Genomic DNA, 55,658 nt, shown 5'->3' with positions numbered 1-55,658 from the left:
TAAGCAAGGTCCTGCGTCCGCGTGTCGACCGCGGCGGATCCGCTCGCCGTGGCGGCCTCGTACTCGGCCACGAGGGTGCGCAGGACGGCGGGGTGAGGCATCAGCATCAACGTTTTCTCCTGGTCCGGAACGGGTGGGACACGTACGGCCCTCGGGCCGGTTCAGCGGTGGTCGCCCGGTCGCCCCAGGGCTTCCTGGCGCACCTGGGCGCAGCTGCGGCTGATGAGCCGCGAGACGTGCATCTGGGAGATGCCGAGCCGGTCGGCGATGCGGCTCTGGGTCATGTCCTCGAAGAAGCGCATGTAGAGAATGGCCCGCTCGCGTTCCGGCAGCCGGCGCAGGCTCTCCTTGGCGGACTCGCGGTCGACCACGATGTCGTAGGAGGCGTCGGGCCCGCCGAGGGTGTCCGCGAGGCTGTAGCCGTCGTCCCCGGCGGGGAGTTCGGCGTCCAGCGACAGGGTGCTGAAGCTCTCCAGGGCCTCGAGGCCCGCGGCGACCTCGTCCTCGGTGAGTCCGGTGTGGGCGGCGAGGTCGGCGGTCGACGGCTCGGGGGCGCCGGGCGTCTGGGCCAGCTCGCGCCGGGCGACGCGCACCTTGTTGCGCAGTTCCTGCACCCGGCGGGGGACCCGCAGGGCCCACATCCGGTCCCGGAAGTGCCGCTTGATCTCCCCGGTGATGGTGGGGACGGCGTAGCTCTCGAAGGCCCCGCGTTCCGGGTCGAAGCGGTCGACGGCCTTCACCAGGCCGAGTGCGGCCACCTGCCGGAGGTCCTCGACGGCCTCACCGCGGTCGCGGAAGCGGCCGGCGATCCGGTGGGCCATGGGCAGCCAGGCGGTGACGATCCGGTCGCGTACGGCGTCCCGCTCGGGACCCTCCTCCATCGTGGTCAGCCGGATGAAGAGGGCGGTGGTGTCGGGAGCGTCGTCGTGGGTGCGACGGGAGGGAGCGGTGGGGTTCGGGGCTGATGCGGCGGGACGGCTTGTCGCCATGTCGATGAGCATGCGGAATCGCTCCTGAACGGTGGAGTCAGGGGGAATGACCAGGGGAAGGGCCGCTGCCGTCCGGGGCGCCTGGAGCGCCCCGGAGCGGTCGTACCGCTCCCCTGGGCGCGCCTCCGGTCCGAAGCACGAACCTCCTTCTGCCCTGGGTCCGGAGGAACAAACTCCGGTGGCGGGAAACCTGTTCGCACGGCCGGTACGGCCGTGACGGCGGGTGCGGACACGGGCCTCGGCGGTGATCGGCGGCGGTCGGGGCCGGGCGGTCGTGGGAGGGGTCGGCGGGTCAGGACACGGGAACGACGGCGGTGATGCGCTTGCCGCCGGACGGCAGGCCGGACACCCGGACGTCGCAGGCCAGCCTGCAGACGATCGGCCAGCCCCGGCCGCCGGGCCGGCGCCGTCCCTGGTCGTCGAGCGGGTCGGCGACGACGGGCAGCCGGTCGCTGCGGTCGCTCACGGAGACCCGCACGGCCCACCCGTCGATGTCCACGTCGAAGTCGGTGATGCCGCCCCCGTGGAGGATGGCGTTGGAGGTGAGTTCCGAGGCGACGAGCAGCGCGTCGGAGACGGCCTCCTCGTCGTAGGGGCTGCCGGTCGCCCCGCCCCGTCCGTCGAGTGCGCGCCGTATGGCGCTGCGGACGTCGGACGGGCGGCAGGGCCCGTCGCCGTGGCAGTGCACCGGGGGCGGCGCGCCGATGCCGTGCGCGCCGTCGGTGCGCTCGGGCCGGTACGCGCGGTCCGGCCGGTCGGTCCCGCCGGTCTGGCCGGTCCCGTCGGTCCTGCTGGTTCGGTCGGTCCTGCTGGTTCGGTCGGTCCTGCTGGTTCGGTCGGTGCGGTGGTTCGCGCTCGCACGCATCCTTTCGCTCTCCTGACGTCCTCGACTGGTCTGGTGGACCCTCTCCCCCGTCGGCCGGGCACGGCCCTCTCACTCCGGCTGGCCCCCGAAAGCCCGGCCAAACCTTCCTTTCCGGGCATTCGGCGGAATCCGGCAGGTCGTCGACGGCGGCCGGGGGCGGTCATCCGGGGGAACGGGGTCATCGACGGGCCTGCCGGGGGTAGGCGGAGTGCATGACGGATGTCGTGGACTCGGACGAACTGCTGAGGCGCATCCAGCGCGCAAGGGCCTGCGCGCGGGAGGAGCTGCGGAACCTGCGGTCGCGGAGCGAGGATCTGGGGCGCACCGACCCGGACGCGGCGCGCGAGGCGCACCTGCGGAGCCTGGCGTACGAGGCGGTCCTGGACGTGCTGGACGAGATCGTGACCCCGGGGCATCACGCGGGCGCCGGCTGACCGGCGGTTTCCGCGGGCGCCCGATTGGCGGGCGACAGTGCGGGCACCCTGCTCCGCATGTCGGTCGATCACACACGCGCACCCGTACTGGAAGCCCTCGTCGAGTACCACCGCCAGGGGCGGCTGGCGTTCTCGCCGCCCGGACACAAGCAGGCACGCGGCGCCGACCCCGACGTGCGGGCGGTGCTGGGCGACGCGGTGTTCCTCGGTGACGTCCTGGCGTCGGGCGGACTCGACGACCGGCTGACCCGGGGCCGGGTCCTCGAACGCGCCGAGGAGCTGATGGCGGACGCCGTCCACGCCGAGCACACCTTCTTCACGACGTGCGGGAGTTCCCTGTCGGTCAAGGCCGCGATGCTGTCGGTGGCCGGACCGCACGAGAAACTGCTGATCGGGCGGGACGCGCACAAGTCGGTGGTGTCGGGCCTGATCCTCGCCGGGATCGAACCGGTGTGGGTGGAGCCCCAGTGGGACGGCGAGCGGCATCTGGCGCATCCGCCGTCCGCCGCGGGTTTCGAGAAGGCCTTCGAGGTCCATCCCGACGCGAAGGGCGCCCTGGTCACCAGTCCGACGCCGTACGGCGCCTGCGCGGACCTGCGGGCGATCGCCGAGGTCTGTCACCGCCGCTCGCTGCCGCTGGTCGTGGACGAGGCGTGGGGTGCGCACCTGCCCTTCCATCCGGAGCTGCCGTCCTGGGCGATGGACGCGGGTGCCGACATCTGTGTCACCAGCGTCCACAAGATGGGCAGCGGCCTGGAGCAGGGCTCGCTCTTCCACCTCCAGGGCGATCGCGTCCCGGCGGAGCTGCTGAAGACGCGGGCGGATCTGCTGGGCACCACCAGTCCGTCGGTGCTGCTGTACGCCGGGATGGACGGCTGGCGGCGGCAGATGCGCCTGCACGGCGAGGAGTTGACGGGCACCGCCCTGGAGCTGGCGGCCGAGGTGCGGGCGGCCGTCGAGCAGATCGACGGCATGCACGTCGACGACCGGGCGGACTACTGCGGTCCGGACCTGGCCGACGACTTCGACCCGCTGCCCGTCGTGATCGACCTCGAAGGGCTGGGCGTCTCGGGTTTCCAGGCGGCCGACTGGCTGCACGAGCACCGGTCGGTCGACGTCCACCTGTCCGACCACCGGCGGATCGGCACCCAGATCACCCACGGCGACGACCGGGCGACGACCGGGGAGCTGCTCGCGGCCCTCAAGGACCTCGCGCGCGCCGCGCCGGACCTGCGGCCGGCGCCCCGCACCGAGGTGCCGCCCCCCGCCGAACTCCGTCTGGCACAGGCGCTGTTGCCGCGGGACGCGTTCTTCGGTCCGGCCGAGCACGTCCCGTTGTCGAAGGCGGCCGGCCGGGTCGCCGCGGAGATGATCACGCCGTATCCGCCCGGCATCCCCGCCGTCCTGCCCGGTGAGCGGCTCACCGAGCCGGTGCTGCGCTATCTGCGCTCGGGGCTGGAGGCGGGCATGAACCTGCCCGACCCGACGGACCGGCGGCTCGACACGATCAGAGTGGTCGCGCGGGACGCGGGGTGAGCGGAGCGAGGGTGACGGCCACGGAAGTGAAACAGGTCACGCGACCGGGTTATGGTTGCGCGAAAAGCGTCAGAGTGGTTTACGGTTCATCCAGTGGTCGCGGAGTCGAGTTCTTCTCCTCCGCATACCGCATGCGACGGCCCTGGCTGGCTTCCCCCGTCCAGCCAGGGCTTTCGCATGCCCGCCGACGAAACCTCCCACCGCCGAGGTGCCCGGGGCGCCCGCAGCGGCTGAAATGGGCTTAGGGGCCCGAGGCCCCAGGGAACACCCCGGAACCATCGCCGGCGAGGAGCCCCGTGCCATGACCAGAGCGACGAAGCTGCTGACCGCCCTCCCCCCGCCCCAGCGCCAGCGTCTGATGACCCTCGCCCGCGAGGTGTCCTTCCCGGAGGACACCAGGATCTTCGAGGCGGGCGGCACGGCCGACCGCTTCTGGGTCATCCGCTCCGGGGCGGTCTCCCTGGACCAGCAGGTGACGTCCATACAACGGGTCACCGTCGCCAGTCTCGGCGCCGGCGACCTGCTCGGCTGGTCCTGGCTGTTCCCGCCGTACCGGTGGGACTTCGGCGCGGAGGCGTTCAGCCCGGTCCGCGCCTACGAGTTCGAGGCCCGGGCGGTGCTCAAGCTGTGCGAGGAGGACCCCGCACTCGGCCTCTCCCTGGTCCGCATCGTGGCCGAGATCCTCGCCCACCGCCTGGAGACCACCCGGGGCAGACTGATGGAGCAGTACGGCATGCACCGCCGCAGGATCATCTGATCCGAACGGGAGGCCCTGGACGCGGTAGCGCCGCAGAGCCGGTACCGCGCAGGCCAGGCCCAGCACGGCGGCGACGACCGGCCGGCCGCCGCCCGTCAGGGCCGCGCGCGGGCCGAAGGCCGCGCCCGCCGCGCCGTGGAGGACGTCCACCGCGTCGTGGAGGACGTCCACCGGGCCCTGGAGGACGTCCACCGGGCGCGGGCCGCCCGCGACGACGTCCGCTCCGGGGGCCACCACCGCAGCTCGGGCTGCGGCGGCGCGGACGCTCAGGCTCCGGCGATCAGGGTGGCACCGAGGGTGATCATCGTGGCGGCGACGAGTCCGTCCAGGACGCGCCAGGCCTGGGGGCGGGCCAGGAAGCGGCCGAGCAGCCGCGCCCCGAAGCCCAACGCGGCGAACCAGCACAGGCTGGCCGCCGCCGCCCCCAGGCCGAAGGTCCAGCGCAGCGGGCCGCGGTCGGCGGCGACGGTGCCGAGCAGGAAGACGGTGTCGAGGTAGACGTGCGGGTTGAGCCAGGTCATCGCGAGGCAGGTGAGCACCGCCCGCCGCCGGGAGCCGGCGGCCTCCCCCTTCGTCTCCAGGGCGCCGCCCGGCTTGAGCACCCGGCGGGCGGCGAGGGCGCCGTAGCAGAGCAGGAAGGCGCCGCCGAGCCAGGCGACGGCGGTGAGGGCGCCGGGCCAGGCCACCACCAGCGCGCCCACCCCGGCCACCCCGAGGGTGATGAGGACGGCGTCGGACAGCGCGCAGATCGCGACGACGGCGAGGACTGCGTCCCGGCGGATGCCCTGGCGCAGGACGAAGGCGTTCTGGGCGCCGATGGCGACGATGAGGGAGAGACCGGTGCCGAAGCCGGCCGCCGCGGCGGCGAGGGAGGTGGACATGGCGTCCACGCTAGGGAGTGAATCACTGCGGGACCAGCTAAAGATTCTTACGTATCATTAGCGATCGTGATGACAGATCTTCCCCTCGACCAGGTGCGCACCCTGCTCGCCGTGGTCGACGAGGGCACCTTCGACGCCGCGGCCGCCGCCCTGCACGTGACGCCGTCGGCGGTCAGCCAGCGGGTGAAGGCGCTGGAGCAGCGCACCGGCCGGGTCCTGCTGCTGCGCACCAAGCCGGTGCGGCCGACGGAGTCCGGGGAGATCGTCGTACGGTTCGCCAGGCAGCTGGCCCGGCTGGAGCGCGACACGCGGTCCGAGCTGGGCATGAGTGGTGCCGGGGAGCCGACGCGCGTGACGGTGGCGGTCAACGCGGACTCGCTCGCCACCTGGTTCCTGCCCGCCCTCACCCGCGTACCGCGCGAGCCGCCGTTCTGCTTCGAACTGCACCGGGAGGACGAGACGCGGACGGCGGAGCTGCTGCGGGAGGGCCTGGTGATGGCCGCGGTGACCTCCTTGCCGGACGCCGTCACCGGTTGCTCGGTCAGGTCGCTGGGCTCGATGCGCTACTTCGCGGCCGCGAGTCCCGACTTCGCCGCCGCGTTCCTCGACGGCGTGCCGCCGGGCGAGGGGCTCGCGCGGGCGCCCGTGGTCACCTTCGACCGCCGCGACGACCTCCAGGACGCGTTCGTACGGCGGCTGCGGCGCGGCCCCGACGGCGCGAGCCGGCTGCGGCACGCCGTGCCGACCTCGGAGGGTTTCCTCGACGCGGTGGTGGCCGGGCTCGGCTGGGGCATGGTGCCCGAGTTGCAGGCCCGGGAGCTGCTGGCGGCCGGGAGTCTGGTCTCCCTCGCGCCGCAACGTCCCCTCGACGTCCCCTTGTTCTGGCAGCAGTGGAAGCTCGACTCCCCCGCCCTGGCCGCCGTGACGACCGCCGTCGTGGAGACGGCGAAGAAGACCCTGCGGGGCTGAGCGGGCGGCCGGGCCGCGGCCACCGGTTCGTGCGGCGCGGTTTCACTTCGGCCCTGCCGGTGACCCGATCAGGAGCAAGCATCCGGAACCGCACACGACTTCGATCGCAGGTGACTTCGATGGACGACTGGCGACAGAGCGCCGCGTGCCGCCATGAGGACCCGGAACTCTTCTTCCCGATCGGCACCTCGGGTCCGGCACTCCTGCAGACCGAGCAGGCGAAGGCCGTCTGCCGGGGCTGCCCGGTGCGGGACCAGTGCCTGGAATGGGCGATGGAGACCGATCAGGGCCTCGGCGTCTGGGGCGGCACGAGCGAGACCGAACGGCGCGCCCTCAAGCGGCGCATCAAGGCACGCCGCAGTTCGTGATCCCCGCGGAGGGCGGGCCGGTTCCCACCGGCCCGCCCTCCGCGGCGTGCCCTGCCGCGCCTCCTGCCGGACCGTCTCCTCGCGCGCCGCGCCGGTCACCGCCGGCCGCGCCACGGGGCCTCCGCCGGCTCAGCCGTCCCGCGGTGCCGTGGCGGCGGCGGGCAGCCGCAGGGTGCACACGCTTCCGGCGCCCGGCGTGCTCGGCGCCCGTGCCGTGCCGCCGCGGGCGGCGGTCAGGTGGCGGACGACCGGCAGACCGAGGTGGAGGAACTCCCGCGTGATGTCAGGGAGTCGGCGGCTTCGGGGCCGGTGACCCTGCTCACTGCGGTGGAGGAGCCGGAGCACAGCCACGCGGCGGTCCCGGCCCGTCTCCTCGGCTGAGGACGGGCGCCCGCCCGGCCGCGGGGCCGCACCACGTCCCCGGCCCCGGAACCCGCCACCTGGCGAGGAGCGCTCCACCTCGCCGACGAGGAGCACGCCCACGGCCCAGGCGCATTCCGCGGTGGGGCCCGGCCCGGTCCCCGGCCGGTTCCGGGAGGCGGCGTGATCGCCGGCCGGGGAAGGGGTCCGCAGCCTCCGCCGGGACCGGGACCGGCCTCACCCCGTCTGCCGTGCCGCCGCCCGTCCCGCCGCGCGCCCCGAGAAGAGGCAGCCGCCGAGGAAGGTGCCCTCCAGGGCGTTGTAGCCGTGGACGCCGCCGCCGCCGAACCCGGCGACCTCGCCCGCCGCGTACAGGCCCTCGACCGGGCTGCCGTCGGCGCCGAGGGCGCGCGAGTCCAGGTCGGTCTGGATGCCGCCGAGGGTCTTGCGGGTGAGGACGTGCAGCTTGACGGCGACGAGGGGGCCGGCCTCGGGGTCGAGGAGGCGGTGCGGGGTCGCGACGCGGCCGAGGCGGTCGCCGATGTAGCGGCGGGCGTTGCGGATGCCCTGCACCTGGGCGTCCTTGGCGTACGGGTTGGCCATCTGGAGGTCTCGGGCGCGGATCTGGCGGCGCAGGCCGTCGGCGTCGAGCAGCGCCTGGTCCGTCAGGCCGTTCATCTTCTCGACCAGCCGGTCCAGGGTGTCGGCGACGACGAAGTCCGCGCCGCGGTCGAGGAAGGCCTGCACGGGGGCCGGCGCGCCCTTGCCGAGGATGCGGTCGCGCAGGACGGCCTTGCGGTCCTTGGCGGTGATGTCGGGGTTCTGCTCGGAGCCCGACAGCGCGAACTCCTTCTCGACGATTCTGCGGGTGAGGACGAACCAGGAGTGGTCGTACCCGGCGATGTCCTCGGTGGTGCGCAGGTGCCGGAGGGTGCCGAGGGTGTCGTAGCCCGGCAGGCAGGGGTCGGGCAGGCGGCGGCCGAGGGCGTCGAACCACATCGAGGACGGGCCGGGCAGGATGCGGATGCCGTGGCCGGGCCAGACGGGGTCCCAGTTGCGGACGCCCTCCGTGTAGTGCCACATGCGGTCACGGTTGACGAGCCGGACACCGGCCTCGGCACTGATGTCGAGCATGCGGCCGTCGACGTAGGCGGGGACGCCGGTGACCATCTCGGCGGGCGGGGTGCCGAGGCGTTCGGGCCAGTGGCGGCGGACCATGTCGTGGTTGGCGCCGATGCCGCCGCTGGTGACGACGACGGCCTGGGCGGTCAGTTCGAAGTCACCGACGCGCTCGCGGTTGGAGGAGACGCCGCGCGGTGCGTCGTCGGGCGCGAGGACCGTGCCGCGTACGCCCCGCGCGGCGCCGCCCTCGATCACCAGCTCGTCGACGCGGTGGCGGTGGTGGAAGGTGAGCAGCCCGTCCCGGGCGGCCTGGCGGGCGTAGCGCACGAACGGCTCGACGACGCCCGTGCCGGTCCCCCACGCGACGTGGAAGCGGGGCACGGAGTTGCCGTGCCCGTCGGCGCGCAGGTCGCCGCGCTCGGCCCAGCCGACGGTCGGCACGAAGGAGATGCCGTGCCCGGCGAGCCAGGTCCGCTTCTCCCCCGCCGCGAACTCGACGTAGGCGCGCGCCCAGCGCACCGCCCAGGAGTCCTCGTCGTCGGTGCGGTCGAACTGCGCGCTGCCCTGCCAGTCGCTCCAGGCGAGGTCGAAGGAGTCCTTGACGCCGAGGCGCCGCTGTTCGGGCGAGTCGACGAGGAACAGCCCGCCGAAGGACCAGAACGCCTGGCCGCCGAGGTTGGCGGCGTTCTCCTGGTCGACCAGGGCGACCCGCCTGCCCCTGCTGGTGAGTTCGTGCGCCGCGACCAGGCCGGCGAGACCCGCTCCGACGACGATGACGTCCGCGTCCATGGCGACCGTTGCCTTTCTCATTCGGGGTGCTTCCCGGGGTGCTTCTCGGGGGCTTTTGCGGGGTGACGCCCGGGGTGCCGGCTCCCGGAGGCTTTTGCGGGGTGGTGCTCCGGGCGGCTCCCGGGCCGGGCGCCGCCTTCGGTCAGCAGCGCGGTGAGGAGCTGCTTGAGCCAGGCGCGGGCACCGTCCACATCCTTGTCGAGCAGCAGTTGGGTGGTGACGCCGTCGTAGGCGGCGACCACCGCGCGGGCGGCGGCGTCGGCGTCGCCGAGGACGGCGGGCAGTGCGTCGGGACCGCGGTCGCGGCCGAGCCGGTCGGCGATGGCGCCGCGGAGCGTCGCGCGGTGTTCGAGCAGGGACCGGGCGACGGCCGGGTCGCGGGCGGCGTGCACGAGGAAGTCCGTCTTCACCAGCAGCCAGTCGTGGTCGAGGAGCAGTACCTCGGTGACGCGGTCCACGGACGCGGGCACGTCGAGGCCGGGTCCGTCCCCGGCGAGCGCGTCGGCGACCTGCCGGGCGATGAGGTCGGCGCGCTGCCGGTAGAGGGCGAAGAAGAGTTCGTCCAGGCTGGCGAAGTTGGAGTAGAAGGCGCCCCGGCTGTAGCCGGCGGCCTCGCAGACCTCCTCGATGGAGACCCGCCCGAAGCCCTTGGCGGCGAACACCTCGAAGGCGGCGTCGAGGAGGTTGGCCCGGGTGCGCACCCGGCGCCGGGTGACACGCCTCGTCGTCTGTTCCGCCGCCATGTCGGCCTCCGTTCGATACGGGAATGTATCCGATGCGTTCATGTATCGAAAGGCTCTCGACAGCGACAGCGACAGCGACAGCAGCAGCGACAGCCGCGGTCACGGCCACGGCGATCTGCTTTGCTGTCCTCGTCGGGCACGGACCTCACCCCACGGGACGATCATGCGGGCAGACGTACGGCAGGTCGCGGACGGCACCTACCTGGTGCACGGCAGCAACACCAACTGGGTGATCCTCACCGAGGGCGACGCCGTCACCCTGATCGACACCGGCTACCCGGCGGACCGGCAGCGACTGCTGGACTCCCTCGCCGCGGTGGGCGGTTCACCGCGGGCGGTCACCGCCGTCCTCGTCACCCACGCGCACAACGACCACCTCGGGTCCGCCGAACACCTGCGCACCGCTCACGGCACGCCCGTCCTCCTGCATCCGGCCGAAGTCCCGCACGCCCGGAGGGACTTCCTCCAGCAGGTGAGCGTCGGCACGGTGCTGCGCAACGCCTGGCGGCCCGGCGTCCTGCCGTGGATGGTGCACGCGCTGCGCTCCGGCGGCACCGAACAGCATCCGGTCACCGCCCCGGAGCCGTTCCCCGCCGCCACCGGCACCACCGGCGCGCTGGACCTGCCGGGCCGGCCCGTACCCGTGCACACCCCCGGCCACACGGACGGCCACACCGTCTTCCACCTCCCGCAGGCCGGGATCCTCGTCTCCGGTGACGCGCTGGTCAGCGGGCACGCCACCTCGCGGATCCGGGGGCCGCAGCTGCTGCCCGGAATGTTCCACCACGAACGGGCCCGCGCGCTGGCCTCGCTGGACGTGATCGGGTCCCTGGCGGCCGACACCCTGCTGCCCGGCCACGGGCCGGTGCACCGGGGGTCCGTGCGGGAGGCTGCCCAGCGAGCCCGGGAACACGCCGTCTAAGGTCGGGCCATGGCTTTGCAGATCAGCGCCACCAACCCGGAGCACCCGGCCCTCCTGCTGGAGCTGCCCTGGCAGCTTCCGCTGGAGGAGTGGCCCGAGGACATTCTCGTACCGCTGCCGCGCGGCATCTCCCGGCACGTGGTGCGCTACGCCCGCGCCGGCGACGAGGTGATCGCCGTCAAGGAACTGGCCGAGCGCCCGGCGCTGCGCGAGTACGAACTGCTGCGCGACCTGGACCGGCTGGGCATCCCGGCCGTCGACCCGCTGGCCGTGATCACCGGGCGCGCCGACCCGGCGGGCGACCCGCTGGAGCCGGTCCTGGTCACCCGGCACCTGGGCGGGTCGATGCCGTACCGGTCGATGTTCGAGACGACCATGCGGCCGGCGACCATGCACCGGCTGATGGACGCCCTGGCTGTGCTGCTGGTGCGGCTGCACCTGGCCGGGTTCGCGTGGGGCGACTGCTCGCTGTCCAACACCCTGTTCCGGCGCGACGCGGGCGCCTACGCCGCCTACCTGGTCGACGCCGAGACCGGTGACCTGCATCCGCAGCTGAGCCCCGGACAGCGCGACTACGACCTGGACCTGGCCCGCGTGAACATCAGCGGTGAACTGCTCGACCTGGAGGCCTCCGGCGCCCTGCACCCGTCGGTGGACCCGGTCGAGTTCGGCATGGAGATCTGCTCCCGCTACCAGGGGCTGTGGCAGGAGCTGACCCGCACCTCCGTCTACCCGGCGGGCAAGTACCACTACATCGAGCGCCGCATCCGCCGGCTCCACGAGCTGGGCTTCGACGTCGCGGAGATGCAGATCGAGCACTCCACCAACGGCGACACGGTCACCTTCGTGCCGAAGGTCGTCGACGCGGGCCACCACCAGCGGCAGTTGCTGCGGCTGACCGGCCTGGACACCGAGGAGAACCAGGCCAGGCGGCTGCTGAACGACCTGGAGAGCTGGATGGCCACCCAGGACGACTACGCCCCGGGCGACCCCCTCGCCGCCCGCCCCGAGGTGCTGGCGCACCGCTGGGTGCGGGACGTGTTCCGGCCGACCGTGCGGGCCGTGCCGCTCGAACTGCGCGGCTCCATGGATCCGGCGGAGATCTACCACGAACTCCTCGAACACCGCTGGTACCTGTCGGAGCGCGCACAGCACGACATCGGCCTCGACACGGCCGTACAGGACTACATCGCCAGGATCCTGCCCCGCGCGCGGGAGACCCTGGAGCCGACGACGCCGGAGTGAGCCGGACGCCCGGGGAGCCGGGCCCCGGCCCGCGTCACTCGTGCGGGACGACGGCCACGGGGCAGTCCGCGTGGTGCAGCACGCCGTGCGCCACCGAGCCGATCCGGGCGCCGACCGCGGTACGGCGGGCCCGCCGGCCGACCACCACCAGCTGGGCCCGCCCGGACACCGACAACAGCACCTGGCCGGCGCTGCCGATCTCCACGTGCTCCACCACCGGTACGTCCGGGAAGCGCTCGCGCCACGGGGCGAGGGCGTCGGCCAGCGCCTTCTTCTCGTACGGTTCCAGGCCGCCCGCGTCGTCGAGCAGCTTGAGCGAGGCGGGGCTGTAGGAGAACACCGGGGGCAGGGTCCAGGCCCGTACCGCGCGGACGGAGGCGCCGCGGGCCGCCGCCGTCTCGAACGCGAACCGCAGCGTGGGCGCGCTGTCCTCGGGCGAGCCGTGCTGGCCGACCACGATCTCGTGCCCGGCCACCTCGGAGCTGGCCTTGTCCCCGGCCCGCACCAGGACGACCGGACGGCGGGCCTCGGCGATCACCTGCTGGCCGACCGAACCGAGCAGGAAGCCGACGACCGCGCCGTGCCCGCGCGAGCCCAGCACCAGCAGTTCCGCCTCCGCCGCGGCGGCGAGCAGCGTGTCCGCCGGCTCGCCCTCCAGGACGTCGCCGGTCACCCGCAGTCCCGGGTGGCGTGCCGCGACCTCCGCGACGGCCTCCCGGGCGGCGGCCCCCACCCAGTCCCGCTGGGCGTCCCGGTCCGCCACCTCGGCCGCCGCGTCCGGCTGGAACCGCCAGGCGTGCACCACCCGCAGCGCCAGATCCCGCCGGACGGCCTCCCTGGCCGCCCAGGCCAGTGCCGCCAGGCTCTCTTCCGTTCCGTCGACCCCTGCCGTGATCGGGCCCGTCATCCCGTCGCCTCCCCGCTTCTGTTCACCGAATCGATTCGATTCGTCGGGTCCAGTCTTCACCACTGGCCTTCCGGTCATGACCTTGGAGTGGGAACAGGTGATCGTCGACGCTGCCGGTCCGGTCGCGCTGGGGCGCTGGTGGGCCGAGGCCCTCGGCCGAGTCGTGGTCGACGGCGCCGCCGACGAGTTCGGGATCGGGCCGGCCCCGGACCGGCTGCCGGGCCTGCTGTTCGTGTCGGTGCCCGAGGCCAAGACGGTCAAGAACCGGCTGCACCTGGACTTCCGGCCCGGGGACCAGCGCGCGGAGGTCGACCGTCTGCTGTCCCTGGGGGCGCGCCCCGCCGACGTGGGGCAGGGCGAGCAGACCTGGGTGGTGCTGGAGGATCCCGAGGGCAACGAGTTCTGCGTGCTGAGCGCCCGCAAGGGCTGAGACCCGTCCCGGTCCGGCCGCGGGTGCCCGTCCCGGTCCGGCCGCGGGTGCCGTCCGTCCCCGGCCGGCGGGCCCCGTGCCGTGCCGTGTCTGTCGTGTCGACCGACGGTGCCCCGTCCTGTACCGGGAGCGCACGGCCCCACCGGCTCCGGAGCGGACGCGGGCGATCGACCATACGATGGGCGGGAACCGGCGCGGGGCCCGCCGTGCCGCGAGTCCTGAACCCCCGGGGTGGGAGACGTATGGCACAGGCCACCGAGACCGCGCGGACCGTCATTCTGACCGTGGACGACGATCCGGGGGTCTCCCGCGCCGTCGCCCGCGATCTGCGGCGCCGCTACGGCGCCGCGTACCGGATCGTGCGCGCCGAGTCCGGCGAGTCCGCGCTGGAGGCCCTGCGCGAGCTGAAGCTGCGGGGCGACCTGGTGGCCGTGATCCTCGCGGACTACCGCATGCCGCAGATGAACGGCATCGAGTTCCTCGAACAAGCACTGGACGTGTACCCCGGCGCGCGGCGCGTGCTGCTGACCGCGTACGCCGACACCAACGCGGCGATCGACGCGATCAACGTGGTCGACCTCGACCACTACCTCCTCAAGCCGTGGGACCCGCCGGAGGAGAAGCTCTACCCGGTCCTGGACGACCTGCTCGCGGCCTGGCGCGCCGGCGACCACCGGCCCGTGCCGGCCACCAAGGTCGTCGGGCACCGCTGGTCGGCGCGCTCCTCCGACGTGCGGGAGTTCCTGGCCCGCAACCAGGTCCCCTACCGCTGGTACTCCTGCGACGAGCCGGAGGGGCGGCGGCTGCTGGCCGCGGCCGGCGCCGACGGCCGGCGACTGCCGCTGGTGATCACCCCCGACGGCACCCCGCTGACCGAGCCGGACGCCCCCGAGCTGGCCGCCCGCGTGGGACTGGCGACGACCCCGGAGGCGGAGTTCTACGACCTGGTGGTGATCGGCGGCGGCCCGGCCGGGCTCGGCGCGGCCGTCTACGGCGCCTCGGAGGGGCTGCGGACCGTACTGGTGGAGCGGTCGGCGACCGGCGGGCAGGCCGGGCAGAGCTCCCGCATCGAGAACTACCTCGGCTTCCCCGACGGCGTGTCCGGCGCGCAGCTCACCGACCGGGCCCGCCGCCAGGCCACCCGGTTCGGCGCCGAGATCCTCACCGCGCGCGAGGTGACGGGACTGGAGGTCAACGGCGCCGCCCGCGTCGTACGGTTCTCCGACGGCTCGGCGGTCGCCGCGCACAGCGTGATCCTGGCGACCGGTGTGTCGTACCGGCAGCTGCCGGCGCCGGGCTGCGACGACCTGACCGGCTGCGGGGTGTACTACGGCTCGGCGCTGACCGAGGCGGCCTCCTGCCAGGGGCAGGACGTGTACATCGTGGGCGGCGCCAACTCGGCGGGCCAGGCGGCGATGTACCTGGCGCGGGGCGCCAAGTCGGTGACGCTGCTGGTGCGCGGCGAGTCCCTGGCGGCGTCGATGTCGTACTACCTGATCCAGCAGATCGAGGAGGCGCCGAACATCTCGGTGCGCACCCGTACCGTCGTGGAGGCCGCGCACGGGGCGGAGCACCTGGAGCAGCTCACGCTGCGGGACGTGGACAGCGGGGCGAGCGAACTCGTCGACGCGCAGTGGATGTTCGTGTTCATCGGCGCGGCCCCGCTGACCGACTGGCTGGACGGCACCGTGCTGCGCGACGAGCGCGGGTTCATCCTGGCCGGGCCGGACCTCACCCCGGACGGGCGGCCGCCGGCGGAATGGGAGCTGGACCGGCCGCCGTACCACCTGGAGACCAACATCCCCGGCGTGTTCGTGGCGGGCGACGCGCGCGCCGAGTCCGCCAAGCGCGTCGCGTCCGCCGTCGGAGAGGGAGCCATGGCCGTCATGCTCGTCCACCGTTATCTGGAGCAGTCGTGAGCGGGCGGCCGATGCCCTGCGACACGGCCGAGGTCGGCACGCTGTTCCTGTTCGAGAAGCTCTCCCCCGAGCAGCTCGGACGGCTGTGCGCCGAGGGGCGGGTGGAGCGGTTCGAGCCCGGTCCGGTCTACACCGAGGGCGACCCGGCGACCTGCTTCTACGTGATGATCGAGGGCACGGTGGTGCTGTACCGCCGGGTCGGGGGCGACGACGTCGAGGTCAGCCGCACCTCGCAGCGCGGCGTGTACGGGGGCGCGATGCAGGCCTACCTCGGGGACCGGGTGCCTCAGGTCTACAACAACTCGATGCGGGTGACCGAACCGACCCGTTTCTTCGTGCTGCCCGCCCAGTCGTTCTCGGACGTCATGCAGGAGTGGTTCCCGATGGCCGCGCACCTGCTGGAGGGACTGTTCTTCGGCTCGAAGAGCACCCAGCGGGCCGTCGGCCAGCGCGAACGGCTGCTGGCGCTCGGCTCGTTGTCGGCCGGGCTCACGCACGAGCTGAACAACCCGGCCGCCGCGGCCGTGCGGGCCACGGCGACGCTGCGGGAGCGGGTGGCGAAGATGCGGCACAAGCTCGCCGTCATCTCGCAGGGCGCCTACTCCCGCGAGGTGCTCGCCAAACTGATCGAGATCCAGGAGCGCACCGCCGAACGGGTCGCCAAGGCCCCGGTGCTGAGCCCCCTGGAGGCCTCCGACCGGGAGGACGAGCTGACCGACTGGCTCGACGACCACGGCATCCCGGAGGGCTGGCGGATCGCGCCGACGTTCGTGCAGGCCGGACTCGACGCGGACTGGCTGGATCAGGTCGCGGCGGCCGTGGCGGCCGACATCCTGCCCAACGCGATCGGCTGGCTCAACTACACCGTCGAGACCGAGCTGTTGATGGACGAGATCGACGACTCCACCAACCGGATCTCCCAGCTCGTCGACGCGGCCAAGCAGTACTCGCAGCTCGACCGCGCCCCCCACCGGGTCGTCGACGTCCACGAACTCCTCGACAGCACCCTGCTGATGCTGTCCGGGAAGATCGGCCCGCGCATCGAGGTCGTCAAGGACTACGACCGCGCCGTGCCGGACGTCCCCGCGTACCCGGCGGAGCTGAACCAGGTGTGGACGAACCTCGTCGACAACGCGGTCTTCGCCATCAACAGCGCCGGCGGGGAAGGCACGTTGACCGTGCGGACCGCGCGCGAGGGCGACCGGCTGCTGGTCGAGTTCGGCGACACCGGGCCCGGCATCCCGGCGGACGTCCGCAGCCGGATCTTCGACCCCTTCTTCACCACCAAACCGGTCGGCGAGGGCACCGGCCTGGGCCTGGAGATCTCCTGGCGGATCGTCGTGAACAAGCACCACGGCAGCCTCCAGGTCGAGTCCGCGCCGGGCGACACCCGCTTCCAGGTACTGCTGCCGCTGACCGCGCCGAACACCACGACCGGTGCCGGCGCCGGCAGCGACGCCGACGCCGAAAACACTTCCGACACCGCCGAGGAGCCCGTATGACCGACGCCCACGACCTCGACCCGAGCGTCCCGCCGAGCGGCACCGGCTGCGTCGAGTGCGACGCGAGCGGCGGCTGGTGGTTCCACCTGCGGCGCTGCGCCCGGTGCGGACACGTCGGCTGCTGCGACTCCTCCCCCGCCCAGCACGCCACCGCGCACTGGAAGTCCACCGGGCACCCCCTGGTGCAGAGCTTCGAGCCGGGCGAGGACTGGTTCTGGGACTACGACGGCGACGAGCTGTACGAGTCCGGCCCGGAGCTGGCGGAGCCGTCCTCCCACCCCCTTGGCCAGCCCGTGCCCGGCCCGGCGGGGCGGGTGCCGGACGACTGGGCGCGGTCGCTGAACCGCTGACGCCCGGCAGCCCGTTCCCCCGTGGCCGGCGGAGGCCCTCTGGCCGCCGGCCGGCGCGAGGAGTGGGCCGGCGTGGCCCGCGTCCCCCGGGGGACGGCCGTAGGACTGCGGACGGCGCCGCTGCCGGCGCGGGCGGACGCCCTCGTCCGGCGGGACCGCCTGGCGCCCGTCACGTCCGGCCGGCAGGGGCCGGCCGTACGGAGGCGGTGGCGATCGCCCATCGGGAGGGACTGCTGGAGCCGGAGACGGACGCGCCGGGCTGAGCGCGGGCGCGGCACTCCTCCTCCCCCCACCGCCCGCCCGCCCGCGACACCCTTCCCCCACCGCCCGTCCGCGGCGCCGCGGCGGCCCGCCGCACCGCGGCCCGTCGAGTGATCTGCGCCTCACAGGCAACCCGGCCCGCCGCACACACGTCTTGACCGGCAACGACACGCGGCATCCGGTGACACCGCCCCGGCCGTCTCCTCGGCCGGGGCGTTTTCCGGACGCGCTATACACACCATGTATACACACAGTGCATACATGGTGGCCGAAAGGAATCGATGTACGGCAAGGCTTTCGCCCCGGAGTACCAGGGCGCCCTCACCACCCTGTCCGTGAACTCCTCCCTGGTCGACGTACTGACCGCCGGCACCCAGCAGTTGGCGGCGGCCGAGCGGGCCGGCGAGCGGGCCGAGGCGGCGCGCTCCGGGCTCGCGGTCGCCGAGGCGCACCGCAGGCTGGGCCAGGTGCGCGAGGCCGACCGGGCCTGGAAGGCGAGCTACCGCGCGGCCCGGGACGCGGGCGACGTGGCGGCGATGGCGTGGGCCCTGTGGAGCGGCGGCACCCTGGCCCGGCAGCGGGGCGCCTTCCCGCTGGCCCGGCGGCTGCTGGCGCTGGCGGCCGACCTCGGGGAGCGCGGCGGGGACGTCGTCGTCCGGGGTTACTCGCTGGCCGGGCTCGCGGAGACCGGCCGCATCCAGGGCGACTACGAGGCCGTCGGCAGGCTGCACGAGCAGCTCCTGGCCGAGGCCCGCCGGCGCGGCGAGGCACGGCACACGGTGTGGGCACTGGAGGGCATCGCGCAGATGCACCGCAACTCCGGGGACTTCGACACCGCCTACGCGCTGTTCCAGGAGGCGGCAGAGATCTCCGCGCGCGCCGACGACCGGCGGGGCCACGCCTGGGCGCTGCGCGGCCTCGCGGACGTCGTCTCCGTGCGGGACGGCGACACCGGGCGCGCCCTCGCCCTGCTGGCCGAGGCGGAGACGGCCTGCCGTGCGATGAACCTCACCGGCGCGCTGGCCTACAACCACAAGATGCGCGGCAACGTCCTGTACCGGGCGGCCCGTTACGCCGAGGCACGGGATCTCTACGAGCAGGCCCTCGCGGAGTTCGGCGCGATGGGCGAGCCGCGCGGGACGGCCCTCGCCCGGCTCGGGTTGGCCAAGTCGCTGGCCCGCCTGGGCCGCGACCGCTCCGAGACGGCCAGGGAACTGACGTCACTGGCGGCGGAGTTGGAACGGATCGGACTGCGGCACGCCCGGGAGATGGTGGCGCGGGCCGAGGACGAACTCGGCATCGGGACGGCCGCCGTCCGTCCGGGTGGCCAGACCGCGGAGGCCGTACGGTGACGGCGCTCTCCACGACCACGCTTTCCGCGAATGCGGTTTCCCCGAGTGCGGTTTCCCCCGCGGCGCTCTCCACCACGGTGGTCGCGCCGGCGGCGGGGCCGGCGTCGGCGGCGGGGCCGGCCGCCCCAGCCGTCCTCGAGCGCTGCCGCACGCTGGTGCGACCCGCGCTGGCGGAAGCGGTCGGCCGACTGCACCCGTGGGTGGGCGAGATGGCCGCGTACTCCTTCGGCTGGTGCGAGGTGGGCGGGGCACCCACCGCCGCGTCCGGCGGGAAGGGGCTGCGGCAGGCCCTCGCCGTGCTCGGCGCCGAGGCGGCGGGAGCGCCCGCGCGTGCCGGGGTCGCCGCGGCCGTGTCGGTCGAACTCGTGCACGCCTTCTCCCTGTTGCACGACGACATCATGGACGGCGACCCCGTGCGAAGGCGCCGCCCCACGGTCTGGAAGGCCTACGGCACGGGACCCGCGGTCCTCGCCGGTGACGCCCTGTTCGCCCTGGCCGTAGAGACCCTCGCCGCGGCCCCCGGCGGCGCCGGCGGCGTACGGCTGCTGTCCGGGGCGCTCGCCGGGCTGGTCCACGGGCAGGCCGACGACCTGCTGTTCGCCGTGCGGCCCTGGTCGGGGCCCGAGCGGGTGCGGCCGGACGCCTACCGGGCGATGGCCGAGGGCAAGACCGGCGCGCTGCTGGGCTGCGCGGCCGCGCTGGGCGCCGTGCTCGGCGGGGCGCCCGAGGCGACCGTCACCGCGCTGGACCGGGCCGGACGGCATCTCGGGATCGCCTTCCAGGTGGTCGACGACCTGCTGGGGATCTGGGGCGATCCGGCCGTGACCGGCAAACCCGTCCACGGCGACCTGCGCGGGGGCAAGAAGACCTTTCCGGTGCTGGCGGCCCTGGAGTCACCCCGGCCGGCGGCCCGGCGCCTCGCCCGGCTGCTGGAGGCGGGGGGTGACCCCGTCGAGGCGGCGGCACTCGCCGAGGAGGCCGGGGGCCGGGCGGCGGCACTCGCCGAGGCGCGCCGGCAGGTGTCCGCCGTGGAATCGGCGCTCGCCGGGGTGCCGCTGCGGGCGGGGGCCGCGGACGACCTGCGGTCGCTGCTGGACTTCCTGGTGCGACGCGACCTGTGACCACCGTCCGGACCCCGGTTGACCTGGGCCGCCGCCGCGCGACAGGGTGCGGGGAGCGCGCGGCACAGCGCGCGGGAAAGGTGGTCGTCTTGATCGGCATCACGGACATCGAAGCCGCGGCGGAGCGGATCGCCGGGCACGTCGTCCGCACCCCGACCCTCCCGAGCCCCGGGCTCTCCGGGCTGCTCGGTGTCCCCGTCACCGTCAAGCTGGAGCTGCTCCAGCGCACCGGTTCCTTCAAGGCGCGCGGGGCCACGGCGAAACTGCTGTCGCTCTCCGGGGCGGAGCGGGCGGCGGGGGTGGTCGCGGTGAGCGGCGGCAACCACGGGATCGCGGTGGCGGTCATGGCCGCCGCCCTCGACGTCAAGGCCACGGTCGTCATGCCGCGTTCGGCGCCCGCCCGGGCCGTCGAGATCGTCGAGGAGGCGGGCGCGTCGGTACGGCTGACGGACGGGATGGGCAGCGCCTTCTCGCTCGTGAACGACCTGCGGGACGAGGGCCTGACCCTGGTCCACCCGTTCGACGACCCGGTGGTGGTCGCCGGTCAGGGCACCGTCGGCCTGGAACTCGCGCGGGACGCCGACGAGCTGACGGACGTCCTGGTCAGCGTCGGGGGCGGCGGGCTGATCTCCGGGGTCGCCGCGGCCCTGCGGGCGCTGCGGCCGGGGGTGCGGATCTGGGGGGTGGAGACCGAGGGCGCGGAGGCGATGGCCGAGGCGCTGAAGGCCGGCGGTCCGGTGCCGGTGGAGGTGTCGTCCATCTCCACCACCCTGAGCGCGCCGGCCGTCTCGGCGCTGACGTACGAGCACGTCTCGGTCCTGGTCGGCGAGGTGCTCGTGGTGCCGGACCGGGAGGCCGTACGGGGCTGCCTGGAGCTGGCCGAGCACGCGAAGGTGTGGACCGAGCCGGCCGCCGGATGTCTGCTGCCTGCCGCCCGGCGGGTCGTGGAGCGGGTGGGCCCCGGCGCCCGGTTGGGACTGGTGGTCTGCGGGGGCAACGCGTCGGCAGCGGACATGGCGTCCTGGGTCGCGCGTTTCGACCTGCGCTGAGACCGGAAAGCGTCCGCGGCGGCCGTCCTGCGGGAATGGGCCGGCGGCCACCGCGGCCTTTCCGGCCGACGGCCGCCGCCGGCGTTTCCGCGGGTGGCCCGCGCGGGCGTTTCCCTGACAGCCCGCGCGGGCGTTTCCCGGACGGCCGGCGCGGGTTCACCGCTGGTCGCACGGCCGGACCGTTCGGCGTCATTTCCTTTCCTCGCACAGGCGCACGCCGTTTTTGAATGAAAGACAGAAATCCCGCCCGAGTCGCCCGCTCTTGAACGCGCACCCTCTCGACCGCCGTACCACTGGGAAAGGTGAGCAGCCGGGGTTCAGCGAGGGATGACCATGGTCAAGGCGCACGTCTCCACGCACGAGTTGGTCGCCGGTCGGTACCGGCTCCTCGACGTCGTCCACCGCGAGACGAACCGCGTCAGCTGGTACGGCGAGTACGCCGACGGGCCGGCGGGTTCCCGGCCGTGTCTGGTCACCCGGGTCGGGCTGCCCGCGGACCTCGCCGAGGAGGACGCGCACCGGGCCGCCGAGCGCGTGGTGCGGATGTCCGAGACGATGGCCCGGGTGTGTCCCGGCCGGGTAGCCAGCGTCCTCGACGCCCTCGCGGAGGCGGGCTCCCTGTGGACCGTGACGGAGTGGATCGACGGCCTCCCCCTCGGCCAGCTGATCGAGCAGCGGCGCGTGCTGCGGCCCGCCCGCGCCGCCCGGATCGGGCTGGAACTGCTCGACGTGCTGGAGGCGGCCCACGGCGAGGGCATCACCCACGGCGAACTGAGCCCCGGTCAGGTGTTCGTGCGGGCGCGCGGACCGGTCGTCGTCACCGGCTTCGGCCTCGCGGGCGCGACCCTCGCCCCGCGACTCGCGGCCCCGGCGTACGCCTCCCCCGAGCAGGCACGTGACGAACGCATCGGACCGGCGGCCGACCTGTGGGCGGTGGGCGCGATCCTCTACACGGTCGTCGAGGGCCGGCCGCCCTACCGGGACCGGGACCGGCCGGAGGCCACGCTGAAGGGCGTGGACCGGCTGCCGCTGCGCACCCCCCTGCGGTCCGGCCCGCTCGGTCCCGCCGTCCAGGGCCTGCTGCGCAAGGACTCGCGGGAGCGGACGACCCGGCCGACGGCGCGCCGGAACCTCGTCCGCGCCCTGGACGAGAACGCGCACGCCGTGCCCGCGCCCCGGCCGCGGCGGGCGTACGCCGTCGCACGGGTCGCCGGTCCGCGGTGGAGCGGGCGGGTGGTGGCGGCCGGGACCGCGCTGGCGGTGGTGACGGTGGCGGTCGCCGCGCTGGCCGCGACGGGCCAGCTGCCCGGCGTCGAACAGACGGCGTCGGACAGCGCGCAGTCCCGGCCGCCCTCGCCCGGCGCCCCGCCCGGCGAGGACGGCGCCGACAGAGTCACCGGTGTGCCGGCGCCGAGCCCCAGCCCTTCGGTCCCCTCCTCGCCGCCCGCCACCTCCCCGGACGCGAGCACCGGTCCGGCCCCGGCTCCGACCCCCACGGCCGCGTCCCCGCCGGCCACCGCCGGGACCCCGCCGGCCGGCTTCCGGGTCCTCCGGGCGCCCGAGGGCTTCTCCGTGGCCCTCCCCGCGGGCTGGACCCGGCTGGACACCGCGCGCTCCGGGGACCTCGCCTACCGGGTCACCTTCGGCGCCGAGGGCGACCCGCGCACCCTCGCGGTCACCTACAGCGAGCGGGTCGGCCCGGACCCGGTGGCCGTCTGGCGCGAGGACGTGGAGCCGGGGCTGCGCAAGGCCGGGGGGTTCGAGCGGATCGGGGCGATCGAGGCGACGACGTACCAGGGGTACGAGGCGGCCGACATGGAGTGGCTCGTCGACGTCGACGGCACCCGGGTGCGCACCTTCGGCCGGGGTTTCCTGCTCGGCGGCCACCGCGGCTTCTCCCTGCGCTGGACGACCCCCGCCGCCGACTGGGACGCCACCGCCAACCGGCGGGCCCTGGACGCCTTCCTCACGACCTTCCGGCCCGGTCCGGCCTGATCCGGACGGGGCCCCGGGTTCCGTCGGACGGGACCGGCCCGCGCGGCGCGCGCATCCCGCGCAGCGGGCCGCCGTGCAGCGGCTGGGTGGCCCAGCGGGCGGTGAAGGTGCCGTCCGGGAGGGCGCAGGTCACCCGGAGCCGGTGGGGGGTCTCCAGGAGGGCGAGGTCCGCGGTGAGGGTGTCGCCGTCGCTCCAGCCGCCGCTCACCGCGAGGGGCACGGGTTCCTCGGTCACGGTCCAGGCGCCGGTGCCCGGGCGCGCCGTCAGGCGGTCGTCACCCTCGGCGAGGACCAGCGTCCAGCCGTCGCCGTCCGCCGTGACGGTGACACCGGTGAGGCTCGGCCGGTCGGCGCAGACACCGCCGTACGGGGTGAAGGCGGCGTCCCGCCACTCCCGCGCGTGTTCCGGCGGCGCGGGCTTTCCGGGGGCCGGCGGAAGGGCGAGGCGGGTGAGGCGGTCGGCGAGTGCGGCGTCGGCGTCCCGGGGGCCGGGCAGCGGGGCGGGGCGGAACGCCGGCAGGAGGTGCTTCCAGACGAGGTCGAGCAGGCCCTGCATGTCGGGGGTCGCCGCGGTGGTGGCGACGACGGCGTCGTGCTCGGGCAGGACGAGGCAGAACTGGCCGTAGGCGCCGTCGCCGCGGTAGCCGTGCCGGGACCGCCAGAACTGGAGGCCGTACCCGCGGTCCCAGTCCGGCCGGTCGGCGTCGCCCATGGTTCCCGCGGTCGGCACGTGCTCGCGGGTCGCCTCGGCGGTCCACTTGGGCGGCAGCAGCCGCCGCCCCTCCCAGCGGCCCTCGTCCAGGTACAGCTGCCCCAGTCGGGCGATCGCGTCGGTGGTGCCGTGCAGGCCGCTGAACCCCAGCTCGCGGCCCGTCCGGTCGCTCAGCCAGGCGACCTCGCCGAAGCCGAGCGGGTCCAGCAGCCGGGGCCGCAGGTAGGCGGTGAGCGACTGGCCGGTGACGCGCTGGAGGATCGCGGCGAGGGTGTAGGTGGCGGGCTGGTTGTAGGCGAAGACCGTGCCCGGGTCGCGGTCCGGCGGCAGCAGCAGGAAGCCGCGGACGAGGTCGTCGCGGTCGAGGGCGCGGGCCCGGTCCAGGGTCTCGGCCTCGTGTCCGCTCGCCATCGACGCCACGTGCCGTACCCGCATCGCGCGGCTGCGGGGGTCGGTGACGTCGGCGTCGAACTCGGGGAAGTACGAGATCACCGGGTCGTCGAGCCCGATCAGCCCCTCGGCCACGGCGAACCCGGCGGCCGTGGAGGTGAAGCTCTTGCTCAGCGAGTACAGCAGGTGGAGGCGGTCGGGCGCGTACGGCGCCCACCAGCCGGCGGCGACGACACGGCCGTGCCGCAGGACCATGAGGCTGTGCGGCTCGATGGTTTCGGCCGCCTCGACGGCGTCGAGGAAGGCGAGGACGCCCGAGGCGTCGACGCCCTGGGCGGACGGGGTGCCGGAAGGCAGGGGACGGGCGCTCATGCCCGCATCCTTCCCCGTGCGCCGGGCGGGCACCGGGGGATTTCCCGTCCCGCCCGCGGCCCGTTTCCTCCCCGTCCGCCGGGGGACCCGGCACCCATGGTGCGAATCGGGTACACGATGATGACCGAGCAGGCCGGCCCCCGTGAGCTGGTGGGCCATCTGGTGCGGGCCGAGGAGGTCGGCTTCGACTTCTCGGTGACCTCGGACCACTACTTCCCGTGGCTGCGGTCGCAGGGGCACTCGCCGTACGCGTGGAGCGTGCTGGGCGCCGCCGCCCAGGCCACCTCCCGCATCCCGCTGATGACCTACGTGACCTGTCCCACGGTCCGCTACCACCCGGCGATCGTGGCGCAGAAGGCGGCCACGATGCAGCTGCTGTCCGAGGGCCGCTTCCGACTGGGGCTGGGCTCCGGGGAGAACCTCAACGAGCACGTGGTGGGCGGCGGCTGGCCGCCCGTGAACGTGCGGCACGAGATGCTCGAGGAGGCCGTGGAGATCATCCGCGCGCTCTTCGGGGGCGGCCACGTGACGCGTCACGGCACGCACTTCGACGTCGACTCGGCCCGCCTGTGGGACCTGCCCGACCAGCCGCCGGAGATCGGCATCGCGGTCTCCGGGGAGCAGTCGTGCGCGCTCGCGGGCCGCCTCGCCGACCTGGTGATCGCCACCGAGCCCAAGCCGGGGCTGCTGGAGTCCTTCGACCGGCACGGCGGTGCGGGCAAGCCGCGCGTGGGCCAGCTGCCGGTCTCCTACGACCCCGACCGGGACACGGCGGTGCGGCGGGCGCACGCCCAGTTCCGCTGGTTCGGCAGCGGCTGGAAGGTGAACTCCGAGCTGCCGCACCCGGACTCCTTCGAGGCGGCGACCCAGTTCGTCACCCCGGACGACGTGGCCGCCTCGATCCCCTGCGGCGACGACCCGGACGCCTTCGTCGAAGCGGTCCGCCCCTACGCGGAGGCCGGGTTCACCGAGGTCGCCCTGGTGCAGATCGGGGGTGACGCGCAGCCGGCGTATCTGGACTGGTCGGAGAAGACGCTGCTGCCGGCGCTGCGCGAGGCGTTCGCCTGATTCCGCGCGACCCGCGCCACTGACTGGGCAGCGGACCGGGCCACGGGCGGCGGACGGCGGCACGAGCGGTGGCCGTATGTGCTCCCGGGTCGCTCGTGCCGCCGTCCGGAAGGCCTCTCAGCGGGAGGTGTAGCGGTGCCGGGTCCACATCGGGATGCCGAACCAGAACAGCAGGTACCAGGCGACCACCCCGGTGACCAGGTAGGGCACGTAGGCGTTGTGGGTCGCCACCCGCAGGATCAGCAGCAGGGCGGAGGTCATCGTGGCCAGCAGCAGCACCAGGCCGGTGAAGGTCATCCGGGAGGCCCAGGTGACCGCCTCGGGCTTCACCCGCCGCCCGGAGACCAGGCGGTGCAGGGAGACCGGTCCTATCAGCGCACCCGTCGCGCAGGCGCCCAGGACGACCGTCACGATGTAGATCGCGTGCTCGGTGTCCCCGAGCGTCGCGTAGCGCGGGGTGAAGACGACGGTGAGCAGGAAGCCGAAGAGGATCTGCACGCCCGTCTGTGCGACGCGGACCTCCTGGATCAGCTCCCCCCACTTGCGGTCGGCTCTCTCCTCCTCGGTCTCGTCACGGCCTCTGCGACGCTCGTCCCCCACTGCGGTACCCACGTGTCCTCCCCGGTTCGAGTGAATGTTCTCCCGGCGAGTACCCCCTGATCGGTGTTTTCCTCCTCCCCGGTCGCGGTTCCGGCTACCAGCGGCCCTCGACCTGCCGCTCGATCCGCCGCTCGTACAGGTCCCGGATCGCGGTCAGGGTCTCCTCGGACAGCTCGGGCAGGCGGGCGGCGGCCGCGTTGGCGCGGGCCTGTTCGGGTGAGCGGGCACCCGGGATCACCGTGGTCACGCCGGGCTGCTGGACGATCCAGCGCAGCGCGAGCTGGGCCGGGGTGTACCCCTCGGGGGCGAGGGCGGCGAACTCGGCGGCGGCCTCGACGCCGGTGGCGTAGTCGACGCCGGAGAAGGTCTCGCCCTGGTCGAAGGACTCGCCGTGCCGGTTGTAGGTGCGGTGGTCGTTCGCCGGGAAGACGGTGTCCTTGGTGTACTTGCCTGACAGCAGGCCGGAGGCGAGCGGCACGCGCGCGATGATGCCGACGCCGGCCTCGCGGGCGGCGGGCAGCACCTCCTGCAGCGGCTTCATGCGGAACGGGTTGAGGATGATCTGCACGCTGGCCACGCCGGGCCGGGCGATCGCCGTGAGGGCCTCGGCGCAGGTCTCCACGCTGACGCCGTAGTGGGCGATGCGCTCCTCCGCCACCAGGGTGTCGAGGGCGTCGAAGACCTCGTCCGTGGAGTAGACGGGGGTGGGCGGGCAGTGCAGCTGCACCAGGTCGATGCGGTCGACGCCGAGGTTGCGGCGGGAACGGTCGTTCCAGGCGCGGAAGTTGTCGAGGACGTAGTTCTCGGGGATCTGGTCGACACGGCGGCCCATCTTGGTGGCGACCAGCACGTGCAGGTCGGGCCGTCCGCTCAGGAAGGCGGCGATGGTCTGCTCGCTGCGGCCGTCGCCGTACACGTCGGCGGTGTCGAAGAAGGTGACGCCCGACTCGGCGGCCGCCTCCAGTACCGTCAGGGCCTCCTTGTCGTCGACGTCACCCCAGTCGGCGCCCAGTTGCCAGGTGCCGAGACCGATGACGGATGCGTGCTGACCAGACCTGCCGAATTCGCGCTCGTCCATGGGGGCAGTCTGTCATCCGCGACGGCCGGGTGCGGAACCGACCGGTCCGGTCCGTCACCTGCGGTTCGTCCGTCGGCACGGGCCGGACGGCGGGGGTACCCGGACCGGCGGAGGTACCCGGACCGGCGGGGCGTGGCGGTCGGCGGGGCGTGGCGGTCGGCGGTCTCCTCGGCGGGGCCGTGCTCAGCGCGGTGTGCCCCGGTGCTGCTCGCGGGCGGCCGGGGTCCTGCTCTGCGCGGTCCTGGCGAGCCGGGGGCCGAGCCAGCGCTTGAGGCGGCGCAGGGCTTCCAGCTGCCCGGCGGCCTTGTCGAGCCGGTAGTACAGCTGGGGCGGGACGTAGGGCAGCAGGGGTGAGTGGCGCTGCCCGAGCAGGGCGAACATCTGCTCCGGGGGCAGGCCGATGTAGCGGTCGAGGTTCTCGTACCACTGGGCGCTGTGCCGGGCGGCGCTCTGCGGGGCCAGCAGGGCCGCGGTGCGGTCGCGCTCGTAGCGGGCGAGGGCCTGCGGGAGGCGGGGGCCGTCCCGCAGGGCGTCGGCGAGCGCGAAGGCGTCCTCCAGCGCGAGGGTGGTGCCGGCGCCGATGGAGTAGTGGGTGGTGTGGGCGGCGTCGCCGAGCAGGACGACGTTGTCCCGGTGCCAGGCGCGGTTGGTCAGGGTGCGGAAGGTCAGCCAGGCGGCACCGCCGTCGCCGCGGGCGCGGCCGATCAGGGGGTGGCCGTCGAGGACGTGCGCGAACAGCTTCTCCAGCCGTGCCGTCGCGTCGGCGTCCATCGCCCGGTCGAGGCCGAGTCCGGTCCAGGTCTCGGGGGAGCACTCGATGACGCAGGTGCTCCGTTCGGAGCTGAACGGATAGCCGTAGCACCAGATCCAGCCGTGGCCGGTCTCCACGAAGGCGAAGGTGAAGGAGTCGAAGACCTTGGTGGTGCCGAGCCAGACGTACGGGTTGCGGCCGGGCGTCAGCCGGGCGCCGAAGTGCTGGGCGTGACGGGTGCGCAGGGCGCTGTGCGCGCCGTCGGCCGCGACGACCAGATCCGCGTCGGGCAGGGTGTCGGCAGTGATCTCGCGCTCGAACTCCAGGCGGACGCCGAGTGCGCGGGCGCGGGCGGCGAGGATCTCCAGGAGCTTGTGGCGGCCGATGCCGTGGCCCTCGTCGCCGGGCTGACGGGTCACCAGGTCCCGTACGTGGGCGACGCCCTGGTTCCAGCGGACGGAGTTCTCCTCGACTGCGCGTGCCGACTCGGGGTCGCGGGCGTGGAGTTGGTCGAGGAGCCCTCGCCAGTAGGTGACGCCCCAGCCGTAGGTCGAGCCCTCCGGGTCGCGTTCGTGGACGGTGATGTCGTGGGACGGGTCCTGCCGCTTGAGCAGGATGGCGAGGTACAGGCCGGCGGGCCCGCCACCGACGCAGGCGACCTTCACGCACGCTCCCGGGAATGACGAAATGCGGTCGATTGACGACGCAGAGTAGCAGTTGCCGCGACCGGTCACGGTGGGGCCTTCTTCGTGATTCCGTCACTTTCCCCACGTGAGCCACACCACCGGCGGAGCGGTCGCGCGCGAAGGATCACCGGAAGGGCCCCTCCCGGGGAAAGGAATTGCCCGTTCCACGGTGCGCGGCACCCGGCCGACAGCAAGATCATCTTCATTGAAGATTGCACGTCTTGTTGTCGATCGTCCGGATCGGAGCCAACCCGTCCTGAGGGATTTCTCCCGTTCCCCGGTCGGCAGATAGGCATGCGGGGTCGTCAACCGAACGCACCCCAGGAGGTCCCGCATGCCGGAACTCAGCCGTCGTCGCGCGCTCACCACCGCGGCCGCCCTCGCCGTGACCGCCGGTGTCGCCGGCACAGCCGCCGCGAGCGCGGCGAACGCCGCCCCGGGCGATCACCACGCGGGCTCGCCCGACTCGCCCGCCTCGCCCGCCTCCGCGGCCCCCTCCGGCTTCCCCACCGCCTTCGACGAGGTCTACAAGGGACGCCGGATACAGGGCCGGCCGACCACCGGGGGCGCTCGCCACGGCGGCGGTCACCACGGCGGCGGCTACGCGGTGTTCGTCGACGGCGTGGAGCTGCACGTCATGCGCAACGCCGACGGCAGCTGGATCAGCGTGGTCGGCCACTACGACCCGGTGCCCACGCCACGGGCCGCCGCCCGCACCGCGGTCGACGAGCTGCAGGGCGCCCGGCTGCTGCCGTTCCCGACCAACTGACCTTCCCGCAAGCACACTTGGAGCACCACGCAGATGACCGTCCGTAAGAACCAGGCGTCCCTGACCGCCGACGAGAAGCGCCGCCTCGTCGCCGCCGTCCTCGAACTCAAGCGCAGCGGCCGCTACGACGCCTTCGTCACCACGCACAACGCGTTCATCGTCGGCGACACCGACGACGGCGAGCGCACCGGGCACCGTTCACCGTCCTTCCTGCCCTGGCACCGCAGATTCCTGCTGGAGTTCGAGCGGGCGCTCCAGTCCGTGGACGCGTCGGTGGCACTGCCGTACTGGGACTGGTCCGCCGACCGCTCGACGCGCTCCTCGCTGTGGGCGCCGGACTTCCTCGGCGGCACCGGGCGCAGCCTGGACGGGCGGGTGATGGACGGCCCGTTCGCCGCGTCCGGCGGCAACTGGCCCATCGGGGTGCGGGTCGACGGGCGGAGCTATCTGCGGCGCGCGCTGGGGGCGGGGGTGCGTGAGCTGCCGACGCGGGCCGAGGTCGACTCGGTGCTCGCGATGCCGACGTACGACATGGCGCCCTGGAACAGCGGCTCGGACGGCTTCCGCAACCATCTGGAGGGATGGCGGGGCGTGAACCTGCACAACCGGGTGCACGTCTGGGTCGGCGGCCAGATGGCCACCGGGGTCTCCCCCAACGACCCGGTGTTCTGGCTGCACCACGCCTACATCGACAAGCTGTGGGCCACGTGGCAGCGGCGGCACCCGGGGGCGGGGTACCTCCCGGCGGCGGGGACACCGGACGTGGTGGACCTGCACGAGACCATGAAGCCGTGGAACGACACCACCCCGGCGGACCTGCTCGACCACACCCCGCACTACGCCTTCGACTCCGCCTGACAGAGGCCGGATTGGCCACCGGGGTCACGGGTACCCGGGCGCCACGTACCCGACGAGAGCGAGGAGGAGACGACCGTGACGCAGGTCGAGGAATCCATCGAGGTCAGTGTCCCGGTGCACACGGCCTACAACCAGTGGACGCAGTTCGAGACGTTCCCCGAGTTCATGGGCGGGGTGGAGCGCGTCGAACAGCGCACCGACACGCTCACCCACTGGGTCACGGCGGTGAACGGCGTGCACCGTGAGTTCGACGCCGAGATCACCGAGCAGATCCCGGACGAGCGGGTCGCCTGGACGACGGTGTCCGGACAGGCCCGGCAGGCCGGCGTGGTGACCTTCCACCGCCTCGACGCCGACCACACGAAGGTCATGCTGCAGCTGGACTTCGAACCCGAGGGTCTCGCCGAGACCGTCGGCGACAAGCTCGGCTTCGTGAAGCGGCAGACCAAGGGTGACCTCAAGCGCTTCAAGGAGTTCATCGAGGAGCGCGGTCTCGAGACCGGCGGCTGGCGCGGCGCGGTCGTCTGACCGGTGCCGCCACGGTCACCCGGCGGCCGCCGTGCGGCAGTCCGGGTGGCCCCAGCCCTGATCGTTCTTGGCGATCGGTTCCCCCGCCGTGTAGGGCCGCCCGCACGCGCAGCGGCCGGGGAACTTGGCTTTGATCGTGCGTGCGGACGAACCGCCGGGCCGCCGGGGCGATGTGCCCCCGGCGGCCTTGCGGCGTGCGCCGGACTTCGCCGGGACGTCGGGGGCGGGCGGCGGCTCGGGCGAACCGAGGGCGCTGCCCGCCGGCTCCTGGACGATCGCCGCCTGGCTGGCGGCCCGGTCCGCGAAGTCGTTCAGCTTGTCGCCGTCCACCTGGTGGGCGGGCACGTAACGGAAGTCGACCGTGCGGCCGTCGAGCAGTTCGTCGATGCGCACGACCAGGTCCTGGTTGGCGACCGGCTTGCCCGCGGCGGTCTTCCAGCCGTTGCGCTTCCAGCCGGGCAGCCACGTGGTGACGGCCTTCATGGCGTACTGCGAGTCCATGCGGATCTCCAGCGGTACGTCGGGGTCGACCGCGGCCAGCAGGCGTTCCAGGGCGGTGAGTTCGGCGACGTTGTTGGTGGCCTTGCCGAGCGGGCCGGCCGCCCAGCGGGCCGGGGCCTCGGAGCCGTCGGAGATCACCCAGGCCCAGGCCGCCGGACCGGGGTTTCCCTTCGAGGCCCCGTCGCACGCGGCCACCACTCGTTCACGCATGCGCACGATCATGCCATGCCCCGGCCGGGGCCCGCCGCGGCCGGCCCGGAGCCCGGGAGACGGCCCTGGTCTGCGGCATCCCGCCCGCGGTGGTGGTGACGTCGGTTCCCGGGGAGTTCGCGCCCCGCGGGCCGGTGCGGGCGGCGAACCGGCCGGACGGCGTGCCCGTCGGTGGTGTCGGGTTCCTCACCCCGGTCGTCCGGGTGCCGTCCCGCGCGCCGGATGCCACCCCTGCCCTAGGGTTCGCGGGGCGGATCGTCCTCCGTTCCCTTCTGAAGCCGGCCGTGCGGCGTGTCGCCCGCCGTGAGGTGTTCCACGACCTCGACCAGTTCCTGGCAGGCCTGCTCCACCGAGCGGCGGGTGTTGCGCTGTTCGGTGATGAGGGCCGAGAGCAGCAGGGCGGTCAGGGCCATGGTGCCGTTGAAGGCCTGGAGTTTGCCCATGACCTCCGTCCGCGTCAGGTGCGCGAAGGGGCCGACCCCGTCGGTGGCCGCGACGGTGGCGAGGACCGAGGTGAACAGGGCGCACAGCATGCCGCCAGCGAGCTGGAAGCGCAGGGCCGCCCAGATCAGCAGCGGGTAGACGAGGAAGAGCAGACTGACGGAGCTGTTCGTGGCCAGGGGGATCACCGCGAGGGCGATGACGGCCAGGCCGGTGGCCTCCTTCCAGCGGGTCAGGGGCGGCGGCCGGCGGGCGGCGTGCACAATGAGCAGGACGGGCGTGACGATGAGGACACCCATCGCGTCCCCGACCCACCAGGCCAGCCAGACGGGCCAGAAGGCGTGCGCGGGCAGACGGTCGGTGAGCACGAGGATCCCGACGCCCACGGTCGAGCTGATCAGCATCGCGGTCAGCGCCCCGAGGAACACCAGGGCGAGACCGTCGCGTAAGCGGGAGAGGTCGTTGCGGAAGCCCACCCTGCGCAGCATCAGGTAGGCGCAGACGGGAGCGGCGGTGTTGCCCGCCAGGTTGAAGACGATGGCGAGGTCGGGTGAGGTGAGCGACAGGATGACGAGCAGCGCCCCGAGCGTGATGCCGGCCCAGCAGCGCAGTCCGAGGATCAGCAGGCAGGCCACGGCGACGCCCGAGGGCGGCCAGATGGGGGTGAAGATCGCACCCTCGACGACGAGCTGCCGCAGCAGGCCCAGCTTTCCGGCCGCGTAGTAGCAGGCCGCGACCGCCGCCGTCTCGGCGGCGAGGACGGCCGGCCGACGCAGATCGCTGGTACCCACCACAGCAGCCATCAGACACCGGGCCCGTGCCCACGGCGAGACGGGAGGCGCGGGTACCCGCCCTATGGCTGAACGCGCCGTCCCCGTTCGTCGTCGTCCACACCGTCGCGTCCGACGACCAGGACGGCGGCGTCGTCCTCGTGCCCGACGCGCTCGGCGCCCCTCATCACGGCGGTGGCGAGGGCGGGGGCGTCCAGGCCGGCGCCGGCGGCGACGCCGGCGAGCCGCACGACCTGGTCCAGGCCCTCGTCGACGCTCATCGAGGGCCCCTCCACGACGCCGTCGGTGAGCAGGACGAACACCCCGCCCCGGGTGAGCCGGTGGCGGGTGACCGGGTACGTCATCCCCGCCAGGACGCCGAGGGGCGGGCCGCCCTCGTCCTCGGCGATGCCGGACCTGCCGTCCGCCGTGGCCCACACGCACGGGATGTGACCGGCGCGGGCGCTCTCCAGCACGCCGGTCGCCGGGTCGAGGCGTATGAAGGTGCAGGTGGCGAAGAGGTCGCCGCCGAGGGAGAGCAGCAGGTCGTTGGTGGCGGCGAGGAGTTCGCCGGGCTCGCCGGTGACGGAGGCGAGGGCGCGCAGGCCGACGCGGACCTGGCCCATGAAGGCGGTCGCCTCGATGTTGTGGCCCTGGACGTCGCCGATGGACAGGCCGATGCGGCCGTCGGCCATCCGGAAGGCGTCGTACCAGTCACCGCCCACGTTGAGGCCGTGGTGGGCGGGCGCGTACCGGACGGCGAGCCGGTAGCCGCGTGCGGTGGGCAGGTCCCTGGGGAGCATGCCGCGCTGGAGGGCGACGGCGAGTTCGACGCGGGAGCGTTGCAGCTCCGCGCGTTCGCGCGCCTGGGCGGTGAGCGAACCGAGCCTGGCCAGCAACTCGTCGCCGTCGTCCGTCGGGCGCTTGCGGGACATGGCTCCCTCCGGAGAGGACGGTAGCCCCTTCGGGGCGAAACTCACCTTTTACGTTTACTGGATGATACCGACAGGTCCGCGGTCGGGAGCGGTGGGCCGGGGCGGGCTGTCCGGGAGCGCACGGCCGCCGCCCCCTGGTGCACGGGGCGCCGGGTGCCGCGGGCGGCACCCGGCTTTCGCTCTCGTTCCGCGGTGCGCCCGCTCGGGGCCTCTTTCGGAGCTGCACCGCTGTGCCCCCCGAGCCGGGCCGCACCCGCCCGCCGCCCCGGCTGCGCGCACGTGGCGCTGCGGCTGGTGCGGGAGGACCGACGCGTGTGGCTGACGCCGTGGGCGCGGGCGACGGAGCGTTCCGCTTCACCGTCGCCCGCGGCGCGGCACGGCCCGACGGGGCGCCGGACCGGCCCGACGGGGGGGGCGGCCCGACACGACACGGCGCCGACCAGGCACGGCCTGTGCGGCAGCCGTTACCGTCAGCCGTCAGCCGCCGAGGGCCGCCGTCACCACGTCCTGGGCCTCCTCCTGCACCCGGCGGAGGTGGTCGGGGCCCAGGAACGACTCGCCGTAGATCTTGTACACGTCCTCCGTGCCGGAGGGGCGGGCGGCGAACCAGGCGTTCTCGGTGGTCACCTTGATGCCTCCGATGGCCGCGCCGTTGCCGGGCGCCTCGGTGAGGACGCCGGTGACCGGCTCTCCGGCGAGCGTGTCCGCGGTGACCTGCGCGGGCGAGAGCTTGGCCAGCAGCGCCTTCTCCTCACGGGTCGCGGGGGCGTCGATCCGGGCGTAGGCGGGCTCGCCGAAGCGGGCCGTCAGGGCCGCGTAGTGCTCCGAGGGGGTCTTCCCGGTGACGGCGGTGATCTCGGAGGCGAGCAGCGCCAGGATGATGCCGTCCTTGTCGGTGGTCCACACCGAGCCGTCACGGCGCAGGAAGGACGCGCCGGCCGACTCCTCCCCGCCGAAGCCGAGCGAGCCGTCGACCAGGCCGTCCACGAACCACTTGAAGCCGACGGGCACCTCGACGAGACGGCGGCCGAGGTCGGCGGCCACCCGGTCGATCATGGAGGACGACACCAGGGTCTTGCCGATCCCGGTGTGCTCGGGCCACTGCTCGCGGTGCGCGTAGAGGTAGGCGATGGCGGCGGCCAGGTAGTGGTTGGGGTTCATCAGGCCCGCGTCCGGAGTGACGATGCCGTGCCGGTCGGCGTCGGCGTCGTTGCCGGTGGCGATGTGGAACCGGTCCCGCTGGTCGATGAGCGAGGCCATCGCGTACGGCGACGAGCAGTCCATGCGGATCTTGCCGTCCCAGTCCAGCGTCATGAACCGCCAGGTGGGGTCGGTGAGCGGGTTGACCACGGTCAGGTCGAGCCGGTGCTCCTCGGCGATACGGTCCCAGTAGGCGACGGAGGCCCCGCCGAGCGGGTCGGCGCCGATGCGGACGCCCGCGGCACGGATCGCGTCCAGGTCCAGGACGGCCGGCAGGTCGGCGACGTACGCGCCGAGGAAGTCGTGGCGGCCGGTGCCGGGGGCGGCGAGCGCCCGGCGGTAGGGGACGCGGCGTACGTCCTTCAGGCCGGCCGCGATGATCTCGTTGGCGCGGTCCTGGATCCAGGAGGTCGCGTCCGAGCCGGCCGGGCCGCCGCTGGGCGGGTTGTACTTGAAGCCGCCGTCACCCGGCGGGTTGTGCGAAGGGGTGACGACCACACCGTCCGCGAGGCCCTCCGTACGGCCCCGGTTGTGGGTGAGGATGGCGTGCGAGACGGCCGGGGTGGGTGTGTAGCCGTCGGCGGCGTCGATGAGCACCGTCACGTCGTTGGCGGCGAACACCTCCAGGGCGGTGACCCGGGCGGGCTCGGACAGGGCGTGGCTGTCGGCGCCCAGGAAGAGGGGGCCGTCGGTGCCCTGCGCGGTGCGGTACTCGCAGATGGCCTGGCTCGTCGCGGCGATGTGGTCCTCGTTGAACGCCGTGTTCAGGGAGGAACCGCGGTGCCCGGACGTGCCGAAGGCCACCCGCTGCGCCGGGTCGGCGGGGTCGGGGTGCAGCGCGTAGTACGCGGTGACCAGCCGGGCCACGTCGACGAGGTCCTCGGGGCCGGCCGGCCGACCCGCTCGTTCGTGCTGCATGGTCCGTTCCTCCGCTTGGGTTGATCCGTCGCTCGCCGTCCCATCTTTCCCCGTCAGGGGGCCGGTCCGCGAGAGGGCCCGGCCCGCGGCCGCCCGGCGGGCGGCGCGGATCAGTGTCCTGAACCGTGCCGGCCGCCGAGCTGGTCACGGTGGCGGGGGTCGCCCAGGTACGTGTCCGCGTCGAAGGCGGGCGCCGACCGCACCTCTTCCCTGGTCCGGGAGACCTGCACGATGCGCGCCTTGTGGTCGACGCCCATGACGGCGTCCGCCGGGACCACCACGTCCTTGCCGAGGAGCCAGACGCCGGTGCGCACGACCAGGAACTGCGGACCGAGGTCGGCCGAGTACTTGCTGACCTTGCCCGCGTGGCCGTCCGTGGCGTCCACCTGGTAGCCGGTCAGGTCGTCGTCGGGCGTGTGTCCGGCGGTCGGGACGCTGTGCCCTCGGTATTCGCTCACGCTGTCCTCCCTGTGGTCGTGTCCTGGTTCCTGCGTGTGCCCGGTACGGCTCGCGGCAGACGTTCGGGACACAGGTTCCGGCGTCCCCGCGCGCGGCAGGCCTTCCGGAAGCCCCTTCCCGCCCCCGCTCGCGCGGGGCGGGGCTCGGACGTCGTACCGGCCGCGCTCGCGCGGGGCGGGGCTCAGATGTCGGAGTCGATGCCCGTGACCGCCGCCGGGCCCAGCGGGGCGTCGCTCTCGTCCAGGCCGGACTCGCGCAGCGCCGACTGCGCGAGCAGCCGCGCGCTCTCCTCGGCGTGCGGCGCGCTGTCCGCCTCCACGGTCAGCCGGATGGTGAACGTGTCGTCGTCGTTCAGGGAGAGGGCGTCGAGGTCCTCGGCGTTCCCCATCTGCGTGCGGTGCGGGTCGGTCGGCCTGAGGGAACGGCCGATCCGGGCCCGGGTGTCCGCGTCGACGCCGGTGGTGAAGGTGCCGGGGACGCTGATCACGTAGGTCGTCATGGCGATCCTTTCCTGGGTTTCCTCCCCGGCTACCCCGAGTTCCGCCCGGCCATCAGAACGCTGCCGAACCTGCCCCGATCGGCGGGGTGTCCGGGGAACGGGGACGTGGGGTGTCCCGGAAGCGGAGACGTGGGGCCGCACGGGGCCGCCGCCCGCCCGCACCGTGGCCGGGCCGCCCGACGGGCTCCGCGTACGGCACGGCCACCGGGCCTCCCCTCCTCCCCCTCGCGCACACGTCGGCGGGCCCGCCCCCGAGTCCGGGGGCGGGCCCGCCCGAAGGTGTCTTCAGTGTCTGCGGCCGCGCGCCGACCAGCCCGCGCCGATGCCGCCGACGTGCAGGGCGAGCAGGGTCAGTCCGAGCAGCATGATGTTGGTGGAGGTGAAGGCGTCATTGGTGGAGATCTCCGCCGCGTTGATCAGAAAGGCGATGAAGAACGCCACCGCCGCGATGATGGCCAGCACGAGGTCCGTCCCTTCGGGTAGTGGGTGCCGGTGTCGGCCCGGTCGGGTCCGTCGTTCTGCGGATGCCCCGGACCGGGCCGTGGACACGGCTCAACTCGCAGAAGTCGTACGGGTGTCTGAGTAGCCGTACTCAGGCGCGGTCGCCGCGCCGCCACGAGACTGGGCTCACTCACCCGCCCCCGACCGGAAAGGGCCCGCCGTGCTCGTCCGTGCCGCCTCCGTCCTGGTGCCCTTGTTCGGGCGCCTCACCGTGACCAGTGAACTGCGGATGCGCCTGTCCGCGGGGACCATCTTCGCCGCCAACCACGACTCCCTGGCCGACCCCGCGGTCGTGCTGGCCGCGCTGCGCGGACTCGGCGTGGAGCCCGTGGTGATGGCGACCGCGGGGCTCTGGCGGGTGCCGGTGCTCGGCCGGATGCTGGCCCGCGAGGGGCACATCCCCGTCCACCGCCGCTCCGCACGCGCCGCGCACGCCCTCGACGCCGCCGCCGATGCCCTCGCCGGCGGCCGGCACGTCCTGCTCTACGGCGAGGGCGGGCTGCCGGACCGCAGGGACGCGGCGCCCGGGCCGCCGGAGGCCTTCCGCACCGGACTCGCCCGCCTCGCGCAGGTCTCCGGCGCCCTGGTGGTGCCGGTGGGCCACGTCGGCGCCCGGCGGATCTCCTCGGGTTCGACCGCCAAGCAGATGGCGGGCGCCCTCACGGCACCGCTGCGCCGCCCCCACTGCCACGTCCACGTCGGCGCCCCGACGCGACTCCCCGCGGAGGCCCGCACCGGCACGGCGGCCGCCCGCACCGCCGTCACGGTCGCCTGGCGCACAGCGGCCCGAGCGGCGGGCGAACGGGACTTGGAGCTGGACTTGGTGTAGAGGGCCGGGGCCCGCGTGAACGCCCCGGGCCCTCAGGTGGTGGGCCGGGTCTGCCGGACGGCGGGCAGTGGGGTTGCCGGGCGGGCAGGCGGCAGGGCTGCGGGTCCGCCGGGCAGCGGACGGCGGGCCCCGGTCCGGTCCGCCTCAGTCCTCTCCTGAGCCGGCGGCCGGCGGCAGCCCCCCGGGAACGACGCCCGGCGGTGGTGCCGTGCTCTCGCGCAGGACCAGGCGGGTCGGTACGAGGGTCGTGCCACGCTGGGGGCCGTCGCGGCGCATCTTGCGCAGGACGGCCTGGACGCAGAGCCGGCCGACCTCGGCGAAGTCCTGGTGGAGGGTGGTCAGCGGGGGCAGGAAGGAGGCGGCCTCGGGGATGTCGTCGAAGCCGATCACACTGACGTCCTCGGGGACGCGCCGGCCACGCTCGTGCAGGGCGCGCAGCAGGCCGAGGGCCATCTGGTCGTTGGCGGCGAAGACGGCGGTGCACTCCTCGCGGGCGGCGAGTTCGAGGCCGGCGCGGTAGCCGGACTCCGCCGACCAGTCGCCGCGGACGAGGGGTGGGACGGGGCGGGACGCGTTGGTGAGCGCTCCGCGCCAGGCGTCGGCGCGGCGCTGGGCGGCGAAGGAGTCCGCCGGACCCGCCAGGTGCCACACCGTCAGATGTCCCAGGTCCAGGAGGTGTTGGACGGCCGCGCGGGTGCCGCCCCACTGGTCGGTGTCGACGACGGTGTAGTTGCTGCCGGCGTCGGAGTCGACGACCACGACCTGGACGTGCGGCGGCAGGGTGACGGTGGCCGCGTCCAGCAGATGGACCTCCATGATGACGATGACCGCGTCGACCGCTAGCTCCTCCAGGCGGGAGAACGCGCCGCGCACCTCGTCCTGGGTGGGCACGGCGACCGGCAGCAGCGTCACCGCGTAGCCCTCGGCGGCGGCGGAGGTGGCGATGGCGTCCAGGGTGCGCATGTTGCCGGTCGTGGACAGTGTGAAGGTGATCACGCCTATGGTGCGGAACTCGCCGCGCTTGAGGGCGCGGGCCGCGCTGTTGGGCCGGTAGCCCAGCTCCTTCATCGCGGCGAGGACCTGCTGCCGGGTCTCCTCGTTCACACCGGCGTAACCGTTGGACACCCGGGAGACCGTCTGCGAGGACACACCCGCGAGACGCGCCACGTCCGCCATCGAGGCGGTGGCCCGGCCGCGGCCACGAGCACGTCTTACCACGGCGCCCGGCTCCTGAACGCCCCCGACCGCGCCCATGGCCGTCCCGGCTTCGCCCGCCGGGGCCCTTTCAGCCATCTCCACGCATCGCCCCCTGTTTTCTCTGTCGCAGCTTCCGGGGTCCAGGTGACCCTTGACCATGGTTATCGGGGCAGTGTAGACATGCCGCCATCAGATGTTTACGTAAACATAACAGCCCACCGGCTCTTCCGGATGGCTTGATGTTTGCGTAAACATCGTGGCGGTGCGCACGGTACGTCCGTACGACACCGCCTGTTCCAGGACTGGATGAGCGAGGAACGACATGACGACGCTGCAACCGCCGGTGGCCGCCGAGCCGCGGCCGGCGCCCCCTCCGGCGAAACGGGACCGCCGCTCGTGGACGGGCTGGGGTTTCATCGGTCCCTTCGTGGCCGTGTTCGCCCTGGTCTTCCTGGCGCCGATCGTGTATTCGATCTATCTCAGCCTCTTCCGGGACCAGCTCATCGGCGGCAACCAGTTCGTCGGCTTCGACAACTACACGCAGGCGCTGCAGGACGACCAGTTCTGGGACTCGCTCGTACGGGTGTCGCTGTTCCTGGTCATCCAGGTGCCGATCATGCTGGGCATCGCCCTGCTGGTGGCCCTGGCGCTCGACAGCGGCCGGCTCTACGGCAAGAGCTTCTTCCGCATCACGATCTTCCTGCCGTACGCGGTGCCCGCCGTGGTCGCCACCCTCATGTGGGGCTTCATGTACGGCACCAAGTACGGCCTGGTCGGTGACATCAACGGGGCGTTCGGCGTCTCGCTGCCCGACCCGCTCTCCCCCGACCTGGTGCTGGCCTCGATCGGCAACATCGTCACCTGGGAGTTCGTCGGCTACAACATGCTGATCTTCTACTCGGCGCTGCGCGTCATCCCGAACTCGCTGTACGAGGCGGCGGAGATCGACGGCGCCGGACAGATCCGCGTGATCACCGCGATCAAGCTGCCCGCGATCCGGGGCGCCCTGGTCATCGCGACGATCTTCTCGATCATCGGCAGCTTCCAGCTGTTCAACGAGCCGAACATCCTGCGGCCGCTGGCCCGCAACGCCATCACCACCGACTACACGCCGAACTTCTACACGTACTCGCTGTCCTTCAACGGCCAGCAGCACAACTACTCCGCGACGGTGGCCATCATCATGGGCCTGATCACGATGGTGATCGCCTACGTCGTGCAGCTGCGCGGCATGCGCAAGGGAGCGTGACCCGATGAGCAGCCCTCTCACCACCGCCTCCTCCGCCGCACCCGCCAAGACCTCCGGTCCCGGCCGCAGCGCGCCTCGGCTGCGCAAGACGCGCAGACACTCCCCCGACAAGCCCAAGCGCAGCGTGCTGCTGACGGTGCTGACCTCGCTGATCGTCGTCTACACCGTCGTGCCGCTGATCTGGCTGGCCATCAACGCCACCAAGACGCAGGCGGGTCTGGCCGACTCGTCCGGGATGTGGTTCGCCGACGACTTCGCGCTGTGGGACAACATCCGCGACACGTTCACCTACCACGACGGCGTGTTCGGGCGCTGGCTGCTGAACACCCTGATGTACGTGGTGCTGGGCGCCGGCGGGGCCACCCTCCTCGCGGTCCTCGGCGGTTACGCGCTGGCGAAGTTCGACTTCCCCGGCAAGCGCGGCATCTTCGCCACGGTCATCGGCGCGGTGGCGGTCCCCGGTACGGCCCTCGCGGTGCCCACCTTCCTGATGTTCAGCAAGATGGGCTTGACGGACACACCGTGGGCGGTGATCATCCCTTCACTGGTCTCGCCGTTCGGCCTGTACCTGATGTGGGTGTTCGCCACCGAGGCCATCCCCACCGAACTCCTCGAGGCGGCCCGCATCGACGGGGCCGGCGAGGCGCGGACCTTCTTCACCGTCGCCCTGCCGCTGCTCGCCCCCGGCATCGTGACCGTGCTGCTGTTCACCACGGTCGCCACCTGGAACAACTACTTCCTGCCGCTGATCATGCTCAAGGACGCGGACTGGTACCCGCTGACGCTCGGTCTGAGCGCGTGGAACTCCCAGGCCGAGACCGTCGGCGGCGAGGTCATCTTCAACCTGGTGATCACCGGTTCGCTGCTCACCATCCTGCCGCTCATCGCCGCGTTCCTGCTGCTCCAGAAGTACTGGCAGTCGGGTCTCGCCGCGGGCAGCGTCAAGGAGTGACCCGGCGGCTCCCCGGCCGCCCCCCCAAACCCCACATCACGCACCACCACCCTCACCCCGTCCCACCCACGAAGAAGTGGAAACACCCTCATGCGCAGAAACACCGGCCGCCTGCTGCGCGGCATCGCCCTCCTGTCGGCCGTGGCCATGGGCGCCACCGCCTGCGGCGGCTCGGACGACGACTCCGCCGAGAAGGCGGTCTCCTCCTCGGACGTCCAGGCGGCCCTGAAGAAGGGCGGCACCGTGACGGTGTGGTCCTGGGAGCCCACGCTGAAGACGGTCGCCGCCGACTTCGAGAAGAAGTACCCGAAGGTCAAGATCAACCTCGTCAGCGAGCGGTCGGGCGACAAGCACTACACCGCGCTGTCGAACGCGATCTCGGCCGCGAAGGGCGTCCCGGACGTCGCGCAGGTCGAGTACTTCGCGGTGAACCAGTACGCCCTGGGCAAGGGCCTCACCGACCTGGCCCCCTTCGGCGCCGACAAGCTGGCGTCCAAGTACACGCCCGGTCCGTGGAACGCCGTGAGCGAGGACAAGGCGGTCTACGGCCTGCCGATGGACTCCGGCCCGATGGCGATGTTCTACAACAAGAAGATCTTCGACAAGTACAAGATCGCCGTCCCGACCACCTGGGACGAGTACGTCGACGCCGCGCGCAAGCTGCACAAGGCCGACCCCAAGGTCTTCATCGCCAACGACACCGGCGACGCCGGCTTCACCACCAGCATGCTGTGGCAGGCCGGTTCGCGTCCGTACAAGGTCGACGGCACCAACGTGAAGATCGACTTCAGCGACGACAAGGCCAAGAAGTACGCGGAGACCTGGCAGAAGCTCATCGACGAGAAGCTCCTCGCCCCGGTCACCGGCTGGACCGACGACTGGTACAAGGGCCTGGGCGACGGCAGCATCGCCACCCTGACCACCGGCGCCTGGATGCCCGCCAACTTCGTCACCGGTGTGCCGAACGCGGCCGGCCAGTGGCGCGCGGCCCCGATGCCGGCCTGGACCAAGGGCGACAAGGCCAGCGCGGAGAACGGCGGCAGCTCGCTGACCCTGCCCTCGCTCGGCAAGAACAAGGAACTCGCCTACGCCTTCGTGGAGTACGCGAACTCCGGTGACGGCGTCCAGACCCGCGTCAAGCAGGGTGCCTTCCCCGCCACCAAGGCGGAGCTGGAGTCCGCCGACTTCCAGAGCACCAAGTTCGACTACCTCGGTGGCCAGGAGGCGAACAAGATCTTCGCCGAGTCCGCCGCGAACGTCGCCAGCGACTGGTCGTACCTGCCGTTCCAGCAGTACGCCCACTCGATCTTCAACGACACGGTCGGCAAGGCCTACGTCTCGAACACCAAGCTCGTGGACGGTCTGAAGGCCTGGCAGGACGCCTCGGTGAAGTACGCCGAGGAGCAGGGCTTCACCGTCGAGAAGTAGGACAGCACCAGACGCAGGGCGGCGCGGGCGAAACCCGCGCCGCCCCCGTGCACCACACCCCGGAAGGACCGCCATGATCTCCACCCTCCACTCCCGCCGCCGCGGAGCGGACGGTGACCCCGCCCCCCGACTGGCCTACGGCGCCGACTACAACCCCGAGCAGTGGCCCCGGGACGTGTGGGAGGAGGACGTCCGGCTGATGCGCGAGGCCGGCGTCACCGTGGTGTCCGTGGCGATCTTCTCCTGGGCCCGGATCCAGCCCAGCCACGACACCTGGGACTTCGGCTGGCTCGACGAGGTCATGGACCTCCTGCACGCGAACGGCATCGGTGTCGACCTGGCCACCGCGACCGCCTCCCCGCCGCCGTGGCTGACCACCGCCCACCCGGAGATCCTGCCGGTGACGGCGAACGGCGAGACGGTGTGGCCGGGCGCCCGCCAGCACTGGCGTCCCACCTCCCCCGTCTTCCGCGAGCACGCCCTGCGGCTGGTGCGGGAGCTGGCGACCCGGTACAAGGACCACCCCGCGCTGATCGCCTGGCACATCTCCAACGAGCTGGGCTGCCACAACGTCTACGACTACTCCGACGACGCGGCCCGCGCCTTCCGCAGCTGGCTGCGCGCCCGCTACGGCACGCTGGAGGCCCTCAACCACGCGTGGGGCACGGCGTTCTGGTCGCAGCGCTACAGCGACTGGGAGCAGATCCTGCCGCCGCGGCTGGCCGCCTCGCACCCCAACCCGACGCAGCAGCTGGACTTCAAGCGCTTCTCCTCGGACGCGCTGAAGGACTACCTGCGCGCCGAGCGGGAGATCCTGCGCGAGATCACCCCCGACGTGCCGGCCACCACGAACTTCATGGTGATGGGCAACACCAAGGGCATGAACTACGCGGAGTGGGCCGACGAGATCGACTTCGTCTCCAACGACCACTACGTCCACCCCGGACCGCAGGACCGCGACGAGCTGTCCTTCTCCGCCAACCTGACGAGCGGCATCGCCGCCGGGCGGCCCTGGTTCCTGATGGAGCACTCCACCAGCGCCGTGAACTGGCAGCCGGTCAACGTGGCCAAGCGGCCCGGCGAGCTCGCCCGCGACGCGCTGCTGCACGTGGCGCACGGCGCGGACGCGGTCTGCTACTTCCAGTGGCGGCAGTCGGCGGCCGGCGCCGAGAAGTACCACTCGGCGATGGTCCCGCACGCCGGTGCCGACAGCGACCTGTTCCGCGCGGTGACCGCGCTCGGCGACACCCTGAAGACCCTCGCGCCGGTCGCCGGGACCGAGCGGGAGACCGCCCGGGTCGGCATCCTGTACGACTGGGAGTCGTGGTGGGCCAGCGAGCAGGACTCGCACCCCACCGCCCTGCTCGACTACCGGCAGGAGGCGCTCGACTGGTACTCGGCGCTCCTCGCCCTCGGCGTCCGCGCCGACCTCGTCACCACCCGCTCCGACCTCTCCCGCCACCAGGTGCTGATCGCCCCGGTGCTGCACGTGGTCCCCGCCGAGCTGGCCAAGGAGCTGACCCGGTACGCGGAGCGGGGCGGTCACCTGATCACCACGTACTTCTCCGGTGTCGTCGACGAGAACGACCACGTCTGGCTGGGCGGCTACCCCGGCGCCCTGCGCGAGCTGCTCGGCATCCGCGTGGAGGAGTTCGGGCCGCTGCTGGCCGGCGAGAGCGTCGAGCTGGACGACGGGACCACGGGCACCCTGTGGACCGACCGGATCACCGTCGCCGACACCGACACGCAGGTCCTGGCGGGCTACCGCACCGGCGCGCAGGCCGGACGGCCCGCCGTCACCCGCCGTACCACGGGCGAGGGCTCGGCGTCGTACGTCTCCACCCGCCTCGGCGTCGACGGCCTGGTGTCGCTGCTGCCGCGGCTGCTGGAGCCGGCCGGGGTCGTCAGCGAGCTTCCGGCGGAGGCCCGCGGCCGGGTCGAACTGACCGTCCGGCGCGGGGACGCGGGACGCTTCCTGTTCCTGGTGAACCGCACCGACGACACGGTGCCCGTGACCGGACTGGACGGGGACGTCCTGGTCGGCGCCGGCGGCACCGACGGCGCCCTGGTCCTCGGGCCGCGCGAGGTCGCCGTACTGCGCCAGAGCGCCGGCTGAGACGGGCGCCCCACCCCCGCACGACTCCTCGGCGCGGCACGTACGCGTGCCGCGCCGAGGGCCATGCCCTCCCGCCCCTCGGCGGGAGGGACCCATGCAGCGACCGCACCGCAGTTGGGAGAACAGATGGCACGCCGTACGCGCAACAGACGGACCCTCGGGGCCGCCGCACTGACCGCCCTGGCCACGGGGGCCGCCCTGCTCGCCGTTCCGGCGCAGGCAGAGGCCGCCGCGGCCGTCACCGTGACGCCGGACCCGTCGTACCGGCAGGAGAAGTTCGAGGGGTGGGGCACCAGCCTCGTCTGGTTCGCCAACGCGACCGGCGACTACCCGGCGGAGATACGCGAGAAGCTCGCGAAGCTCCTCTTCGACGACGACGGGCTGGCGCTCAACATCGCCCGGTACAACATCGGCGGCGGCAACGCCCCGGACGTCGAGGACTACCTGCGGGCCGGCGGCGCCGTCGAGGGCTGGTGGAAGGCGCCCGCGGGGACCACGCGCACGGACACCGACTGGTGGAGCGCCGACGACCCGGCCGACTGGAACGAGGACGCCGACGCCACCCAGCGGTGGTGGGTCGACCGGATCAAGAACGACATCGACCACTGGGAGACGTTCAGCAACTCCCCGCCGTGGTTCATGACCGTCAGCGGCTACGTCTCCGGCGGGTTCGACGCCGGCGCCGAGCAGCTCAAGCCGGAGTCGGTCGACGACTTCGCCGCCTATCTCGCGGGCGCGACGAAGCGGCTGGAGAAGGCCGAGGGCATCAAGGTCGACACGATCGACCCGTTCAACGAGCCGAACACCAACTACTGGGGCACCCGTCTCGGCGCGGACGGCCGTCCGGTCGGCGGCCGTCAGGAGGGCGCCCACATCGGCCCCGCGGTCCAGCAGCAGGTCCTCGCCGCCCTGGCGCCGGCGCTGAGGAAGGCGAAGGTCAAGGCGGACATCTCGGCGATGGACGAGACCAACCCGGGCCTCTTCGCCACGAACTGGAACTCCTACTCGCAGGCCTCCCGCGACCTCGTCGACCAGATGAACGTCCACACCTACGGCACCGGGCAGCGCACCACCGTGCGGGACCTGGCCAAGGCGGCGGACAAGCCGCTGTGGATGAGCGAGGTCGAGGGCGACTGGGGCGACGGCCAGAGCTTCACCGACATGCGCCCCGGTCTCGGGCTCGCCCAGCAGATCGTGAACGACCTGCGCGAACTGGAGCCCAGGGCCTGGGTGTTCTGGCAGCCGGTCGAGGATTACGACAACATGAAGCCGGGCGGCGAGTCCGCGAAGGGCGGCAACTGGGGCAGCATCCAGCTCCCGTTCAGCTGCACCTCCGAGGACACGCTGGAGTCCTGCCCGATATACACCAACACCAAGTTCGACACCGCGCGCAACTTCACGCACTTCATCAAGCCCGGCGACCGGCTGATCAAGGTGGACGACACCTCCAGCGCCGCCGCCGTCACCGCGGACGGCAAGGGCGCCTCGCTCGTCCACGTCAACAGCACGGCCGAGGCCCGCACGGTCACCGTCGACCTGTCGAAGTTCCGCAAGGTCGGCGAGGACGCCACCGTCACCCCGGTGGTCACCAGCGCCGACGGCAAGCTCCGGCCGCAGGCGCCGATCGCGGTCACCGACCGCAGGGCCACCTTCACCGTGCCCGCCCAGTCGGTGACCTCCTTCGCCGTCGAGGGCGTCTCCGGCGTCGCGAAGGACGCCCCGCTGATCCGCAAGGGCCGCACCTACACGCTGACCGGCGTGCAGAGCGGCAAGGCGGTCACCGTCGCCGCGAACGGCACCGGCCTGGTCCTCGGCACCGGTGACGGCACCGTCGCCCAGCAGTGGCGGCTCGACGCCCGGTACGGCGAGACCGGCGCCCGCCAGCGCTACGTGTTCGCCAACCCGGCCGAGGGCAAGCGGCTGGCCGTCCGCGGCAACGTGCCCGTGGTGGAGCCCGACACCGGTGAGCGCGACCCCGCCACCGAGTGGGTCATGTCGACCACCGGTGACGGCACCTGGACCCTGGTGAACCCCGCCACCGGCCGGGTCCTCGAGGTCGGCGGCCAGGCCACCCACGAGGGTGCCGCCGTCACGACCTGGCCGCCCAACTCCGGCTCCAACCAGCGCTGGAGGGTGACGGACGTGACCGACGTGACCGACGCGTCGTAGCCTTCCGCCCGCAGTCCGAAGGGCCGTGCCCGCACCGTGCAGTCGACGGTGCGGGCACGGCCCTTCGTGCGTCAGGAGCGGACGCGGCCCTTCGCGCTCCGGGTGCGGAGCGTCAGGAGCGCTTCGCCCTGTGCGGGGTGTCAGGAGCGCTTCGCCTTGCGCGGGCCGCCGCGTTCGGCCGCCCGCCACAGCTTCGGCAGCTCCCGTTCCCGGTCGGCGGCCCCGGCCTGCTCCCTGCCGTACAGCAGTCCCCAGGTGAACCCGGGTTCACCGGCCCGGTGGGCGGCCACGGCCTGGCGGCGCAGGGTCTCGCGGGCCACGACGCTGTCGTGGTGGTCGCCGAGCGTCTGCTGCACGGCCTTGACGCGCTTGCCGAGGCGTTTCGCGGTGCCGCCGAGGGCCGGCCGGGCCGCCTCGGCGGCGTACCGGACCCGCTTGGCCGCCTTGCGGGCCTGGTGCAGGGCGGCGTCACGCTCCGGGCCCGCGGGCGTGCGCAGGGCGCGCTCGACGCGGCGGGCGAGGCGGTCGTGCTCCTTGCCGAGCGCCCCGGGCAGGACCTCGGCCGGCTTGCGGGCCGCCTTCCGGCGCAGCGGCGGGTGGGTGCTCAGCCCGTCCAGCGCCTCCAGGAGGGCCACGTAGCGGGGCGAGGACAGCGCCGCGAGGGTGCGCTCGCGGGCCTCGGCCGAGCGGGCGACGTCCCATGCCTGGAGGCGGGCGGAGACCGGGCCGAGCACCAGTTCGCCGGGCAGTGCGTCGACGCCGCCGCGCAGCCGTTCCAGCAGCACCTCCTGGTCGCGTTCGGCGCCCAGTTCACCGCCGAGCCACTTCAGTTCGGCGCGGACCGGCTCGGTGGCCCCGCGGTCGAGGAGCGGACGGTAGGAGCGCAGGCAGCTGCGCAGCCGGCGGCAGGCGACGCGCATCCGGTGCACCGAGTCGGGCAGGCCGCGCCGTACGGCCGGGTCGAGGTCGACGATCGCCCGGGCCTGCCGGGTCAGGTAGGCGAGCACGTGCTCGCCGGCGGCGCCGGGGGTGCCGGGGGGTGACTGCGGGGCGGGCAGCGCGCCGGGCACGGTCTCGTTCAGGGCGCGGACCGCCTTGGAGGGGGCGTCCGAGCGGGTGAAGCCCTCCTTGCCGAGCGCCTTCTCGACCCGCTTCAGGACGGCGGCGGCGGGTTCCTCGGCGACCGCCTCGACCTCCAGCTCCGTCCAGGCGGTGCGGCCGCGGTCGCCGCGCAGGGAGTCGGCGCGGACCCGGTCGAGCGTCAGCTCGGCGAGGAGGCCGCCGTCGGCGTCGAGCAGTTCGCGCACGGTCCGGTCGGTGCGCAGGCGCAGCACCGGTTCGAGGCGGGCGCCGCGGGTCCGGGAGAGCACCAGGTCCCGCAGGCCGTCGGGGATGTCGTCCGGGTTGCCGTGATCGTTGGTTCCGAGGGGGGCGCGGAGCTCCTCGCGGGTGTCCCCGCCCAGCGGCAGCTTCAGGTGCCAGCCGGCGTCGGAGCCGCCCGTGCGGCGGCGCAGGGTCGCGCGGGCGCGCAGCAGACGCAGGTCGGCGGTGTCGTAGTACACCGCGTCCAGGTCGTGGCGGCCCCCGTCGGCGAGCGACCAGCCGCCGCCCGCGCCGGTCAGCCGGGACAGGCTCGGAAGGTCGCCCGCCGCCGGCACCTCGTACTTTCGTTCGGTCTCCCGCGTCGACTCGGTCATGCCTACCCGGTTGACACGATCCGCCGGATCAAACCTCCGTCGGCCCCGCGGGCGCGGGGGTCGGCAGGCCGACGGCGTGCCGGGAGGGCACCGTGGCCGGAACGCGCTCCAGCACGCCGCCCGCGAAGACGTCGTAGAGGGGCAGCGTCTCCAGGTGGACGTAGCCGATGTGGCAGTCGCAGACGGCCAGCGGGCAGCGGCGGGGGCGCAGGGCGGCGCGGTAGGAGCCGTCGTAGAGGTTGCCGAGGGGGGCGGGGACGAAGTGGCAGCGGCGGACCGTGCCCTCGCCGTCGACGGAGACCACGGACTCGCCGGTGCGGCAGGGCAGGCCGGCGCTGGTGTGCGGGTGGCGGCTGTACGGGAACAGCGGGTCCAGGTCGGTCCACCGGGCGGCGTCGGCGTCGCTGTAGGTGTGGCCGTCGGCGGCGTTGATCCACAGGTAGACGTGGTCGGGGAGGTCGGCGCGCAGGCGGCGGGCCGCCGCGAGGTGGTCGGGCAGGCCGACGACGCCGACGCTGAAGCGGATGCCGCGCGCGGCGAGGTCGCGGCACTTGGCGAGGAAGCGGTCGTAGGGGGTCTGGCCGGGGTGGTAGGTGCACCACAGGGCGAGGGTGTCGGGGTCCGCGTCGGCGAGCCAGTCGGTGCGGCAGCTGAGGTTGGTCTGGACGGCGACCCGGCGGATGTGCGGGAGCCGGGAGAGGTCGGCGAGGGCGCGCCGGTACCAGGAGCGGACCAGGCCCTCGCCCCAGGGGGTGAACAGCAGGGAGAGGCGGTCGTCGCTCTGCCGCGCCGCCCAGTCGGCGAAGCGTTCCAGCGCGGCGCGGTCGGCGCGGAGCTGGTCGCCCGTGTCGCGTCGCTTGGCGAACGGGCAGTAGGGGCAGTCGTAGTCGCAGGAGGCCAGGGGGCCGCGGTAGAGGAGGGTCAGGTCCACGAGCGGTGCTCACTTCCTCTCGTAGGCGGCCATGGCGGCCCGCACGGCCGGGGAGAACAGGGCGGGGCCGATCGCGTCGGAGTGGGCGAGGCCCTCCGGGGTGAGCCTGAGGACGGCCGGGTCGCCGGTCAGCCAGCCGTGGTCGGCGAGGCGTTCGAGTTCGGGGCCGAAGTCGTCGGCGGGAGCGGTGCCGAAGCGGGCCCGGTAGTCGTCGGCGCGCAGGCCGTCGGCCTGGAGGAGGGACTGCAGGAGGTGGCGGCGGCGCGCCTCGTGGCCGTCCATGGCGCGGCCGACCTCGGCGTGGGTGAAGTCGGTGGTGGCGACGTAGTCGTCGATGATGGCGCGGACCTCGTGCATGCCGACGGCGTAGTCGAAGGAGTAGTGCAGGCGGGCCGTGTAGGAGCGGGCGCCGCAGCCGAGTCCGATCATGCCGTCGGTCTGGCAGGCGTGGTCGTCGGCGCCCTGGGGCGGGGCGTCCGCGCGGCGGAACATGCGCATGGACCGCTGGGTGTAGCCGTGGGCGAGGAGGTGGTCGCGGCCGGCCCGGTACAGGCGCAGCCGCTGTTCGTCCCATTCCGGGTCGGGGCCGCCGCGGCGGCGGTCGAGGCCGGTGAGGGGGCGGACGTAGAGGGGGTAGAGGTACAGCTCCTCGGGGCGCCAGGCCAGGGCCGCGTCGAGGGAGTGGCACCAGGTGTCCTCGGTCTGCCCGTCGATGCCGTAGATGAGGTCGATGTTGAGGACCGGTACCCGGGCGTCGCGGATCCGGCCGAGGGCGGCCTCGACGTCGGCGCGGCGTTGCGGGCGCACGGCGGCGCGGGCCTCGGAGTCGACGAAGCTCTGCACGCCGAGGCTGAGCCGGGTGGCGCCGCGGCCGGCCAGGACGGCGAGCCGGTCGGCGGTGGCGGTGGCGGGCGAGGCCTCGACGGACAGGGGGACGGCCCGCAGGTCGGCGCCCATGCGGTGCTCGGCGATGTCGCAGAGGCGGTCCAGTTCGGCCGCGGTGAGGAAGGTGGGGGTGCCGCCGCCGAAGGCCGCGGTGGCGAAGCGCACCTCGTCGGTGTCACCGAGTGCTTCCCGTACGGCGTCCGCCTGGCGTTCGAGCGCGTCGAGGTAGGCACCGGTCAGGCCGTCGGGGGCGCCGATGCGGGTGAAGAGGTTGCAGAAGCCGCAGCGGACCTCGCAGAACGGGACGTGCAGGTAGAGGGAGAGGGCGTCCTTGGGCTCGGCCGCCCACAGGGTGGCGAGCGCGGGGCGGTCGGGGAGGGCGCGGTAGGCCGTCTTGTGCGGGTAGGCGTAGACGTAGTGCTGGTAGGGACTGGTGCGGGTGATCGGCTCGGCGGTCGACTCGCTGATCGGCTCGGCGGTCGATTCGCTGATCGGCTCGGTGATCGGCTCGGCGGTGGTCATCCGGTGGCCTCCGTCGGACGGGGTGTGGGGTCGAGGAAGAAGTGGGCGTAGGGCACGGTCCACACCGACTCGTGGCCGAGGCGGTGGCCGGTGTAGCCGTCGTCGCCGTAGGCGGTGCCGTGGTCGGAGCAGACGATCGCGAAGCAGCGGCGCCGGCTGCTCGCCGCCGCGAACAGCCGGCCGATGTGCCGGTCGACGTACTCCAGCGCGGCCGCGTGCGACGCGCGGGTGTCTCCGGACCCGCGGGTCGCGCCGGGCAGGTGGAACCAGTTCGGCTGGTGCAGCGCGGAGACGTTGACGAACAGGAACAGGCGCTGTTCATCCGGGAGTTCGCGTACGACGCGCTCGGCGCGGGCCACCTGGTTCTCGAAGGAGCTGGGCGAGGTGACGCCGAACTCCGTTTCCCAGTGGGACTCGTGGAACAGGCCGGGCAGCACCGAGCCCAGCGGGCCCTGCTTGTTGAAGAAGCCCACTCCCCCGACGCACACGGTGTGGTAACCCGCCTTCGCCAGGCCGGACACGAGGTCGGGGGTGTCGAAGACGAAGGTCTTGTCGGCGGTGGTCTCGCTGCCGGCGAAGCTCGCCGCGAACAGGCGCGGATGCGGTCCGGGAGCGGCCGGGGTGGGCAGGAAGCCGGCGAAGATCGCCTGGTGGGAGGCGTAGGTGAAGCTGCCGGGGGCGTGCCGCTCCTCCCAGCGGCCGCCGGGGAGGTGGCGGGCCAGGTTCGGCAGGCGGCCGGCGGCCGCCAGTTCGGCGGCGACGTCGTGGCGCAGGGTGTCGAGGGTGACGAGAAGGAGGTCGTGGCTGCCCACCACCTGGTTCATGTCCGGCTGGTTCGGGGCGGTGCCCGGCTGGCTCAGGGCGGTGCCCGGCTGGTTCGGGGCGGTGCCCGGCTGGTTCGGGGCGGTGCCCGGCTGGTTCGGATCCGGTTCACGCATGGGGTGTTCCTGTTCTGTGGCGGGCGGGGGCGCCGCCCAGGGCCGCGGCCACCTGGGTGGCGTAGGTGTCGAGGCCCTCCGCGCCGCTGCCGGGGAGACCGGTGAGCCGGGGCAGCAGGTCGCCGAAGGCGTTCACCTCGCCGACGGCGGCCCTGCGCCAGTCGACGGCCGGCAGCAGGTCGACGCCCACGCAGAGGGTGCGGGGGAAGCAGGCGGCGGCCCGTTCGCACACGCCGAGCAGGTCGGACCAGCGGGCACCCGCCGCCGCCACGGCCTGCCGGGCCGCTTCGAGGTCGCCGCGGCTGCCGCCGAGGTGGAGGTTGGTGAGGGGCGAGCGGCTGGTGCGCACCACCGCGTGGGTGGCGCGACCGGCCACGACGACGACCCGCAGATCGGCGGCGCGGCCCTGCTGGGAGGCCTTCGGCAGCCAGCGCTCCAGGTGCAGGCCGTCGGGGGCGAGCGCGTCGACGACGGCCGCGATGTCCCGCTCGTCGTGGTAGCGGCGGACCCGGAGCGAGTTGAACAGGCGCCCGTCGGAGGTGAGTTCCACCGAGGTGGTGGCCCTGATCCGGCCCGGTCCACCCGTCTCCACGGCCAGCACGCCCGACGCGGACGAGCCGTGCGCGGGTTTGACGAACAGCCGCGGCATCCGGTGCTCCCGCATCAGCGCCCGTACGTCGTCCCAGCCGCGCACCGGAGCGGCCGCGGGGCCCGAGGTGGGCGAGGCCGGGACCGGTACGCCGGCGGCGTCGAGGACGGCGTGGCAGCGCCGTTTGTCGAACAGCACGGGGAGGTCGTCGGGATCGTCGAGGCGGATGCCGCCGCGCAGGCCGGCGAGCGCGGCGGTGAAGCCGGCGTACCAGCGGGCCGAGCCCTCGACGCGGGTGGGGTCGGCGGTGCCGCGCAGCAGCCGGTCGACGTCCGCGTTCTCGCCCGGTGAGTCGATCCGGACGATCTCCTCGGGGCCGAACTCGGCTCCGCCGGCGCGCAGGACCTCCGCCCAGGCGACGACGCGCGGGGCGGGGAGGCCGGCCGCGCGCACGGCGTCCGCGAAGAGGGTGACGCGGCGGTTCTCGGGATTGCCGACGACCGCGAAGCGGGGCCGCCGGTGGGGGGCCGGCCGCTGCATGGCGTCCTCTCGTGGGGTGGTGCTGGGTTGCCTGCGCGGTGCAGGGGTGTTCCGGGGCGGGTCGAGGGGGGTGCTCAGGGGGTGTTCACTCCCCCACGGCCACGTACCGCCACACCGTGCCGTCGTCTTCCTGCTCCTCGTCGGCGTCGTCGCGGTCGAGGTCCACCTCGACGCCCTCGGTCTCGACGGTGCGGCGGATGCGGTCCGTCAGGGCCTCGCTGAGGTAGTGGTGGTGCAGGTCGAGCTTCTTGAGGTGGGTGAGGGGCTGTCCGGCCAGGAGTGCGGCGCCGCCCTCGTCGGTGAGGACACCCATGGACAGGTCGAGGACCTCCAGGCGGGCGACCACCGGCGCGGAGGCGACGGCCGCGGCGACGGCGTCCTGGATCTCGCTGTTGCGCAGTGCCAGGTGGCGCAGGCGCGGCAGGCGGGCGCCGGACAGGATCGGCTCCAGGTCGGCGGCCTCGCTGTCGCCGCCGTAGTCGGGGGTGCCCAGCCACAGGTCGAGGTGCTCCAGCGCGGGCAGGTCGCTGGCGCCGATGCCGCGCACGACCTCCGCGGGCAGGCCGCCGGACTCGATGGTGAGCCGGCGCAGGGCGTCGTGCCTCAGCGCCGGGAAGCGCAGGCCCGAGCCGCCGCGGACGCCGAACTCCTCCAGTTCGGGGTAGGCGGCGAGGAGGGGCGTCAGATCGGTCTGGTTGATCCAGGAGATCTCGCACTCCTCCATGACCATGTCCCCGACGAACAGGGCCCGCAGCGCGGGGAACCGCTCGCGGGCCGCCACCAGCGCCTCGACGACGGCGGTGGGCTCGCTGTCGTACGCCTCCTGCCAGGCGCCGACGATCAGCGCGCGCACGCGGGTGGTGTCGACGGCGGCGCAGAAGCGGGCGAAGGCCTGCGTCCACTCCTCGTCGGCGTCGTACACGTCGCTGGTGATACGCCAGGCGAAGGCCTCCGCCTCGGGGAGGTCGTCGGTCGGCGCGCCGGGGCCCGGGAAGGTGTGGGCGGGCAGCCGGTACAGCGCGTCGAGGTGGTCACCGATGGTCATGCGGCTGCTCCTGGGGAGGAAGAGGGTTTCGTTCCGTGGTGACCGCAGTTCTACCAACAGGCACTGACAGGACCGGTGGCGGGGCGGTGGTGTCGAGAGGGCGTCCGCCCAGCGGACGCCCTTGTCCCTTTGTCCCTTCGGGGGAAGCGAGCGGGCTGGTCAGCGGCCGGAGGATCCCCGAGGGGGCCGGAAAACGGGAGCGCGTCGAGGCGCCTCGCCATGTGATGATCCTGCCGGTGCGCCGGGGTTGCCGGCGCGTCACCACACCCTTGGGGGCAGTAATGAGACCGTTCTCCGCCGGACGCCCGTCACGGCTCAGATCCGGCGCCGTCGTGGCGATGGCGGCCGGCCTGCTGACCGTCGGCCTCACCGCGTCCGCGTCAGCCGACGACGATCCGCCGCAGACCGACCAGTTGTGGATCGACCAGCCGTACGAGCAGACGTTACCGCTCGGCATCGACGGCGGTCAGCCGCAGTCACGCACCCTCGGCGTCGGCATCTACCACGACAACCAGAACTTCACCGTGACCGACGGCAGGCTCACCGTCGACGTCTCCGGCCTCACCGGGGTCGCCGAGGTGACCTGGCCCGACAACTGCACGCCGAGCGGCACGCGTGCGGTGTGCGACATTCCCGTGGTGCCCACGATCGGGGGCGACTACGAGGACCAGGTGTTCCTGAAGGTGCGCGCGGCCGACGGCGCCGCAGTCGGCGCGCAGGGCAGGATCACCTACGAGGCGACGGCCACCGGCGGCCCCGACGGTACGCTCACCGCACCGCACGAGAGCTTCGACAGCACGCTCACCGTCGGTTCCGGGCCCGACCTCGCCATCGACCCCGTCGCCGACATCGAGGACGGTCGGCCCGGCGACGAGCGGACGATCCCCTTCAAGGTCACCAACAACGGCAACGAGAGCGCGAACGGGTTCACCGTCAAGCTGTACGCCTCGTACGGCCTGACGGCTCTGACCCGGTACGACGCCTGCACCTACACCACGACGGACGACAACGACTACGCACCGTCGAACAAGGCGGTCTGCGCGTTCGACCAGGTGCTGGCGCCGGGCGACTCCTTCGAGCTGCCCGAGCCGCTGACGGTGCGACTCGCCCCGCACGCGCTGAACGAGCGGCTCGACCTCGGCATCGAGCCGGGCGACGGCGCCCAGGACATCGACTCCCAGAACGACTACGCGGTCGTCCAGATCGGCGCGGACAGCACCGCGGACTTCTCCGTGACCGGTGACACCGTCTCCGGCACGCCGGGCCAGACGGTGACGGCCGAGCTCACGTTCAAGAACAACGGCCCGGCCTGGTTCGGCAACATCGTCTCCGGCGACCCGGTCGCCAAGATCCGGTTGATCGTGCCCGAGGGCACCACGGTCACCGGCGTGCCGTCCGGCTGCTCCCCGCGCACCCTCGCCGGCGGCTACCACCCGAAGCAGACGGGCGCCCCGCGCTA

General features: G+C 73.4%; 51 protein-coding genes and 1 pseudogene (2 of these 52 cut by a window edge). 26 read left to right on the top strand and 26 right to left on the bottom strand.

What is annotated here, in order from left to right; genetic code table 11:
• The 3 genes from ACGFQC_RS31595 to ACGFQC_RS31585 all read right to left on the bottom strand — a co-directional run.
• Positions 1-107, bottom strand: partial view of a DUF5133 domain-containing protein gene (locus tag ACGFQC_RS31595; RefSeq protein ID WP_363089935.1) — the 5' end (the start) only. Its footprint begins 130 nt before the window's first position; the window shows 107 of its 237 coding nt (coding positions 1-107); its start codon is at positions 105-107; its stop codon lies off the left edge, out of view.
• Between the two features lie 54 nt (positions 108-161).
• Positions 162-1,001 carry a SigB/SigF/SigG family RNA polymerase sigma factor gene (locus ACGFQC_RS31590; protein WP_363089936.1) on the bottom strand — a complete coding sequence of 280 codons (840 nt, stop codon included), beginning with the start codon at positions 999-1,001 and terminating at the stop codon, positions 162-164.
• Positions 1,002-1,281: 280 nt separating this feature from the next.
• A complete protein-coding gene (locus ACGFQC_RS31585) occupies positions 1,282-1,695 on the bottom strand; it encodes an ATP-binding protein (RefSeq protein ID WP_363090067.1) in 414 nt (137 codons plus the stop codon).
• Between the two features lie 371 nt (positions 1,696-2,066).
• Here ACGFQC_RS31585 and ACGFQC_RS31580 point away from each other — a divergent pair, with 371 nt between their 5' ends.
• The 3 genes from ACGFQC_RS31580 to ACGFQC_RS31570 all read left to right on the top strand — a co-directional run bounded on the left by ACGFQC_RS31580 (position 2,067) and on the right by ACGFQC_RS31570 (position 4,581).
• A complete protein-coding gene (locus ACGFQC_RS31580) occupies positions 2,067-2,288 on the top strand; it encodes a hypothetical protein (RefSeq protein WP_363089937.1) in 222 nt (73 codons plus the stop codon).
• Positions 2,289-2,345: 57 nt separating this feature from the next.
• Entirely contained in the window at positions 2,346-3,824 is a 1,479-nt protein-coding gene (locus tag ACGFQC_RS31575) for an ornithine decarboxylase (protein ID WP_363089938.1), read from the top strand.
• A gap of 301 nt (positions 3,825-4,125) precedes the next feature.
• Entirely contained in the window at positions 4,126-4,581 is a 456-nt protein-coding gene (locus ACGFQC_RS31570; protein WP_363089939.1) for a cyclic nucleotide-binding domain-containing protein, read from the top strand.
• 266 nt (positions 4,582-4,847) lie between these two features.
• On the opposite strand, the gene ACGFQC_RS31565 is transcribed toward ACGFQC_RS31570, so the two are convergent.
• A complete protein-coding gene (locus tag ACGFQC_RS31565; protein WP_363089940.1) occupies positions 4,848-5,462 on the bottom strand; it encodes a LysE/ArgO family amino acid transporter in 615 nt (204 codons plus the stop codon).
• Positions 5,463-5,531: 69 nt separating this feature from the next.
• Between ACGFQC_RS31565 and ACGFQC_RS31560 the strand changes: the two genes are divergently transcribed.
• Both ACGFQC_RS31560 and ACGFQC_RS31555 read left to right on the top strand, forming a co-directional pair.
• Entirely contained in the window at positions 5,532-6,431 is a 900-nt protein-coding gene (locus ACGFQC_RS31560) for a LysR family transcriptional regulator ArgP (RefSeq protein WP_363089941.1), read from the top strand.
• A 119-nt stretch (positions 6,432-6,550) separates the two neighbouring features.
• Positions 6,551-6,799 carry a WhiB family transcriptional regulator gene (locus ACGFQC_RS31555; protein WP_363089942.1) on the top strand — a complete coding sequence of 83 codons (249 nt, stop codon included), beginning with the start codon at positions 6,551-6,553 and terminating at the stop codon, positions 6,797-6,799.
• 129 nt (positions 6,800-6,928) lie between these two features.
• Here the strand turns inward: ACGFQC_RS31555 and ACGFQC_RS31550 are convergent, their stop codons facing one another.
• From ACGFQC_RS31550 to ACGFQC_RS31540, 3 genes and pseudogenes are all read right to left on the bottom strand, one after another.
• Positions 6,929-7,150 (bottom strand): hypothetical protein, encoded by a 222-nt coding sequence (locus ACGFQC_RS31550; protein WP_393289005.1) that lies wholly within the window; start codon positions 7,148-7,150, stop codon positions 6,929-6,931.
• 246 nt (positions 7,151-7,396) lie between these two features.
• A complete protein-coding gene (locus ACGFQC_RS31545) occupies positions 7,397-9,070 on the bottom strand; it encodes an FAD-binding dehydrogenase (protein WP_363090068.1) in 1,674 nt (557 codons plus the stop codon).
• 122 nt (positions 9,071-9,192) lie between these two features.
• Positions 9,193-9,813 (bottom strand): annotated as a pseudogene (locus ACGFQC_RS31540) (TetR/AcrR family transcriptional regulator); the annotation flags it as partial.
• Between the two features lie 163 nt (positions 9,814-9,976).
• Between ACGFQC_RS31540 and ACGFQC_RS31535 the strand changes: the two are divergent.
• Positions 9,977-10,735 (top strand): MBL fold metallo-hydrolase, encoded by a 759-nt coding sequence (locus ACGFQC_RS31535; RefSeq protein ID WP_363089943.1) that lies wholly within the window; start codon positions 9,977-9,979, stop codon positions 10,733-10,735.
• Positions 10,736-10,744: 9 nt separating this feature from the next.
• Positions 10,745-11,980, top strand: a complete 1,236-nt coding sequence (locus ACGFQC_RS31530) for a DUF4032 domain-containing protein (RefSeq protein WP_363089944.1) — start codon at positions 10,745-10,747, stop codon at positions 11,978-11,980.
• 34 nt (positions 11,981-12,014) lie between these two features.
• Here the strand turns inward: ACGFQC_RS31530 and ACGFQC_RS31525 are convergent, their stop codons facing one another.
• Positions 12,015-12,887, bottom strand: a complete 873-nt coding sequence (locus ACGFQC_RS31525; protein WP_363089945.1) for a universal stress protein — start codon at positions 12,885-12,887, stop codon at positions 12,015-12,017.
• 76 nt (positions 12,888-12,963) lie between these two features.
• Here ACGFQC_RS31525 and ACGFQC_RS31520 point away from each other — a divergent pair, with 76 nt between their 5' ends.
• The 8 genes from ACGFQC_RS31520 (at position 12,964) to ACGFQC_RS31485 (ending at position 22,866) form a co-directional block, all read left to right on the top strand.
• Positions 12,964-13,317: a VOC family protein gene (locus tag ACGFQC_RS31520; RefSeq protein WP_363089946.1), complete on the top strand. Its 354-nt coding sequence runs from the start codon at positions 12,964-12,966 to the stop codon at positions 13,315-13,317.
• Positions 13,318-13,559: 242 nt separating this feature from the next.
• The gene (locus ACGFQC_RS31515) at positions 13,560-15,236 is read left to right on the top strand and encodes an FAD-dependent oxidoreductase (protein WP_363089947.1); all 1,677 of its coding nucleotides are present in this window, start codon (positions 13,560-13,562) and stop codon (positions 15,234-15,236) included.
• Between the two features lie 11 nt (positions 15,237-15,247).
• The gene (locus ACGFQC_RS31510) at positions 15,248-16,738 is read left to right on the top strand and encodes an ATP-binding protein (RefSeq protein WP_393289017.1); all 1,491 of its coding nucleotides are present in this window, start codon (positions 15,248-15,250) and stop codon (positions 16,736-16,738) included.
• Entirely contained in the window at positions 16,735-17,088 is a 354-nt protein-coding gene (locus tag ACGFQC_RS31505) for a UBP-type zinc finger domain-containing protein (RefSeq protein WP_363089949.1), read from the top strand. The genes ACGFQC_RS31510 and ACGFQC_RS31505 overlap by 4 nt, the downstream gene beginning before the upstream one ends.
• A 542-nt stretch (positions 17,089-17,630) precedes the next feature.
• Entirely contained in the window at positions 17,631-18,701 is a 1,071-nt protein-coding gene (locus tag ACGFQC_RS31500) for a tetratricopeptide repeat protein (protein WP_363089950.1), read from the top strand.
• Between the two features lie 155 nt (positions 18,702-18,856).
• Positions 18,857-19,822: a polyprenyl synthetase family protein gene (locus ACGFQC_RS31495; protein WP_393289002.1), complete on the top strand. Its 966-nt coding sequence runs from the start codon at positions 18,857-18,859 to the stop codon at positions 19,820-19,822.
• A gap of 89 nt (positions 19,823-19,911) precedes the next feature.
• Positions 19,912-20,871, top strand: a complete 960-nt coding sequence (locus tag ACGFQC_RS31490) for a threonine/serine dehydratase (protein WP_363089952.1) — start codon at positions 19,912-19,914, stop codon at positions 20,869-20,871.
• Positions 20,872-21,198: 327 nt separating this feature from the next.
• Complete coding sequence (locus tag ACGFQC_RS31485) at positions 21,199-22,866, top strand: serine/threonine-protein kinase (RefSeq protein WP_363089953.1); 1,668 nt, start codon at positions 21,199-21,201, stop codon at positions 22,864-22,866.
• Here ACGFQC_RS31485 and ACGFQC_RS31480 read toward each other — a convergent pair.
• Entirely contained in the window at positions 22,838-24,340 is a 1,503-nt protein-coding gene (locus tag ACGFQC_RS31480; RefSeq protein WP_363089954.1) for a serine hydrolase domain-containing protein, read from the bottom strand. The genes ACGFQC_RS31485 and ACGFQC_RS31480 overlap by 29 nt on opposite strands.
• A 96-nt stretch (positions 24,341-24,436) precedes the next feature.
• Between ACGFQC_RS31480 and ACGFQC_RS31475 the strand changes: the two genes are divergently transcribed.
• Entirely contained in the window at positions 24,437-25,408 is a 972-nt protein-coding gene (locus tag ACGFQC_RS31475) for an LLM class F420-dependent oxidoreductase (protein ID WP_363089955.1), read from the top strand.
• Between the two features lie 117 nt (positions 25,409-25,525).
• Here the strand turns inward: ACGFQC_RS31475 and ACGFQC_RS31470 are convergent, their stop codons facing one another.
• From ACGFQC_RS31470 to ACGFQC_RS31460, 3 genes are all read right to left on the bottom strand, one after another.
• On the bottom strand, positions 25,526-26,020 hold the full coding sequence (locus ACGFQC_RS31470; RefSeq protein ID WP_363089956.1) for a DUF6328 family protein: 495 nt from the start codon (positions 26,018-26,020) through the stop codon (positions 25,526-25,528).
• 82 nt (positions 26,021-26,102) lie between these two features.
• Positions 26,103-27,086: an aldo/keto reductase gene (locus ACGFQC_RS31465; RefSeq protein ID WP_363089957.1), complete on the bottom strand. Its 984-nt coding sequence runs from the start codon at positions 27,084-27,086 to the stop codon at positions 26,103-26,105.
• 183 nt (positions 27,087-27,269) lie between these two features.
• Positions 27,270-28,502, bottom strand: coding sequence for an FAD-dependent monooxygenase (locus ACGFQC_RS31460; RefSeq protein ID WP_363089958.1), 1,233 nt, complete (start codon positions 28,500-28,502; stop codon positions 27,270-27,272).
• A gap of 355 nt (positions 28,503-28,857) precedes the next feature.
• Between ACGFQC_RS31460 and ACGFQC_RS31455 the strand changes: the two genes are divergently transcribed.
• From ACGFQC_RS31455 to ACGFQC_RS31445, 3 genes are all read left to right on the top strand, one after another.
• Positions 28,858-29,292 carry a tyrosinase cofactor gene (locus tag ACGFQC_RS31455; RefSeq protein ID WP_363089959.1) on the top strand — a complete coding sequence of 145 codons (435 nt, stop codon included), beginning with the start codon at positions 28,858-28,860 and terminating at the stop codon, positions 29,290-29,292.
• A gap of 33 nt (positions 29,293-29,325) precedes the next feature.
• Positions 29,326-30,150 carry a tyrosinase family protein gene (locus tag ACGFQC_RS31450; protein WP_363089960.1) on the top strand — a complete coding sequence of 275 codons (825 nt, stop codon included), beginning with the start codon at positions 29,326-29,328 and terminating at the stop codon, positions 30,148-30,150.
• A 75-nt stretch (positions 30,151-30,225) separates the two neighbouring features.
• Positions 30,226-30,678: an SRPBCC family protein gene (locus ACGFQC_RS31445; RefSeq protein ID WP_363089961.1), complete on the top strand. Its 453-nt coding sequence runs from the start codon at positions 30,226-30,228 to the stop codon at positions 30,676-30,678.
• A 15-nt stretch (positions 30,679-30,693) separates the two neighbouring features.
• Here ACGFQC_RS31445 and ACGFQC_RS31440 read toward each other — a convergent pair whose 3' ends face one another.
• The 7 genes from ACGFQC_RS31440 to ACGFQC_RS31410 form a co-directional block, all read right to left on the bottom strand.
• A complete protein-coding gene (locus ACGFQC_RS31440; RefSeq protein WP_363089962.1) occupies positions 30,694-31,401 on the bottom strand; it encodes a ribonuclease H in 708 nt (235 codons plus the stop codon).
• 224 nt (positions 31,402-31,625) lie between these two features.
• Positions 31,626-32,624 (bottom strand): MASE1 domain-containing protein, encoded by a 999-nt coding sequence (locus ACGFQC_RS31435; RefSeq protein ID WP_393288998.1) that lies wholly within the window; start codon positions 32,622-32,624, stop codon positions 31,626-31,628.
• A gap of 59 nt (positions 32,625-32,683) precedes the next feature.
• The gene (locus ACGFQC_RS31430; protein WP_363089964.1) at positions 32,684-33,535 is read right to left on the bottom strand and encodes a PP2C family protein-serine/threonine phosphatase; all 852 of its coding nucleotides are present in this window, start codon (positions 33,533-33,535) and stop codon (positions 32,684-32,686) included.
• A gap of 477 nt (positions 33,536-34,012) precedes the next feature.
• Positions 34,013-35,653, bottom strand: a complete 1,641-nt coding sequence (gene pgm, locus ACGFQC_RS31425) for a phosphoglucomutase (alpha-D-glucose-1,6-bisphosphate-dependent) (RefSeq protein ID WP_363089965.1) — start codon at positions 35,651-35,653, stop codon at positions 34,013-34,015.
• Between the two features lie 110 nt (positions 35,654-35,763).
• Positions 35,764-36,111 (bottom strand): PRC-barrel domain containing protein, encoded by a 348-nt coding sequence (locus ACGFQC_RS31420; RefSeq protein ID WP_363089966.1) that lies wholly within the window; start codon positions 36,109-36,111, stop codon positions 35,764-35,766.
• Positions 36,112-36,293: 182 nt separating this feature from the next.
• Entirely contained in the window at positions 36,294-36,611 is a 318-nt protein-coding gene (locus ACGFQC_RS31415) for a hypothetical protein (RefSeq protein WP_363089967.1), read from the bottom strand.
• A 285-nt stretch (positions 36,612-36,896) separates the two neighbouring features.
• Positions 36,897-37,073 carry a hypothetical protein gene (locus tag ACGFQC_RS31410; protein WP_363089968.1) on the bottom strand — a complete coding sequence of 59 codons (177 nt, stop codon included), beginning with the start codon at positions 37,071-37,073 and terminating at the stop codon, positions 36,897-36,899.
• 199 nt (positions 37,074-37,272) lie between these two features.
• On the opposite strand from ACGFQC_RS31410, the gene ACGFQC_RS31405 reads away from it, so the two are divergent.
• Positions 37,273-37,941, top strand: a complete 669-nt coding sequence (locus tag ACGFQC_RS31405; RefSeq protein WP_363089969.1) for a lysophospholipid acyltransferase family protein — start codon at positions 37,273-37,275, stop codon at positions 37,939-37,941.
• 144 nt (positions 37,942-38,085) lie between these two features.
• On the opposite strand, the gene ACGFQC_RS31400 is transcribed toward ACGFQC_RS31405, so the two are convergent.
• Positions 38,086-39,195 (bottom strand): LacI family DNA-binding transcriptional regulator, encoded by a 1,110-nt coding sequence (locus ACGFQC_RS31400; RefSeq protein WP_393289015.1) that lies wholly within the window; start codon positions 39,193-39,195, stop codon positions 38,086-38,088.
• 265 nt (positions 39,196-39,460) lie between these two features.
• Between ACGFQC_RS31400 and ACGFQC_RS31395 the strand changes: the two genes are divergently transcribed.
• From ACGFQC_RS31395 to ACGFQC_RS31375, 5 genes are all read left to right on the top strand, one after another.
• The gene (locus ACGFQC_RS31395; protein ID WP_363089970.1) at positions 39,461-40,387 is read left to right on the top strand and encodes a sugar ABC transporter permease; all 927 of its coding nucleotides are present in this window, start codon (positions 39,461-39,463) and stop codon (positions 40,385-40,387) included.
• A 4-nt stretch (positions 40,388-40,391) separates the two neighbouring features.
• Positions 40,392-41,339 (top strand): carbohydrate ABC transporter permease, encoded by a 948-nt coding sequence (locus ACGFQC_RS31390; protein WP_363089971.1) that lies wholly within the window; start codon positions 40,392-40,394, stop codon positions 41,337-41,339.
• A 90-nt stretch (positions 41,340-41,429) separates the two neighbouring features.
• Positions 41,430-42,767, top strand: coding sequence for a sugar ABC transporter substrate-binding protein (locus tag ACGFQC_RS31385; protein ID WP_363089972.1), 1,338 nt, complete (start codon positions 41,430-41,432; stop codon positions 42,765-42,767).
• Positions 42,768-42,840: 73 nt separating this feature from the next.
• Positions 42,841-44,883 (top strand): beta-galactosidase, encoded by a 2,043-nt coding sequence (locus tag ACGFQC_RS31380; protein ID WP_363089973.1) that lies wholly within the window; start codon positions 42,841-42,843, stop codon positions 44,881-44,883.
• A 126-nt stretch (positions 44,884-45,009) separates the two neighbouring features.
• The gene (locus ACGFQC_RS31375) at positions 45,010-47,052 is read left to right on the top strand and encodes an RICIN domain-containing protein (protein ID WP_363089974.1); all 2,043 of its coding nucleotides are present in this window, start codon (positions 45,010-45,012) and stop codon (positions 47,050-47,052) included.
• A 140-nt stretch (positions 47,053-47,192) separates the two neighbouring features.
• Here the strand turns inward: ACGFQC_RS31375 and ACGFQC_RS31370 are convergent, their stop codons facing one another.
• The 6 genes from ACGFQC_RS31370 to ACGFQC_RS31345 all read right to left on the bottom strand — a co-directional run bounded on the left by ACGFQC_RS31370 (position 47,193) and on the right by ACGFQC_RS31345 (position 54,199).
• A complete protein-coding gene (locus tag ACGFQC_RS31370; RefSeq protein WP_363089975.1) occupies positions 47,193-48,749 on the bottom strand; it encodes a CYTH and CHAD domain-containing protein in 1,557 nt (518 codons plus the stop codon).
• 28 nt (positions 48,750-48,777) lie between these two features.
• Positions 48,778-49,680 (bottom strand): STM4011 family radical SAM protein, encoded by a 903-nt coding sequence (locus ACGFQC_RS31365; protein WP_363089976.1) that lies wholly within the window; start codon positions 49,678-49,680, stop codon positions 48,778-48,780.
• A 9-nt stretch (positions 49,681-49,689) separates the two neighbouring features.
• The gene (locus ACGFQC_RS31360; RefSeq protein WP_363089978.1) at positions 49,690-51,087 is read right to left on the bottom strand and encodes an STM4012 family radical SAM protein; all 1,398 of its coding nucleotides are present in this window, start codon (positions 51,085-51,087) and stop codon (positions 49,690-49,692) included.
• Positions 51,084-51,911 carry an STM4013/SEN3800 family hydrolase gene (locus ACGFQC_RS31355; protein ID WP_363090070.1) on the bottom strand — a complete coding sequence of 276 codons (828 nt, stop codon included), beginning with the start codon at positions 51,909-51,911 and terminating at the stop codon, positions 51,084-51,086. The genes ACGFQC_RS31360 and ACGFQC_RS31355 overlap by 4 nt, the downstream gene beginning before the upstream one ends.
• Before the next feature lie 106 nt (positions 51,912-52,017).
• On the bottom strand, positions 52,018-53,154 hold the full coding sequence (locus ACGFQC_RS31350) for an STM4014 family protein (RefSeq protein ID WP_363089979.1): 1,137 nt from the start codon (positions 53,152-53,154) through the stop codon (positions 52,018-52,020).
• An 85-nt stretch (positions 53,155-53,239) separates the two neighbouring features.
• Positions 53,240-54,199: an STM4015 family protein gene (locus ACGFQC_RS31345; RefSeq protein WP_363089980.1), complete on the bottom strand. Its 960-nt coding sequence runs from the start codon at positions 54,197-54,199 to the stop codon at positions 53,240-53,242.
• A 281-nt stretch (positions 54,200-54,480) separates the two neighbouring features.
• On the opposite strand from ACGFQC_RS31345, the gene ACGFQC_RS31340 reads away from it, so the two are divergent.
• Positions 54,481-55,658, top strand: the 5' portion of a protein-coding gene (locus ACGFQC_RS31340; protein ID WP_363089981.1) for a hypothetical protein. 193 nt of this gene lie beyond the right edge of the window; only the first 1,178 of its 1,371 coding nucleotides appear in the window; the start codon lies at positions 54,481-54,483; the stop codon falls past the right edge of the window.

The sequence above is a fragment of the Streptomyces sp. NPDC048734 genome (assembly GCF_043198675.1).
In the GTDB taxonomy this organism is placed as follows: domain Bacteria; phylum Actinomycetota; class Actinomycetes; order Streptomycetales; family Streptomycetaceae; genus Streptomyces.
Note: the sequence above shows the minus strand (reverse complement) of the source record. Positions and strands in the feature narration are given on the sequence as shown.

Excerpts from the sequence above, each read along its gene's own strand:
- ACGFQC_RS31480 (WP_363089954.1), bottom strand. The coding sequence starts at position 24,340 with ATGAGCGCCCGTCCCCTGCCTTCCGGCACCCCGTCCGCCCAGGGCGTC.
- ACGFQC_RS31395 (WP_363089970.1), top strand. The coding sequence starts at position 39,461 with ATGACGACGCTGCAACCGCCGGTGGCCGCCGAGCCGCGGCCGGCGCCC.
- ACGFQC_RS31580 (WP_363089937.1), top strand. The coding sequence starts at position 2,067 with ATGACGGATGTCGTGGACTCGGACGAACTGCTGAGGCGCATCCAGCGC.
- ACGFQC_RS31440 (WP_363089962.1), bottom strand. The coding sequence starts at position 31,401 with ATGATCGTGCGCATGCGTGAACGAGTGGTGGCCGCGTGCGACGGGGCC.
- ACGFQC_RS31555 (WP_363089942.1), top strand. The coding sequence starts at position 6,551 with ATGGACGACTGGCGACAGAGCGCCGCGTGCCGCCATGAGGACCCGGAA.
- ACGFQC_RS31535 (WP_363089943.1), top strand. The coding sequence starts at position 9,977 with ATGCGGGCAGACGTACGGCAGGTCGCGGACGGCACCTACCTGGTGCAC.
- ACGFQC_RS31520 (WP_363089946.1), top strand. The coding sequence starts at position 12,964 with ATGACCTTGGAGTGGGAACAGGTGATCGTCGACGCTGCCGGTCCGGTC.
- ACGFQC_RS31390 (WP_363089971.1), top strand. The coding sequence starts at position 40,392 with ATGAGCAGCCCTCTCACCACCGCCTCCTCCGCCGCACCCGCCAAGACC.
- ACGFQC_RS31465 (WP_363089957.1), bottom strand. The coding sequence starts at position 27,086 with ATGGACGAGCGCGAATTCGGCAGGTCTGGTCAGCACGCATCCGTCATC.
- ACGFQC_RS31415 (WP_363089967.1), bottom strand. The coding sequence starts at position 36,611 with ATGACGACCTACGTGATCAGCGTCCCCGGCACCTTCACCACCGGCGTC.
- ACGFQC_RS31530 (WP_363089944.1), top strand. The coding sequence starts at position 10,745 with ATGGCTTTGCAGATCAGCGCCACCAACCCGGAGCACCCGGCCCTCCTG.
- ACGFQC_RS31360 (WP_363089978.1), bottom strand. The coding sequence starts at position 51,087 with ATGACCACCGCCGAGCCGATCACCGAGCCGATCAGCGAATCGACCGCC.
- ACGFQC_RS31505 (WP_363089949.1), top strand. The coding sequence starts at position 16,735 with ATGACCGACGCCCACGACCTCGACCCGAGCGTCCCGCCGAGCGGCACC.
- ACGFQC_RS31430 (WP_363089964.1), bottom strand. The coding sequence starts at position 33,535 with ATGTCCCGCAAGCGCCCGACGGACGACGGCGACGAGTTGCTGGCCAGG.
- ACGFQC_RS31510 (WP_393289017.1), top strand. The coding sequence starts at position 15,248 with ATGCCCTGCGACACGGCCGAGGTCGGCACGCTGTTCCTGTTCGAGAAG.
- ACGFQC_RS31385 (WP_363089972.1), top strand. The coding sequence starts at position 41,430 with ATGCGCAGAAACACCGGCCGCCTGCTGCGCGGCATCGCCCTCCTGTCG.
- pgm (WP_363089965.1), bottom strand. The coding sequence starts at position 35,653 with ATGCAGCACGAACGAGCGGGTCGGCCGGCCGGCCCCGAGGACCTCGTC.
- ACGFQC_RS31370 (WP_363089975.1), bottom strand. The coding sequence starts at position 48,749 with ATGACCGAGTCGACGCGGGAGACCGAACGAAAGTACGAGGTGCCGGCG.
- ACGFQC_RS31525 (WP_363089945.1), bottom strand. The coding sequence starts at position 12,887 with ATGACGGGCCCGATCACGGCAGGGGTCGACGGAACGGAAGAGAGCCTG.
- ACGFQC_RS31375 (WP_363089974.1), top strand. The coding sequence starts at position 45,010 with ATGGCACGCCGTACGCGCAACAGACGGACCCTCGGGGCCGCCGCACTG.
- ACGFQC_RS31350 (WP_363089979.1), bottom strand. The coding sequence starts at position 53,154 with ATGCAGCGGCCGGCCCCCCACCGGCGGCCCCGCTTCGCGGTCGTCGGC.
- ACGFQC_RS31455 (WP_363089959.1), top strand. The coding sequence starts at position 28,858 with ATGCCGGAACTCAGCCGTCGTCGCGCGCTCACCACCGCGGCCGCCCTC.
- ACGFQC_RS31450 (WP_363089960.1), top strand. The coding sequence starts at position 29,326 with ATGACCGTCCGTAAGAACCAGGCGTCCCTGACCGCCGACGAGAAGCGC.
- ACGFQC_RS31355 (WP_363090070.1), bottom strand. The coding sequence starts at position 51,911 with ATGAACCAGGTGGTGGGCAGCCACGACCTCCTTCTCGTCACCCTCGAC.
- ACGFQC_RS31345 (WP_363089980.1), bottom strand. The coding sequence starts at position 54,199 with ATGACCATCGGTGACCACCTCGACGCGCTGTACCGGCTGCCCGCCCAC.
- ACGFQC_RS31590 (WP_363089936.1), bottom strand. The coding sequence starts at position 1,001 with ATGCTCATCGACATGGCGACAAGCCGTCCCGCCGCATCAGCCCCGAAC.
- ACGFQC_RS31570 (WP_363089939.1), top strand. The coding sequence starts at position 4,126 with ATGACCAGAGCGACGAAGCTGCTGACCGCCCTCCCCCCGCCCCAGCGC.
- ACGFQC_RS31475 (WP_363089955.1), top strand. The coding sequence starts at position 24,437 with ATGGTGCGAATCGGGTACACGATGATGACCGAGCAGGCCGGCCCCCGT.
- ACGFQC_RS31560 (WP_363089941.1), top strand. The coding sequence starts at position 5,532 with ATGACAGATCTTCCCCTCGACCAGGTGCGCACCCTGCTCGCCGTGGTC.
- ACGFQC_RS31380 (WP_363089973.1), top strand. The coding sequence starts at position 42,841 with ATGATCTCCACCCTCCACTCCCGCCGCCGCGGAGCGGACGGTGACCCC.
- ACGFQC_RS31575 (WP_363089938.1), top strand. The coding sequence starts at position 2,346 with ATGTCGGTCGATCACACACGCGCACCCGTACTGGAAGCCCTCGTCGAG.
- ACGFQC_RS31515 (WP_363089947.1), top strand. The coding sequence starts at position 13,560 with ATGGCACAGGCCACCGAGACCGCGCGGACCGTCATTCTGACCGTGGAC.
- ACGFQC_RS31500 (WP_363089950.1), top strand. The coding sequence starts at position 17,631 with ATGTACGGCAAGGCTTTCGCCCCGGAGTACCAGGGCGCCCTCACCACC.
- ACGFQC_RS31400 (WP_393289015.1), bottom strand. The coding sequence starts at position 39,195 with ATGGGCGCGGTCGGGGGCGTTCAGGAGCCGGGCGCCGTGGTAAGACGT.
- ACGFQC_RS31565 (WP_363089940.1), bottom strand. The coding sequence starts at position 5,462 with ATGTCCACCTCCCTCGCCGCCGCGGCGGCCGGCTTCGGCACCGGTCTC.
- ACGFQC_RS31485 (WP_363089953.1), top strand. The coding sequence starts at position 21,199 with ATGACCATGGTCAAGGCGCACGTCTCCACGCACGAGTTGGTCGCCGGT.
- ACGFQC_RS31545 (WP_363090068.1), bottom strand. The coding sequence starts at position 9,070 with ATGGACGCGGACGTCATCGTCGTCGGAGCGGGTCTCGCCGGCCTGGTC.